We start from the raw sequence: 57,671 nt of genomic DNA, 5'->3' as shown, positions 1-57,671 counted from the left end.
TTAATTTGTTTGGCGCGAGCCGTTATATCTTGCATTGATCTGTCCTGAAAATTAGACCACACCGGCACGTAATAAATCGTGCATATTCAGTGCGCCTGTTAAGTTATGGTTTTTATCGGTAATCAACAGGCCGTTGATTTTATATTGCTGCATCATCTGTAATGCTTCTGCGGCAAGCATCTCTGCATGCCCCGTTTTACAATGTTGTGTCATATGTTCCTGCAGCGGGGCGGTTAAAATATTTACTTCCTGTGCCAGGACTCGACGTAAATCACCATCGGTGAAAATCCCCACCAATTTGTCATCATTATCGACCACGGCGGTCATGCCCAAACTTTTGTCGGACATTTCAATCAGCGCTTCGCGCAGCAATGCCTTTTCATTTACTTTAGGGATGGCTGCGCCGATATGCATGATGTCGCTGACACGTAATAACAATCGTCTACCAAGATTGCCACCCGGGTGAGAAAGGGCAAAATCTTCAGCGGTAAAGCCACGAGCTTCCAATAACGCAATGGCCAGTGCATCCCCCATCACTAATGCGACGGTAGTACTGGATGTTGGGGCCAGTCCCAATGGGCAGGCTTCTTTTTTAACACTGACGTTGATAGTTGCATCAGCACATAACGAAAGTGTTGAGTCCATACGACCACTCATAGTGATTAATGGTACGCCCAGTCGTTTAATCAATGGCAATATGGTCAGAATCTCGGCAGTTTCACCGGAGTTGGATAATGCCAGAACCACATCTTTGTCGGTGATCATACCTAAATCACCATGACTGGCTTCTCCCGGATGAACAAAAAATGCCGGACTGCCGGTGCTGGCCAACGTAGCAGCGATTTTACTGCCGATATGGCCTGATTTACCCATGCCAATCACCACAATACGACCCTGACATTGCAGCAGATACTCACACGCTCGAACAAAATCATCATCCACTCTATCGCGGAGCAACATTACAGACTCCAGCTCGGTATCGATGACTGCCAGCGCCAATTGTTTTAATTTATCCGAATCTATTTTCATATACCGTTATGCACACCTTGATACGCCAGCAAACTTATATAGCCTGCATAAACCAGTAGTAATAATAAACCAACCGGGCGTCCCAATCGGCCTTTTAAACAAAATCTTGCAAACAGATAAAGCACGATTGTCAGGCCAATCATAAAGCTAAAATCGCGGGTTAGCAGTAGCGAATCTACTTTCGTTGGGTGAATCAGACCCGGCATGGCAAGAACAGCAAGCAGATTAAAGATATTTGAACCAAGAATATTGCCAACGGCAATGTCATGTTCATTTTTCAGAGCAGATGAAATACAGGCGGCTAACTCTGGCAGACTGGTGCCAATGGCAACGACGGTTAAGCCAATCACTAAATCACTTATGCCCAACAATTGCGCGACACCAGTTGCTCCCCAGACTAAGAGTTTGGCTCCCCCCAGTAAGGCAATTAATCCTGTCAAAAACAGTACGATGGATTTTTTCAGTGAGCGTTTTGGCTGCTGATATTCCTGAGTAAATTCAATTTTCAGCGGATCGTCCTGAGCACTTTTAACAGCCAGCCATGCCATGCCTCCTAGCGTCAATATAAAGCCTGTAAACAGAACCAGGCCATCAATCCGATCCAGTTGCATATCCCAGAGCAATAACAACAGGGAGAGGAACATGATAAAGACTAATACCGGAAATTCTCTTCTCAGGGTAATGGAGTGAATCGCCAGAGGAGTGACCAGAATCGTGACGCCCAAAACCAGTCCAATATTGGTGATATTGGAGCCAATGGCATTGCCAATACCCAGGGCAGGAGCACCATCAAATGCGGCGAATGCTGAAACTATCATTTCTGGAGCAGAGGTACCAAAACCAACGATAGTTAAGCCGACAATTAAGGGAGCAACCCCCAAGTTCGATGCAATGCCTGCCGCACCATCAATAAATTTATCCGCTCCCCAGATCAATAGGACCAACCCACTGATAATGGCGCTTATAAATAGAAAAGAAGTCATTTAATAACCGATGATGGAACCTTAAAAATAAAAAGAGCCGGACTAAATCCGGCTCTTTTTATTATAACGGTGGAGAATTGTTATGTCGCGATGTATTACTGGTCATCGAACAAATCAAAATCATCATCATCTGGCGGGTTACCATCGTAAACCAAATATTGACGACGCTGCAGATAGGCATTTCTTACGTATGCATATTCGTCATCAGTAGCTTCATCCAAAACCCGTTCTGACTTAAGCAAATTGGCACGGGTATCCACTAAACGTGTACCTGCAAAGGCATTACGTGCGCCCGGACCCTCAACATACATCACCGGGTCAGTAAACATATCGCCCACTAAACCAAATGAGTCACGCACAGTGCGGGGACCAAAAAACGGTAATACGATGTATGCGCCGGGTTCAGCACCCCAGGCTCCCAGTGTCTGGCCGAAATCTTCGTTACGTTTCTTGTTGCCAGCATGACCGGCAACATCAAAGATACCTGCCACACCAACGGTGCTGTTTAACAGAAAACGACCTGTATCATCAGCTGCCTGGCTGAATTTACCTTGCAACAGGCTGTTGATGGCGACTGTAATATCATTCAGATTACTGAAGAAATTGCTGACGCCCCAGCTGATCGCATCAGGAACAACAACATCGTAACCCTTGGCAACAGGCTTTAACACTGCCCGATCTACAGTATCGTTAAATTGATACATTGCACGGTTATAGCTTTCATATGGATCACGTTCATCAGGTGATTGTACGGTGGCACAACCTGTGAACAGAACCAATAAACCGAGCAGGCTGAGCCTGGAAAAAACTTTTAGATCGAACATTGTGGCATTCCCTGAAACAAATTTAACGAGAATAATCTCACGGCAGTTCCAGGCTAATCAAGTGATCTGTTGTACCAATACCAAGAAAGTATGATGGTGTTGTCACTTTGCAACATCAAAAGAATGTTTCATCCGCTTTTCTGGCCCAGCATTTGCGCAGTTTTAACCTGTGATTCTGGATGGTTGTTATACATATAACCGGAAAATACTTCGCTGCATTTGTGCCAGCTATTTTCATGTGCATAAGCAATACAATCGGTTTTTTGCAGATTCAGCGCATTTAACGCCGCCTTATGCAAATCCCAATCCAGCTCGCCGGTTTTGCCCTGAATAATAATATCTTTAGGCCCGGTGACCGGATAAGCGGCTACAGGCAGACCGCAAGCCATCGCTTCCAGAATTACCAAGCCGAAGGTATCGGTTTGACTCGGAAAAACAAAAACATCTCCTCCGGCCAGATAGGCAGCGAGTTCTTCAGCAAATTTGGCACCGGTAAAGATCACATCAGGATAGCGTTTTTTCAACATCTCCAGATCAGGACCATCGCCAATCACTACTTTACTGCCTGGTAAATCCAAATCCAAAAATGCTTCAATGTTTTTTTCGACTGCAACCCGGCCCATATTGATAAAAACCGGGCGGGGTAAGTCATAATTTTTGGCATTATCTTTCGTGAATATATCGGTATCGACACCTCGTCCCCATACATAAACATCTTGAAATCCATATTCTTGCAAGCGTCGCTGTTGTGAAATGGTAGGTACCAGTGTTCTCACCGCCGGGCGATGAAAACGCCTTAACCATGCATAGCTCCAACTAAGCGGAATCGGTAAACGCAAACGCAGATATTCTGGAAACTGAGTATGAAATGACGTGGTGAAATGGATATTATGACGCAGACACCAACGTCTGGCGGCCATGCCTAATGGACCCTCAGTGGCAATATGCACTGCATCGGCTTGCAGATTGTCGAGCATATTTGCCAGTTTTCGGTATGGCATTAATGCCAGACGAATTGAGGGATAGCTGGGACAGGGAATCGTTTTAAAATTCAGCGGCGTGAGCATGGTAACGTCATAGCCCATTTCCTGCAGATGGTCACGGGTTTTCCCCAGAGTGCGCACAACCCCGTTGACCTGAGGCTCCCAGGCATCGGTAATAATCGCCAGTTTCATCAAGCGGCTTTGGCAATCAAAACGTGCTGATTAAATACTTCAGCCCAAGGGATGATTTCCATCTGACCATCTGGATGTTCAACCAATGCTGTGCAGCTCTCTACCCAGTCGCCACAATTATAGTAATCGATATCATGTATGCGCGTTATTTCCGCACGGTGAATATGGCCGCAGACCACACCATCCACCCCTTGTTTAGAAGCTTCATGCGCCACAGCTTCTTCAAAATTACTGATGTACTGGACCGCATTTTTCACTTTGTGTTTCAAAAACGCTGCCAGTGACCAGTAAGAGAAGCCCATCTTACGGCGGAAATAATTCACCCAGCGATTAGCTCTAAGTAAAAATTCATACAAACGGCTGCCGATTTTGGCCAGCATCGGCGAAATTTTCACTACGCTATCGAATTGATCGCCGTGAATGATTAACAACTTACGTTTATCGGCTGTGGTATGAATGATTTCGTTATGGATCTGCACATTACCGAACACCGCACCATCATAATCCCGCAGAATCTCATCGTGATTACCGGGAACAAAGATGACCTTGGTATTGTGCTTGGCTTTACCGAGCAGGGTTCGGACTACGTTATTATGTTCTTGAGGCCAGTACATGCGTTTTTTCATTTCCCAGACGTCGATAATATCGCCGACCAGATAAAGATATTCGCATTCCACATTATGTAAAAAGTTAAGGAGGAGCTCGGCACTGCAGCCTCGGAAGCCAAGATGGATATCCGAAATGAACACGGTGCGAACTTTCAGCTTTTGCTTGTGACTTAGTTGTGTTTGCATAAGGCACTCATTCACTTAAAATTCTGAGCAAACCTTATCTATTAGATATTGCAGTGTGATGACCGTTTTGTTGCGTTACCATGACAATAACTTCACGCGCTACACTGCTGGCGATACCGAACCTAATCAGGACACTATTATGAGCAACCCATTATTGGAAAATCACCGTTTACCGCCATTTTCCGCAATAAAAGCCGAACATGTTGAGCCCGCAATTGATCATGCGTTGAGCACAGCACGCAATAAAATTGACACTATTTTGAGCACACTTTCAGAGCCAACATGGGACACATTGGTACAGCCAATGGAAGATATGGATGCCCTGATTGACAGTGTCTGGTCGCCAGTAAGTCATATGAATTCGGTGGTCAACTCGGAAGAGCTGCGTCAGGCCTATAACGCTTGTTTGCCTAAACTCAGCGAGTTTTCGACTGAGTTGGGCCAGAATGAAATGCTGTATCAGGCCTATAAAGCCATTGCCGAAGGCGCTGAGTATCAGAAATTGGATACGGCACAGAAAAAAGTCATTGATAATGCGGTCCGTGATTTTCGTCTGTCGGGCGTTGAGCTGGATCAGCAACAACGTGATGAATTCAAAAAGCTGTCACAGCAAATGACTGAACGCACCGCCAAGTTTGAAGAAAATTTGCTGGATGCCACTCACGCCTGGCGTAAGTTGATTACCGACGAGTCATTATTATCGGGTTTACCACCATCCACTATTGAAATGGCCGAGCAAATGGCCAAGCGAGAAGGCGAGGAAGGTTGGTTGTTTACCCTGGATTTCCCATCGTATATGCCGGTGATGTCCTACGCTGATAATCGTGAATTGCGTGAAGAAATGTATACCGCGTTTGCCACTAAAGCCTCAGACCAAGGTCCGAATGCGGGCAAATGGGATAACACTGAAGTGATGCTGGATATTCTGAATCTGCGTCATCAACTGGCAAATCTGCTGGGGTTTGCCAATCATGCCGAACGTTCTTTGGCCACCAAAATGGCGCAATCACCGCAACAGGTTCTGGACTTTCTGCAGGATCTGGCCAAGCGCTCAAAACCGATTGCCGAGCAGGAATATGCAGAATTACGCGCCTTTGCCAAATCCACTGCCGACCAGGATCAACTCGAAGCCTGGGATGTCACCTATTTTGCTGAAAAACTACGTCAGCAGCGTTATTCAATTTCACAGGAAGAATTAAAGCCGTACTTTCCGGAAGACAAAGTAGTGAATGGGCTGTTTGCCGTGGTCAATCGTTTATACGGACTGGATATTCGGGAACGCAAGGATGTTGACGTCTGGCACAAAGACGTGCGCTTTTTCGAAATTGTCGCCGAGGATGGCAGCGTACGTGCTCAGTTCTATCTGGATTTATATGCCCGTCAGCATAAACGTGGTGGCGCATGGATGGATGAATGTAAAGCACGCCGTCGTACTGCCGAAGGAATCGAAATTCCAGTGGCGTTTCTGACCTGCAACTTTTCTGAACCCGTCGGCGATAAACCGGCTCTGTTCACCCATGATGAAGTGACCACTTTATTCCATGAATTTGGTCATGGTCTGCATCATATGTTGACCAAAATTGAATATGCCGGTGTGTCTGGTATTAATGGTGTGGCCTGGGATGCAGTCGAGCTGCCAAGTCAGTTTATGGAAAACTGGTGCTGGGAGCGTGAAGCTTTGGATTTGATTTCCGGCCATTACCAAACGGGTGAAAAATTGCCTGATGATTTGTTCGACAAAATGCTTGCCGCACGTAACTTCCAATCGGCAATGATGATGTTACGTCAGCTGGAATTCTCGTTATTTGATTTCCGGTTACATCTGGAATTTAACCCGAATGAACCGAATCAAGTCGATAAGATTCTGGAACAGGTGCGTAATGAAGTCACCGTGGTGAAACCGCCCAAATTCAACCGTTTTGCGCACAGCTTCGCTCATATCTTTGCTGGCGGTTATGCCGCCGGTTATTACAGCTATAAATGGGCAGAAGTGCTGTCAGCCGATGCGTTCTCCAAGTTTGAAGAGAAAGGGATCTTTGATCGGCAGACTGGTCTGGAATTTCTGGAAGCGATTCTGGAGCAGGGTGGTTCCCGTGAGCCAATGGAACTGTTCATCGAATTCCGTGGCCGTGAACCGCAGATTGATGCGTTATTAAGACATACCGGTATTGCCGCGTAAACAAAAAAGGGCCGAAAGGCCCTTTTTTATAAGTAAGTATTCTGATTTTATGAATTCATACAAATTTGCGCGGATTCTTGTGCAATTTGAATCATCATCGCCGCCTTATCTTTAGATAGGTTGCCTGCTTCGATATCCTGCAACATCTGTTGATTCAAATCATGCGTGGTCTGTGCGATATCTGCTCCCTGAGCTACCGGCATAATGGCTTTTTCACTATATTCCTCAGAGAACTGGAGCAACGCATCCAGTTGGCAACTGGCCATTTTAGTCACATAGGCATTTGCCTCATCATCGATTGCACGGGCTGACATTTCAGGTCTATCAGCACTCAACTTTTGTACAACTAACGGTTTCAATTGCTTGGTGTAGTTTGTTTTATAGTTTTCTTTATCCTGATCATCAATTGCCAGAGCTTGCTGTGCAGCGAAAATAAAAGGTAACGCCAGTAATAATTTTTTCATTTTATATTTCTCAAATTGGTAGCCAGATAAACATCAGACTTTCTATGAATGACTTTAAAGTGGCCGGTATCAAATTGTTGTGAATTGCTGGAGTGAATCCACAGTACAGCTTTACATAGTTGAATACTGAAAAGCAAAAGAGCACTTAAGTGCTCTTTTGACCGCTTATAAAATACGAGATTTAGCGTAGCTGACTATCCTTACTGCCTCGCCGATTAAACAGATTGAACGCCTTGTTTTCCTTATCAATAATTTCCTGACATTTCACACACAGTCGAACACCGGGAACCGCCTCACGTCTTGCTTGGGGAATTTCCTTCTCACACTCTTCGCAATGCGTCAGACTTTCACCCTTTGGTAAACGAGAACGAGCCTGTTGAATACCATCTTCAACACTGGCATCAATCTGATCCTGCACCGCACCATCTTTAGACCATCCTCCAGCCATAACAACCTCCAACTGACTGAGTTAACAGCTTTATTTAAGCATATTAAACCTATATTGGGGTGGATGCGATAAAACGCAAGATGATAAATATGGATTGTATTTCAAGGGTCGGTTGGGTTGAGCTGGCGAAACCAAACAATCTCAATTTTAAAGCAGGAACCTAATTGTTGAGATGAGCACCAACTATCCCCTTTTGTGTTGACGAGTAGCGCAGCTTGGTCTGGATGGCGGACGCCAGTTTTTGATTCGTGGCATCCATGCCACTCACCCTTCGGGCACCTCCGGTGTCCAAATTTGTTCCAGACAAATTTGTGAGCGCAGCGAGTTTTGGCCGTACGCCAGACCAAGCGATCAACACAGTGAAGCCGCAGGCCAATACAAGGGGTGCCCTGGGGTTGTTAGGGGAATGGGCACGCATTCCCCTTACTCGACAGGAAGTCGAAACAAAATAGTTCTATAAAAAGCGAAATGTGTGTTTCGTAAATTCAAAAACTTCATTGAGTTAATGACTTGGAACGCTGCCGCGGGGCGTTCATTTCTTTTGTTTGCCCAAAAGAAACGAACCAAAGAAAAAGGCACCCCATGTGTTGGCCTGCGGCTCCCCGATAAAAATGGTTATCCCAGGGAAATCGAAAAAACTCGCTGTGCTCAGACATTCCGATTTCTAATCCTGAGATAACCATTTTTATCGGCAACACAAAAGGGGGATCCACTAGCCTCACGTTTTGGGACCTTCCCTAAATGCCCTTATACGAAGCCGAGCATCGCAGAGCTGGTCGGATCAGCATGACGGCTGTTTGACCGAAGGGACAAATTTGTCTGGAACAAATTTGGACGCCGAAGATGCCCGAAGGGTGAGTGGCAGGGATGCCACGAATCAATTTCCGTCATGCCCGACCAGATCGAGAAGCGCAGGGAACCCGCAGGGCGAGTATGGGCTGGCCTTTTTTGGTTCGTTTTTTGACCACGCAAAAAATGAACAGTGGGCTTTAGTCCATAATTAAAAATCAAGTTTTCGTAAAATTACATTGATAACAATTGCTTATGCTCAAGGTTTGGTGCTCACAGTACTAAGGTGCTCATTGTGCTCACCATTCTCATGGAGAGGAGGGGATAAAATGTACGATGAAAACTTTAGAAAATTATTACTGGAATAGTCGATAAGTTTCAGTCTCTCAATGGCGAATTAATCCAAAATAATTCAATAGAGATAGCTGCTAAGCCAAATCATGTCCTAAGCTGGTAAGCTACAACATTACTTTTCACAAATCATATCTCATGAAATACACCGACCTAAGAGACTTCATCACCAACCTGGAAAAACAGGGCGAACTAAAACGCATTACCACCGAAGTAGATCCCCATCTGGAGATGACGGAGATTTGTGATCGGGTGTTGCGTGCCGGTGGTCCGGCGATTCTGTTTGAGAACCCGAAGGGCAGCAAGATTCCTGTGTTGGCCAATTTGTTTGGTACGCCGAAACGCGTTGCCTTGGGGATGGGTGAGGATTCGGTTGAAGCGCTTCGGGAAGTTGGCAAGTTGTTGGCATTTCTGAAAGAGCCTGAGCCGCCGAAAGGTATGAAAGACGCTTGGGATAAGTTGCCGATCTTTCGTCAGGTGTTGAATATGGGCCCGAAGGTGGTGAAAAAAGCCCCTTGTCAGGAGCAGGTGATTGAAGGACATGCCATTGATCTGAGTGAATATCCGATTCAACTCTGCTGGCCGGAAGATGCTGCACCGTTAATTACCTGGGGCTTGGTCGTCACTAAAGGTCCACATAAAACCCGACAGAATTTAGGCATTTATCGCCAACAAGTCATCGGTAAAAATCGGGTGATTATGCGTTGGTTATCGCATCGTGGTGGGGCACTGGATTTTAAGGAGTGGCAGCAAACGCATCCGGGTGAACCATTTCCGATCGCTGTGGTGTTGGGCTGTGATCCAGCCACTATTTTAGGTGCTGTAACACCGGTGCCGGACACACTGTCCGAATATGCGTTTGCTGGATTGCTACGCGGTAGTAAAACCGAATTAGTGAAATGTATCGGCAGTGATCTGCAGGTGCCTGCTCAAGCCGAGATTGTGCTGGAAGGTTTTATCTATCCCGATGATATGGCACCGGAAGGACCATACGGTGATCACACCGGTTATTACAATGAAATCGACAGCTTTCCGGTATTTACCATTGAGCGAATTACTCAGCGTAAAAATCCGATTTATCACAGCACGTATACCGGTCGCCCACCCGATGAACCGGCGATTCTGGGCGTGGCGTTAAACGAAGTATTTGTGCCGATTCTGCAGAAGCAGTTTCCGGAAATTGTCGATTTTTACCTGCCACCTGAGGGCTGCTCGTATCGGATGGCCGTGGTCAGCATGAAAAAACAATATGCCGGTCATGCCAAGCGAGTGATGATGGGGGTTTGGTCGTTTTTAAGGCAGTTTATGTATACAAAATTCGTGATCGTTGTCGATGATGATGTGAACGTACGTGATTGGCAGGATGTGATCTGGGCCATTACCACGCGAATGGATCCGGCGCGCGATACGGTTTTAATTGAAAATACGCCGATTGATTATCTGGATTTTGCTTCACCGGTATCAGGTCTTGGCTCAAAAATGGGCATGGATGCTACCAATAAATTGCCTGGCGAAACTAACCGCGAGTGGGGTAGACCGATTGAGAAAGATCCGGCGATTGTCGCTCGGGTTGATGCGATTTGGTCAGAGTTGGGATTGGATGACGACGACTCAGCCCGGTAATTGAATACCGACAAAAGCCAACAGATTCAACACTGCCATAATTATCAGCAGCCAGATGGTGAATTGCATACCAATAATCCGGCGAGTAATGATGGCTTTGCTGACGCCATTGGCATGAATCAGTCGACCAATAATAAACAGGCTGCCCAGTAAATGAATTAGCCAGGCGGGGCCCTGGCTGAGTTCTAATAGTAATAACAACAGCAAACCAATCGGTAGATATTCCACAGCATTGGCATGAGCACGAATTGCAGCAAGTAAATCCTGATGGCCACCATCGCCTAAAGCTACTTTATGTTGCCGCCGCAGACTAATGACTTTTCGTGCTAGTGCGACAATCATCAGAGCGGCCAAAGCGGCATACATTCCGGTAATCATTGTCAGTACCTATAAACCATCAGTATTGGACTCTACCCAGCGTTCGCCACTCTGGTTCTGTTCTTTTTTCCAAAACGGCGCTTTATATTTCAGCTCTTCGATTAGCCAGTTGCATGCATCCAAAGCCGCACGGCGATGGGCCGACCAGCAACCGATTAATACAATTGCTTCACCGGGAAATACTTCGCCGACGCGATGCACGATCAGGCAATCATTTAATGGCCAGTCGGTTTTAGCCTGTTTTTCTAATTGTTCGAGATAACGCTGAGTCATGGCGGGATAATGTTCCAGCGTCATGGTTCTGACGGTGGCATCATCGTTATAATCACGCATGGTTCCGATAAAGCTGGCAGCTGCACCATCTCTGCCTGCAGGCATCTGCTGGGAAAACTCACTGAGCCATTGATAAGGCTGAAAGTCTTCATCGAGAATATGCGTGGCCATGATTAACCTCCGGTGACGGGGGGAAAGAAAGCGACTTCATCACCATCATTCACCTGACTTTGCATATTGGCATAGTCAAGATTGACGGCGACCAGTAGGTTGTTTGGTGGCGTGGCTGATTGCGTCGCCAAATCCCAAACCTCGGTCACAGTGGAAGCCTGTTCTACTGTGGTCTCACTCTGTCCCAGACTTTCTCGCAGGCTGGCAAAAAATTTGACTTGAATAGACATCTGGTTGATTGTTTCCTGGATCAAAACATAAGGATAACACCCAAAATGGCAGAATTAACGCATTTTAATCAGGCCGGCGAAGCACACATGGTCGATGTCGGTGATAAGGCAGTGACGCAGCGCAAGGCCGTCGCCAGCGGAAGGATTATCATGTTGCCGGAAACGCTGAAACTGATTGAGCAGGGCAATCATAAAAAAGGGGATGTGTTGGGCATTGCCCGCATCGCCGGCATTATGGCGGCCAAACGTACCTCGGATTTAATTCCGCTATGTCATCCGCTGGCATTAAGCAAAGTCACAGTCGAATTTGAAATTGATGCAGCCAATAATGCTGTGAATTGTCAGGCTGAAGTCGCTACATCGGGCCAAACCGGTGTGGAAATGGAAGCTCTTACCGCGGTACAGGTTGCGTTGCTGACTATCTACGATATGTGTAAAGCGGTCGATCGCGGCATGGTGATCTCCGACGTCTGTCTGCAGGAAAAAGCTGGTGGAAAATCAGGTCACTGGCAACGTTCTATATAAAGAAAAAATTCTTCAATCCAGTTCTTTATTCACAAAATTAAGTTTGAATTCAGCAACCGTTGCCTAAACTGAGAAATAGGATTTTTTCCTATGTGCTCGGGTAATGATTTTCTCGAAGCCCGCAACCTAACGCTGAGTTATTCAATGTCCAATTTTGTTTCAAAACTGCTGTTTGTTTTATTTCTCGTATTACCCATGGCGAGCCACGCATCTGAATTGCGTTTATTGATTGATATGCTGCATGAGAATGGCATGGTCAGCGAAGAACAGTATGGTCGTTTGTTGGCTGAGCTGGAGCAGAACCAACAGAAAACGGCAAAAGAAAAACAGGAAATAACCGAAAAACTTGAGTTAGCCACTCAGCCGCCTGAAGTGGAAGTCACCACTAAAGGTGGGCTTCGCGTTAGAACGACTGATGGTCAATTTGAAACCCGCCTGCGGGGGCGTTTAATGATCGATGCCGCCGATTATGATGGTGCGCCTCAAATTGCCGATGGAACCAATATTCGTCGTGCTCGCCTCGCCTGGTCTGGCCGGATATTCAGTGATTGGATATACAAGGTAGATTACGATTTCACGGATGGCGGTGAATTAAAAGATTCGTATATTGGTTACACTGGTTTTCCTCAAGCTCGTTTAAGAATGGGGCTTATGGAAATTCCTTTAGGCCTGCAATATCGCAGCAGTTCGGCCAATTCTCAGTTGATTGAACGCAGCCTACTTGGAGCATTTGGTGGGGATCGTTATATCGGTTTGATGGCCGATACTAAGCGTCAGCATTGGAGTGCCGCCGCTGGGGTTTTTGGTGATGATGCCAATGAACAGCGCGAACGAAATGATGAGGGTTGGGGGGGGGGTGCACGCCTCACGATTTCACCCATCAATCATAACAATAAGGTTTTACATTTTGGATTGGCATCTTTTTACCGGCATTTAAATGATCAGGCGACATTGAGATTTGATGAGCAGCCCGAAGCCCGGGTGGCCGGTTTTGATATTGTTGATACCGGCATTATTCCTGGAGCTCGAACCTATACCCGAAGCGGAGTGGAATGGGCAGCAGTACGAAATCGCTGGTCTGCTCAAGCTGAGTACATGGTGACCGATGTACGTCGAACAGTGTGGCAGGATGTTGGATTTTCTGGGGGGCATATTCAAAGCGGTTTTTTCCTGACCGATGATTCGTTGAATTATGAAAATGGTGATTTCGGTAGTCCGTATCCAAATCATCTTGTGGGCGAGGGCGGTTTCGGAGCTTGGGAACTGGTTGCGAGATACAGCACACTGGATTTAACCGATGAAGATATTATTGGTGGCGAAATAGACAGTCTCACTTTTGGGCTGAACTGGTATCCGGTGCCAATGCTACGATTTTCTGCCAATTACATTAATGTTCTGAATGTTGATGGTGGACCAAATGCAGGACAAGAACCGCGTATTTTTCTGGTACGCAGCCAATGGGCGTTTTAGCTGAAATATTACAATTACGATAAGTGATTTTCGAAGTTACATAATTATCTGGAGATTAAATTAATAAAATCTGTAATGCCCAGCGTTTCACCATTAACAAAACAGCTAACTAAGAGTTGGAAAAAATGTTTAAAGACGGGGTTAATCGCTAATTTTTGTGCAGGGTTTTTGATAAATTAGAACTTCATCACAATAGCAAAAGATTACTATTTTCTTGGATAAGAAATATTAATGCTGGTTCCAAATATGTCGATAATATTACAGAAAATTTTCGACCATAAAAAAGGAACAAACTTATGCTATTCAAAAAACACCTGCTGACAGCTGCCATCGGCCTGTCTCTCAGCTTTTCGGTTCAGGCATCGGAACTGGAAACATTGATTAATATGCTGCATGAAAATGGCATGGTTACTGATGAACAGTACGGCCGGCTGATGGGTGAGCTTGCTGAAAACAAAGCCACTAAAGAGCAGGAAAAAGCAGAGATAAATGAAAAGCTGGCTGAAGCAACCAAACCCTCAGATATTGAAATATCTACTAATGGCGGTTTATCACTAAAAACCCGAGATGGTCAGTTTTCTACAAAAGTTGGTGGACGGCTACAGGTTGATGCCGCCGCTTACGGTGGTTCACCTGATATGGGAGATGGAACTGATATTCGTCGTGCCCGTTTGTATATCTCCGGTGAGCTGTATCGCGATTGGGGTTATAAGCTGGAATACGAGTTTGATAACGACAGTATTACCGATGCCTTTATTTCATATGATGGTTTTGAAAACTACCAAATTATGGCGGGTCATTTCAAAGATCCATTCAGTCTTGATTATATGATCAGCGCCAACAACACCATGTTTATGGAGCGGGCATTACCCACTGCGTTTAATGCTGGACGACATATGGGATTGATGGGAGCTCGTAACAGTCAGTATTGGACTTTGGCGGCCGGTTTATTTGGCGATACTGTCGGAAATACTGGTGGTGCTGAGGATGAAGGCTGGGGCTGGAGTTCGCGTGGAACCCTGTCTCCGGTCAATGAACCTGGTAAAGTCGTACATATTGGTCTGGGTTTGAATTATCGCGATTTGCAACCTAGTAATGAGGTACGTTTCAGTCAAGCTCCCGAATCGGGTGTCTCTGGTGTGCGCATTGTGGATACTTCTACATTAACCAATGCCGACACGATGCTGAAAACCGGTCTGGAATTTGCCACTGTCATGGGACCGTTTACCGCTCAGGCAGAATATATCCGTACATCCGTGGAACGTGACAATATCAGCGATGCTGACTTTGATGGCTGGTATCTTCAAAGCAGCTATTTCCTTACCGGTGAATCGCGTCCATATAAAAACGGCGTGTTTGGAGGAATAAAACCCGATCGCAGAGTTGGTGACGGTGGTATTGGTGCATGGGAAGTCGCGATGCGTTATAGCTCGCTGGATTTGAATGATGGTGCGATTGAAGGTGGTGAAGCAGATTCAATGACCTTGGGGCTGAACTGGTATCCAGTGCCGATGTTACGTTTCTCAGCCAATTATGTGCATGTCCTGGATGTCGATGGCGGAACGTTTGATGGCCAGGAACCTGATGTATTCCAGGTTCGCAGTCAGTGGGCATTCTAATTCAGATATTCAGTTAAAAACTGTATAGAAAAGCCGCTGTTAACTTGAGCTAACAGCGGCTTTTTTGTTTATCTGGTAAGGATTATTCGGTTTCGGGTAGTGCGGTGAAAAACAATTGCTGATTATTCATCATGAAGCTATCGATAATCTGCTTACCAGATTCACCGGTCACAAAATCAATGTACTGCTTTGCCATGTCTGTTTGAACATTAGGGTGTTTTTCGGGATTAACCGCCATAATGTGGTATGGATTGGATAACTTTGCATCGCCTTCAAACAGCAGTTTTAACTGCATTTTTTCCTGATAGGCTATCTGTGTACCCCGATCTGTTAAGGCATAACCCGACATTTCATCGGCGATTTTCAGTACCGCCCCCATACCTTGACCGGCTTGCACATACCAGTCGCCAGAGGGATTGATATCGGCAGTTTTCCAGAGTTGGAGTTCTTTTTTATGGGTACCCGAATCATCTCCTCTGGAAACAAAGCGACTACCTGATTGAGCAATTTTTTGCATGGCTTCAGTGATGGTTTTAGCGGAAGTAATCCCCGCAGGATCATTCACTGGACCAACTAATACAAAGTCGTTATACATGACGTAGCGACGATCAATGAAATAACCCTCCTCGACATATTCAAGCTCAGCTTTTGGGGCGTGCACTAATGCCACATCGACATCGCCATTAGCACCAAGCTTCAATGCCTGGCCGGTGCCTACCGCAATTACCGCAACATTAATATCAGTAGATTCGGTAAAAGCTTTATTTAATAAAGCTAACAAGCCAGTGTTATCGGTGCTCGTTGTTGTAGAGAGTTTGAGCAATTGTTCGGCATGAACCGTAGTGCTCAGCAGTAAGCTGAGAAATAACAGAATAAATAACCGTTTCATCATGAAATATCTCGACAGAAAAAAATCAATATATTCCATCATATATATCGATGGGAGTAAACGTGTTTTTCCAAATGGTATCAAGGAGTGGCTAAAGGCTGTGTGGGTGAGAAGTTTTTTTATTTATTAGTCTATGGATTGTGGACATATTGTCAGGTTGTCGATTTTGATGAGCCTCTTTGCCAGCTTCCTGATTTTGAATCATTACGTCTGGCCACATTAACCCTTTTGGCAGAGCGATCATCATCGTTTAATGAATTCTATCCGGGGTAAGGGCAGGCCCATGGCAGAACTGCAGTTAAATAAGACTATAGTGAATAAAGGCATTGAGTAAAGCGGCTTTTGCCTGTCAAAGCGCTTTTTTTACCTCTGTCTGCAAACACACCTCTATTGAGTTTTCAGAATACCGTGCCATGGGGGGGAACCTGTTTGCAAGAGCCCCCCCACAGTTACTGGTTAACCTTGTTCAAGTAAGCGCCGTAGATCAATCATTGCGGCATTGGCTCTGGAAACATACGACGCCATAACCAATGAATGATTGGCAAACAGGCCAAAACCACTACCATTAAGAATGATCGGGCTCCAGACAGTAGCCTGAGTGGCTTCGAGTTCACGAATGATTTGGCGCAGACTGATTAGCGCGTTTTTCTTTTGCAAAACATCGGCAAAATCATGTTCTGCCGCTTTAAGCAGATGAATCATTGCCCAGATTGAACCGCGGGCTTCATAAAATACATCATCTATTTCCAACCATGGTGTTTTGGTGACTCGTTCAGGTGAAGTCAAGGTTGATTGATGGGCCTCAGGATCACCTGCCAATGCGGTATTAATCTGAACTTGTCCTACACTGGCGCTGAGCCGTTGTGAGAGACTACCCAGGCGTTTTTCAGCCATACCCAGCCACGCGGCCAGATTATCGGCACGTGCATAAAACTGTGCTTCGTCCCGCTGCGGATCCGCCAGACGGGCCAGATAGCTTTCCAATGCCTTGATACCGTCTCGATACTCACTTTCTGTGGGAGGAAACAGCCATGAATCCGAATTGAAATTAAATTGCGGTTCGGCAATGATCAGGTCTTTATCTTCTGCAGATTGCGATTGTGAGCGACTAATATCGTTACGTAGCGATCGTGAGTAGTCACGAATCTGCACCAGCACACCGAACTCCCAATTGGGCATATTATCCATCCACACGGATGGGGGCATCACGTCGTTGGTCAAATAACCACCCGGCTTATCAAGCAAGGTATTGGCAATAGTGATCAAGGTGGCGGTAGATGTGTAACCAGTGACCATATCGTGTTGTTTTTCGCTGGCGATTTCGCGAGCGTTTACCTCAGGATCAAAGGCACTGGGTGGATTACTCCACCACAACATGATGACGATAAAAAAAACCAGAATGACGGCGATCGCTATCATTAGCGCTTTGGATATCTGCCGACGGCTGTCAGGATCGCGGAAGGAATCAATAAAATTCCACCATAACTGACGACTGCGCTGAAAAAAAGAGTTTGCGGGCATAAAACATCCAGAAAGATTAATTGTCAGATTTCACCATAGCGTATTTTTGACAGCAAAAAAATGTTTAGGGTCTGTTTATTTTTCAAAGCTGTCACTATTTTTGAAAGATAAACAGACCCTAAGTCCTGCCGGGAGAGCTTTCCCGTTATTGTGCGGGATAATTTCCTGAAAAGTTTACGGTATTAAGCTTGACGTATGGCCTGATTGAGCTGAATAATGGCCGGTTTGAAGATGCTTTTGATGAAGCGGGGGACGCTTTAAGTATGACACTCAGAGTTGAGATAGAAGATCTGGCCAAGCATTTTGGCGAGATACGGGCTGTGGATGGTGTGACATTCTCGGTCAGTAAAGGCGAAGTTCTTGGATTTCTGGGCCCGAACGGCGCAGGTAAATCCACCACAATGAAGATGATAACCGGCTTTCTGGCGCCCACTCGCGGTACAGTCAGAGTCTGTGGTTATGATGTTTTAACGGATCCGATTTCGGTAAAAGCGAATCTGGGATATTTACCTGAAGGTGCGCCAGCTTATGCTGATATGACGCCGGACAGCTTCCTCAAGTTTATTGCTGATATTCGTGGATTGTCCGGAGCGGCTAAAAAACGTGCAGTAGCTTCCGCTGCAGAACGTGCTCGAGTCCTGAATGTGATGTATCAACCGATTGAAACCTTGTCTAAAGGTTACAAACGTCGGGTTGGGCTGGCACAGGCGATTCTGCATAACCCACCCGTATTGATTATGGATGAACCGACTGACGGTTTAGATCCGAATCAAAAGCATGAAGTACGGACGCTGATCAATGAAATGGCAGAAGATAAAGCCATTATTATCTCAACGCATATTCTGGAAGAAGTAAATGCTTTGTGTACACGTAATGTGGTGATCGCCAGCGGTAAAGTTGTGTTTGATGGAACGCCTGCCGAATTGGAGCAAAAATCACGCTACCACAATGCGGTCGTACTGTCGGTCAACGAAATTGATAACACCAAACTGTTGCAGTATGTCGCCGAATTGGATTTTGTTGCGGAAACTGAATTATTGATGGCGGGTAACGGTATCCGGGTGTTCCCAAAAGACAGCGCTCATATCACTATCGCCCTGTCAGAAAAAATTCGTGAACAGGGTTGGGAAATTGCTTCGCTTTATGCTGAGAGCGGTCGCCTTGATGAGGTTTTCCGCAGTATTACTTTGCCTAGAACTGCAGGAGTTAAATGATGAATGTGCTGAATATCTGGTTCATCATGAAACGTGAATTCGGTGGTTACTTCGCCACCCCGGTTGCCTATGTTTTCATTATAATATTTTTGTTGCTGGCAGGTTTTTCGACGTTTTATGTGGGCAATTTCTTTGCTCGTGGCGAAGCCGATTTATATCCCTTCTTCTCCTTACATCCCTGGTTATACATTTTGTTGATCCCGGCAATTTCGATGCGTTTATGGGCCGAAGAACGTAAAAGTGGATCGATTGAGCTGTTAATGACCTTGCCGGTGTCGGTATTTGAGGCTGTTCTGGGCAAATTCTTTGCTGCGTGGGCGTTTACCGGTCTGGCATTAATTCTCAATTTCCCGCTTTGGATCACGGTGAATTATCTGGGTAATCCAGATAACGGCGTGATTTTTACCGGTTTTATCGGCAGCTTCCTGATGGCGGGTGGTTTTCTGGCCATTGGTTCCTGTGTTTCAGCCTCCACTAAAAATCAGGTTATTGCGTTTGTGCTTAGCTTGATTGTCAGCCTGATATTTGTGCTGGCGGGCTATGGCATTGTGTTGGATTTCTTTAGTAGCTGGGCTCCACAACCTCTGGTTGATGCGATCAGTTCATTCAGTTTTCTGACCCACTTTGATGCGATTTCCAAAGGGGTAATTGATTTACGTGACATATTGTATTTCGCAGCGCTTATCACTATCTGGTTGTTTGCCAACGCCCTGATAGTGAATGCACGTAAAGCCGATTAGGAGCACCAGTCAGCAATGAATAAACAATTATTATCCAAAACCGGTTTGATTCTGGCCGTTATTCTTTTTATTGCCTTTATTATTGTGGTAAATGGCAATTTTAAATCTGCTCGGGTCGATTTGACTGAAGACAAACTGTATACCTTATCGGAAGGTACGCTGAACATTCTGTCTTCGTTACAGCAGCCTATAACGTTAAGGTTCTACTATTCCGAGCAGGTAGCTCAGGCTTTGCCATCATTGAAAGCCTATGCTCAACGCGTTCAGGAGCTGTTGATGGAATATCAACGCGCCTCAGACGGCATGATTCAGGTCAAAATTATTAATCCAAAACCTTTCACCGATCATGAGCAGCGAGCAAAGCAATATGGTCTGCAATCGATTCCCATCGAAGGTGAGCCGGATCCACTATTTTTTGGTGTAGCCGGTACCAATATTCTGGATGGTCTGGAACGTATCCGTTTCTTTCAACCGGAAATGGAAGATGTTTTGGAATACGATCTGACCAGAATGGTTTATCAACTATCTGACGTAGAGCGTAAAAATGTGGCAGTAATGAGTTCATTGCCAATTGATGGGGAAGATTACGATCCCCTTAAAGGACAGCTGGATACCGAAGGTGGTGCTAAACCCTGGGCGGTAATGGGTAAATTGCGTGAGATGTTTAATGTTTCGGTCTTACCGGAGGACATTCGTCGTATTCCATCATCAGTTGATTTGCTAATGGTTGTGCATCCCAAGGAATTACCTGAACAAACCTTATATGCCATAGACCAATATGTGTTGCAGGGTGGAAAATTAATTACCTTTGTGGATCCATATGCTGAAGTTGATGTACCGGAGAAAGATCCTGATAACCCGATGGCAGCAATGGTCGCAAACCGTAGCTCAAATATGCCTGAGTTGCTGACTACTTGGGGCGTTGAACGTGATGCTTCTGATGTGGTTGCGGATAGAAAAACAGCTCGAGAAGTGGATTTTGGGGCACAAAGTAATAATCAGCCGATTGAATATGTCTTGTGGAATGCTTTGACCCAGGAAAACATGAATTCTGAGCAGCGTATAACTTCAAAGTTACGTAAGCTCAATGTGGCAACTGCAGGTCATTTTAAAATTCTGGATGACAAGACTACTGAAGTAACCCCTCTATTGAGTTCCAGTGATGAGGCTATGCTGGTGGATAAAAGGGTGGTGCAGTTCCGTAATGATCCAGTGGCTTTATTAACTAAGTACCAGCAAGGAACAATCAGCTATCCGTTAGCAGTTCGTATTCAAGGCAAGTCGCGTTCGGCGTTTCCTGATGGTGTCAAAGCCGATGGTGGCAAGATGGTGAAAATGCCTGATCATGTGAATGAATCCCAAAATGGTATTGATGTGATTGCAATTGCTGATGTGGATATGCTGGATGATCGTTTCTGGGTCATTATGCAGGATTTCTATGGTGAGGATTTAGCCTTTAATACCTCCAATAACATCGACTTTGTACATAACGCTATCGAAGAGTTAACCGGCGCTGAGGGACTGATCAGTGTACGTTCCCGTACTGGTTTCACTCGTCCATTTGTCCGTGTCGAAGCTTTACAACGTGAAGCTGAGAGACTCTACCGGGCGAAAGAACGCGAACTGGAAAACAAATTACAGCAAACCCGTCAGCGTATCGCTCGCATGCAGGTGGAGCGGAATGGTTCTGGTGCCGAAATCATGACGCCAGAGCAACAGAAAGAAATTGCTGAATTCAGGGCGATTGCCGATCGTACCGAATTAGAATTGCGGGCGGTAAAAGGTAACCTGCGTAAAGATATCGATCAGTTGGAAACGTTGGTCAAGTTCATCAATATCGGATTGATTCCGATTGTGGTGGCCATACTGGCACTGATTACCGGCTGGTTAAGAGTGCGTAAGCGTACTCGAGGCCGTTTCCAATCGTAAATTCTGCATGCGTTAAATGACGCTTGTATCAAACTGAACAGACAGGTTCTACAGATGCTGAAAAAACTTAATAGTCTTTCAATCCTCGCCATCCTCACTGCGGTGATGGTGGTGTGGATGTTAATCACCATATATAAAGCCGAAGATACCAGTGATGACTTTTCATTACTGTTTCCTGAATTATTTGAACAGCTAAGTGATGTGGATAAAATCACATTTAAAAGTGAGCAGGATGAATTCAGCCTGAGCCGTGATGATAAGCAATGGTTCATTGCGGATTATCATAACTATCCAGCCGATGAAGATTTGGTTAGAAGGATGCTGGTTGATTTGGCCGATGCCCGAATTCTTGAGCTGAAAACGGATGATCCTGAGCTGTATCCAGTATTGGGCGTGGAAGGTGCAGAAGATGGTGGCAGTTCATTTGTCATTAAATTATTCAAAGACCAGCAGGAAGTGGCCGGTCTGGTTCTAGGGGAAGCACGCGATTTAAGTGCGAACACCTCTGGTCCACAACAGTTCTATCTGCGCCGAGTTAATGAGGAGCGCAGTTATCTGGTTGAGGGGTACTTTCAGTTCAGTCCGATGATGCTCAACTGGATTGATGCGCTGATTATGGACATTGCACGTGAACGGGTTGCCAGAGTAGATATCATTCAGCCAAATGGCGATACTGCAACCTTAGTGAACTTAGGTCAGAAAGATAAATTTGGCACGCCGGAAGATCGTGAAGATACCGTATTTCGTTATGAACAGCTTGGCTATGATATTGCCGGGTCATTATTCCAAATGCGTTTGGAAGATGTACAGCCAGTTGAAGACTTTTCCCGTGGTGATGCTGAGATTGTTAGAGCAGAATTTCTTACTTATGATGGCTTAAAGGTGATTGCTCAGACATCGTTTAATGATGGTTTTTACTTTTCCACGTTCAAAGCTGAATATGCCCCGGATGCTGTGCCTGAAGTACCGGAAGCCATAGCCAGCCTTGATGTGTTAAAAACGCCTGAGCAAGTACAGCAGGAAGTTGCAGAAATTAATGACAAAGTTGAACCCTGGGTTTATCGCTTGGGTGGGTTTGTTGGCAACAACCTGATGCGTGCCAAGGCCGATATGGTGACCGAAAAGGATCAGGTTATTCCAATGCCTGCCGGTGGTTTTGGTCCGTAAGCCGCTATTTTGGAAGTCATAAAAAAGCCCCTTAAACGGGGCTTTTTTATATGTGTATAACCTTACTCTGCTGCGGCCTTATCCTTATCCCGCCATTCTTCCAGTAACGCTTGAACGGTGATTGCGAGATCATCGGGGGCGAATTTGGCAATAAATTTATCGGCGCCAACCTTTTCAACTAATGCATTGTTAAAGGTGCCACTCATTGAGGTATGCAGCAAAATACGAATATCTTTCAGATTTGGGTCTTGGCGGATAGCCGTTGTAAGGGTGTAACCATCCATTTCTGGCATTTCAATATCGGAAATCAACATAGCGATATGCTTGCTGACATCAATGCCCTCGGCCGCCCATGCTTTTAATTGATCCAATGCCTGTTTGCCATCATTTACGATGGTACAACTGACTCCAATCTGCTCCATGGTACGACGTATCTGATTGCGGGCAACACTGGAGTCATCTGCCACAAGAATGTGATGTTTATGGTCAGCATTGGCTTCTGCAAAACGAGTCACCAAATCAGCTGAAACCGTGTCATCAATGCCCAATACTTCTGACATGACTTTTTCCACGTCAATTATCTGGATCAGTTCATTGTCAATTTTGGTGACTGCAGTCATGTAATGCGATGAACCTGAAGCACTGGGAGGAGGCAAGATATCTTTCCAACTGACGTTGACGATGCGATCCACCTCACTGACAAGAAAGCCCTGCACGTTGCGATTATATTCAGTGATAATGACAAAATGCTCATGAGGATTCACGACGGGCCTTTTGCCTATACCCTGAGATAAATCAAAGATACTGATGGTTTTATCACGGATGCGCGCGGCACCCCGAACGACTGGGTGTGAATGTGGCATTTGCGTTAACGGAGGACAAGCAATAGCTTCGCGGACCTTAAATACATTTATACCGTAACGCTGGGTGCCTCCCAGCTTGAACAATAAGAGCTCTAACCGGTTCTGACCGGCTAGTTGAGTGCGTTGGTCAATACCATCGATCATGCTTGCCATAAATTTCTCCTGATTACTGCAAGAGTATAACGGCAGTAACGTTCATTTCTGAACCGTAATTATCGGAATGAAATTTGCAGGTCATCAAAGTGAGTTCATTTGCCGTGCATATTGCCGGAGGATTTTGATGTATAAATTATTATGTAGTGTATGTTTAGTGTTAAGTGTCAATTTGTTGACACTTACTGCCCAGGCTGACAATTTACAATCTTTGGCTGATGTGGAGCACACCGCATTCACTTATACTTTAGCCCAGGCGCAGACACGATTTAACAATCCCCAGGTTAGTGTGACACCATTAGATAAACGGTTACGCTTGCAGCATTGTGAAAAAGGGCTGGAAGCATTCAGTAATCGGAATATTGCAACTGCCGGTAATGTGACCGTGGGTGTGCGTTGTCAGGAGCCTGTGGCTTGGACAGTTTATATCCCCTTGCAAATCAAAGTAATGCGACCCATGGTGGTGATTGCCCGGCCCGTTTCAGCGAACCATGTTTTAACAGAACAGGATTTGCGGATTGAACAGCATGATATTGGCAAGCTTCGGCAAGGCTATATGGCAAATATTGCCGCTGTGGTGGGACAGCAAGCGAAATATTCACTGGGCTTGGGCACCGTTATTCAGAAAAATCATTTGCGGCCGCTGAATATCGTAAAAAGAGGTGAGTCAATTGTCCTGGTGGCTAGTGCAGGAACAATGGAAGTCAGAATGCAGGGCACAGCGATGTCTGATGCCAGCCTGGGGGATCGCGTTCGTGTGAAAAACCTCTCCTCAGAGAGAGTGGTCGAAGGTGTAGTAGATGGTCCAGGGGTGGTACGCGTTACAATGTGAAGAAAACTCTGGATCGAATCACATTATATTAAAGTTTTTTCAATTCGATCCGATAAACATTATAGAACCAATATGGAGACATTTTTATGTCGGATATTAATAATATAAAACCACCAACACAGGGTGGTGGAATCAACTCGACGCGAAACGTCAATGTTGAAGATAAACGTACAGAAAACGTATCAAATCAGGTCAAATCGAGTGGTAATAGCTCAACAGACAAGATCAGTCTGACAACCACGGCAACACAACTGCAATCTCTGCAACAGGAAATTGCCGCTTTGCCTGTGGTGGATGAACAAAAAGTGGCTGCTTTACGTGCGGCTATTGAAGATGGAAGCTATCAGGTTGATAGTCAAAAGTTGGCACGGAACATGATTGATTTTGAGGGTAACCTATAAAAAAGGAACCCTCCCATGGCTATGTCACCCGGACAACAATTGCACAGCGTTTTACAGTCTGAACTCAATATTGCCAAACAGTTAGCCGAGTTACTAGTCGCGGAGCGTCAAGCCCTTGCTCTATCGGATATCGTGACCATTACCGATATCAACAATAAAAAACAGCCGTTAATCATGAAGCTCGAACAGTTTAGCCGTCAACGTGATGCGGTATTAATTTCTACAGGCTTCCCTACCGGTAAACAAGGCCTTGAAGCGTTCATTGATAATCAAACGGAAGATGACGCATTGGCGTTAACGCTGTTGATAAAAAATCTAAAAGCAGTTGCCAAAGTCTGCCAGCAAAAAAATCAGGTAAATGGCGGCATCGTCAGTATTAACCGTCAGTATCTGCAGCGCGCTATCTCCGTTCTTCGAGGACGTGATCCAGAGTCGAGTGCTTATGGTCCGGGTGGTGAATATACCAGTGCAGTTGTTCGTCAACCACTAATTGGACGTGTCTGATCCTAGGTGGATATGAAAAATTAATAAGCCCTAAGGCGTTTCACACCACTGGGCTAACAGATCAACCCATACTGGATCATCGTTAAGGCATGGTATCAATTTTAATGAACGACCACCTGCCTCGATAAACACTTCCTCAGCTCTAATCGCAATTTCTTCAAGCGTTTCCAGGCAGTCCGTCACAAATGCAGGACACATGACCAGCACGTTTTTTGTGCCGTTTTGTGCCAGTTCAATCAAACGATCTTCAGTGTTAGGCCCCAGCCATTTGGCTCGGCCCAGTCGGGACTGAAAAGCGACTGAGTAATTGTCCGGATTGAGTTGGGCCTTTTCGGCAAAAGCAGCTGTGGTCGTCATAACCTGATGTCGGTAACAAGTGGCATGAGCCACATGTGGTTTATTGCAACAATCAGCCTGTTGCAGACAATGTTGGCCACTAGGGTCACGTTTCAAAATGTGCGATTCTGGTAGGCCATGATAGCTGAAGAGCAAATGGTCATGTTCTTCCATCAAATAAGGACGGGTTTGCTCAACCAATGCATTAATATAACCTTCTTCCTGATAGAAAGGTGGTTTGATCGTTAAGACAATATCCAGTTTATGCTTGGCGATGACCTGTTTGGCCATTTCAATGCAGGTGGTTACGGTGCTATCAGCAAAATGCGGATACAAAGGAACGAAGAAAATCTCTTTAACGCCATCAATCCTGGCAAGCTTTAGCAAACCCGCTTCAATACTGGGGTTTCCATATCGCATAGCCAGCTCTACCGGCATATCAACCTGCTGTTGAACAGCTTTATGTAATTTTTCAGATAATACAATCAACGGTGAGCCGGTATCGGTCCATACACTCCGATAAGCTTCAGCAGAGGCTTTTGGGCGGCTAGGCAGAACAAAGGCACTGACAATAAAGCGCCTTAGCAACCAAGGTAGTTGAATAACATAGGGGTCCATCAGAAACTGATTTAAGTAGCGCCTTACGGAGGGTGTATCAGGCTGATCCGGTGAACCTAGATTTACTAATAAAACGGCACGTTGCGTCATAATAATTATTATTTTGAGTCAGAAGATTTAAGTACGTCGTTAAGCGCACTCTGGATATCAGTATAGAGAAATTCAAAGCCGGCAGCTTGAGCTTTTTCCGGGATTGCACGTTGCCCGCCCAGTAATAAATCAGCCATTTCTCCCATTGATGCTTTCAAAACACAGGACGGCACTCGAAAGAAAGCCGGACGGTTTAGCGCTTGGGCAAGTGCTTTGCTGAATTGCTGATTGGTAACAGGTCGAGGAGCTGCGCCATTATAAACACCCGTAAGCGAACGATTTTCAGCCAGAAATAAAAATAACCGACAGATATCATCGAGATGAATCCATGGCATATATTGCTGGCCGTCACTTATTGGTCCACCCAATCCCATTTTGAAGGGCAGCGTCATTTTGCTCAGAAAACCACCATTTGGTGCCACTACTAATCCAGTGCGAACGATAGCGACCCGGATTCCAAGAGATTCTGCAGACAAAGCGGCTTGTTCCCATTGTTCGCATAATTCATGACTGAACTCTGGTTTGAAACTCCTACTTTCGGTAACAATCGTATCGTCCTGGTTTCCATACCAGCCTACTGCTGAGCCACTGATAAAACTATGGGGGAGGCTGGAGCGTTTGGACAATTTATCTATCAGGTCTCGTGTATAGTCGACCCGGCTTTTCAGTAATATTTGCTTACGGGCATCGGTCCAGCGTTTATCAACAATCGGTGCACCGGCCAGATTAATGACTACATCGATATGATGATCTAGCGGTATTGAATCGACGGATTCGAAACACTGCACCTGGGAACCAAGTATTTTGGCTGCTTTCTGACAATTACGACTTAATGCAAAAACAGTCTCGCCATTGTTTAAAAGTCTTTGACACAGCGCTTGGCCGATGAGTCCTGTTGCACCGGTTATTAAAAAAGCCGCCATGATAAATTCCTTTGAATAGTTATGATTATTCCTTGTATAGAGTCATAACAGCTGGCAAAGTTTACCAAGGGCCTGCTGATTTTTCATAACCACCACTGCTGGAGGCTATTTTTTTCGGCCAACAAGGCGGAAATGATGCGATGTAGTTGTTCTACATAAGTCATTTCCAACACCGTAGGGCGGAAAAATAGTCACAACCCAAAGGGCTGGGAAACATCGACAGACCCTGAGTAAAGATAAAACCAAATATTAAGTATTTAACGAGTAATTGATGGGAATTAAAGTCGGAATCAGTAGCTGTTTACTGGGGGAATCCGTGCGATTTGATGGCGGACATAAACATATGCGTTTATGTACCGACAGTTTGTCGCGTTTTTTTGATTTTGTTGCGGAATGTCCTGAAGTGGGTATTGGTATGGGAATTCCTCGCAAACCCATTCGTCTGGTTGGTGATGTGGATGCACCACAGGCAGTAGCCGTGCATGATTATAATTTGAATTACACAGAAAAGTTGACGGCTTTTGGCCAGCAAAAAGCCCATGAACACAATGATTTATGTGGTTATATTTTTATGAAAAACTCACCGAGTTGTGGGTTGTTTCGAGTCAAGGTGTATCAGGATAATGGTTATCCGGCGGCTGAAACAGGACGAGGGTTATATGCTGATGCATTAAAGAAAGCCCATCCATTGATGCCAATGGAAGAATCCGGCAGATTGAATGATCCATTATTACGCGAAAATTTTATCACTCGGGTGTTCGCCTATTATGACTGGCAGCAACTGGTTCGCAGTGGGTTAACCCACCATAAATTGATCAGCTTTCATTCACGTTATAAATATTCCTTAATGGCTCATTCACCGACATACTATGCTGAACTTGGACGGATGCTGGCTGATGCTGGAAATCATGAGATCGAAACTCTGGCAGAACGTTATTTCACTGAGCTTATGACGGTTTTATCAAAAATTGCCTCCCGGAAAACACATACAAATGTATTAATGCATTTGCAAGGCTATCTAAAGAAAAAGCTCTCAAGCTCTGAGAAGCAGGAACTTGCCGACATTATTAACCGTTACCGTACGGCAGAGTTACCACTGATAGTGCCGATCACATTATTAAAACATCATTTCAATAATCATCCAGATGCATATATTGCCAAACAGGCCTATCTGCAGCCATATCCTGATGCGTTGAGTCTGAGAAATACGATATAAATTGTGTACGAAAACTGGAAATCACAGTAAATTGAAATGATTACATGTCATTAATGATAGCGTCGTAAATCCGGTATTAGAAAAAACGCTTTTAAAAGAAGTAGCAGTAGGAATGTATGGTGAAGCGAAGTTGTATCATTTTCTAAAAATAGCTGAGATTGAAGCCAGTTCGGGATATCAGATATGCAGCGTAGGGATTTATTAAAACTCGGTTTATTAAGTACCGTTAGCAGCAAAACTTCAGCAATAAGCCAAACGGCATTGACGGGTCTGGTGTTGGATCCTGGTTTTGCCAAACATCATATTATGCCCCAACACCCAGAGTCTCCTGCAAGATATGAGCGTTTGCGGGATGAGCTGGAAGTCAGTGAGCTGCTATCCAAGGTCACATTGTTAAAACCCAAAAGCAATATTGAATCTGAATTATCGCTTATTCATTCAGCCAATCATGTAGCGTCAATAAAACGTCACGATCCCGAAGCGCATCAAGCTGCAATGTTGGCCACAGGAGGCGTACTGGTAGCGGTTGACGCGGTCTGTAAAGGTTTGCTGGATAATGCTTTTTGTGCTTCAAGGCCACCAGGGCATCACGCAACCAACACCGGAAAGGAAGAAGGGTTCTGCTATTACAATCATGTTGCTATAGCGGCAAGATATGCTCAAAAACGCTATAAGTTAAAACGAATTTTAATTGTGGACTGGGATTATCACCATGGAAATGGCACTGAATGGGCTTTTTATCATGATCCCTCGGTATTGTTTTTTTCAACGCATGACGCCGAAGCTTATCCTGGTACGGGGTCACCAGAGAAAACCGGCACTGGTTCCGGCAAGGGCTTTAATATAAATGTGCATTTGCCCTGTGGTTCCGGGGATGCAGAAATCATCGCTGCATTCGAAGAAAAACTGATTCCAGCGGTAACTGAATTTAACCCCGATTTGATTCTGATATCAGCCGGGTTTGATAGTCGGGAAGACGATTTGTTGGGATGTTATAAAGTTTCCGATCAGGGCTTTATCCAACTGACGGAGATCATGATGCAACTTGCCAAAAAGCACTGTGATGGCAGACTCGTTTCGGTACTGGAAGGGGGCTACAACCTGACAGGTAATGCCAAGGCCAGTGTGGCGCATTTAAAAACCTTGATGCAGATAGTTTCATCTGCTGAATAATTTTTGTGATTAACGGCACAGTTCGTGCTAATCCTTAATTGAAACATTTTAGTGACAAATATCAGTCACTTGTTGATTGGCAGCCCAAGCCCTTTTAAGGAGAAAATGATGAACGCTGTTGTTAAACTCAGAGATGAGAACGAGGCTGGTCTTGACCAGAATCAAGGAAAGCAATATCAACATCTGAATACCTATTATGACCCGACCTATAAGATTGGCTGGTTCATGATGAATGCCGCTCCCAGGCCATGTTTTACCCCTACCTTGCTGAATGAACTTTCGGATTATCTGGCGAATGTAAAAGCTGAGATGCAACAGAGTAATCATGAAAAATATGATTATCTGGTCGTTGGTTCCAGTGTTGATGGTGTGTTTAATCTGGGTGGTGATTTAAACCTGTTTACCTCACTAATTGAAAAACGTGACCGTGAAGCATTGCTGGCCTATGCCATTCATTGTGTTGATATCCTCTACGACAATATGTTCCATTTTGATTGTGACCTGACCACCGTCAGTCTGATCCAGGGTGATGCATTGGGAGGTGGGTTTGAAGCGGCCTTATCGAGTAATATTATTATTGCTGAGCGAGGCGTGAAGTTGGGTCTGCCAGAAGTGTTGTTTAATCTGTTCCCGGGAATGGGGGCTTATACATTGTTATCCCGAAAAGTCGGGGCGGCCAATGCTGAAAAAATGATTTTGTCGGGTGCTTTATATACCGCAGAAGAGCTTTATGAAATGGGCGCGATCGATATTCTGGCCGAAAAAGGTGAAGGTGAGCTGGCTTTATACAAATACATTAAAGCCGCCAAAAAATCTCCAAACAGCTATAAAGCGATGTCACGTATTAAAGATTTATGTAACACCGTGAGCTATGAAGAGCTTGTAGCAATAGCCAATATCTGGGCGGATGCGGCTTTAAATCTGACCAGTAAGGATATCCGGATGATGACGCGATTGGTGAATCGTCAGACTGCCAAATCAAACAGCGAAGTGTAACCTGACTTCACCATCACTGCTGTTTGGCGAGATACATCGAGGTGTCTCGTTGCTTTAAGTTTGCTTCAAAAAACGATTAGTAAGCTATCAGTCATTACTCAGGCTGGGAACACATCCTAGTGATGAAAAATAAACAGGTCTTAATGATCCGCTTTTTGTGATTGCCCTTGAAGCTTAAGGGCAACTTCTAATTCGGTTAGCGTTTGTGTAAAAGCATGCTCCAGTTTTTCGGTCAGGCGAAGTAATTCAGATGAGCCAATATCGAAAGGTTTAAATGATTCTCCCTGACGACAAAGCTCAGCAACTTTATTCGCACCTAATTCAGAAGATGAACCTTTCAAAGCATGCAGGCTTTCACGATAGGTCAGATAATCATCATGTGCTGATTGAAGAATCAATTGCAGGTGTTTGGTACCGTCTTCTTTATAACCATTTAGCAGAAGCTGTAAAAAGGCTTCACCGCCCCCTAGCTCAGAAAGTTCGAGCAAAACCTGATGGTCACACCATTGTTCTGATGAAACGGTCGATCGACCGTTAACTTTGCCGGGTTTTACATTGATTTGATGCTCCAGAGCCAGACGGGCAATGGATTCCAGCAATGAACGGGAATCTATTGGTTTGGTCAGAAACTCATTTGCTCCGGCTTCCAGACAACGTTGTTTAGCCTGAGGTGTTGCATCAGCTGTCAGAATGATAATAGGGATATCATGTCCAGTATCCATATAGCGCATGGCGCGGATAACTTCGGTTCCGCTGTAATCTGGCATATTCATATCCAGAATCAGCATTTCAATACTGTCAATTTGTTGACTTAGAACATCCAGCGCCTGTTCGCCACTACTGGCCAGAATTACCTGATGTCCTGCATGGCGAAGTATCCCCTCCAACACCTGCTGATTGACCAGGTTATCTTCGGCGATAAGAATATTTAAAGATTTAGCATAGGATTGAGCTGCATAATGTTGAGCCAGGGTAATGACTTTTTCATCCTGAATGGCATGATTGCTCTGTGCTGCGTGGATGGCATTAAATAGAACAGGTTTTTCCTTAACATCATGCACAATCGAAATAAAGTGATGACGCAGTCTTGGATCCTGTTTACTGAAGTCTGATGGATTCAACAGGATCAGCGCGGTATTGGCGAGTAAAGGTTCACCATGGATCATATTGGCAAATTGAATCGGATCGATGTCATGCATACAATCCTGATCAATCATCACGGTTTGATAAGGCGATTGATTCTCTGCTGCTCGAATCAATACTGAAAATGCTTTAGCGGTGGTGTCGACATGTTGGTAATTCACTGACCAGTCATTGATAACAGGTTTAATAAGGTCATGCAGTGAATCGGTGCTTAAAATCAGCATAGGGCTCTCAGATAAAGTTAATTCATTTGGCTCATTGGCAGTGAAGGGCATTTCAAACCAGAACAGGGTGCCTTCACCCACTTCGCTGGTTACCCCAATTTCACCTCCCATCAACTCAACCAGCTCTTTGGCGATAGTAGTGCCTAAACCGGTTCCGCCTTTATTTAATGTATCAGGTGAGATCTGCGTAAAGTCATCAAAGATTCGTTGCAGAGCTTCCTGTGGAATCCCTATCCCGGTATCACTTACTTCAAAGCGAATCCACAAATTTTGATTTGATTTGCGAGTGATTGGTTGAGCTGAAAGTTTAACGGCACCCTGATCAGTAAATTTAATACTATTACCGATAAGATTGATTAAAACTTGGCGTAGATGTTGTAAATCACCATTTATCGAAAAGGGCAGAGCGGGGTCAATATAGCAATTAATGTGTAAGCCTTTACTGATTGCCATTGGCTTTTGCATGCCAATCACACTGTTTAACAGTTGGTGTAAATCAAAACTTTTATCGCTGATTAAAATCTTACCAGCTTCGATTTTGGAGATATCCAAAACATTTTCAATCAGGCTGAGCAGCGTATGTGCTGACGTTTTCATGATTTTAACAAAATCATGTTGTTGTTTATCCAGCTGGGTCTCCGCCATCAGATCTGCAATACCAATTACACCGTTAAGTGGCGTACGTAATTCGTGAGACATATTGGCCAGAAATCGACTTTTTGCTTCATTTGCCTGCTTTGACAAAGCAATTGCAACATGCAGTTTTTTGATCAGAAAAGCTGAATAAAGCGGAATGATAAGTAACAAAAACATCAGACTGTAACCAAATGGTTCATGCTGAGAGTGCTGCCAGTATTCACCATTGATAATGGCAAAGGAAAAACCGATGATGCCCACTATGAGGGAGATGTATAGGTAATTCACGCCATAACGGAAACCATTACCCAAAATCACCCAGAGATATAAAACGAACAAAAAGACACTCTGCTCACCCGCGATCAACATAACAATTGATAGCGCAGTCAAATCCAGCAAAATACCACAGACCCTTCTGATGGGGGATGGCCTCGGGTTGAGAATCAAAGCCACTGCAATGACGACTGCCAGTAAGTAATAGGCCAACGTAATCAGACTTGGCAGGCTGACAATATTTTCTGAGAAGGTTCTATCAGCGCCCCATGGCAAACAAAAATAAATTAATAAAGCGATACCCAGAGTGAGTCGGATTTTGATCGCTTGTTCCGGTTCGCTGTCACCCGTTTTGGGTATTTTATCTAAAAATCGCCCAAGCAGATTTCTTTCCTGTGGCTGTGCATAACGATCATTCATTGCTGGAGATTTAATCAGCATACTCGGCTTGAATTTGCTGGATTGCCTCTATCCGATCAAAAAACGCCTGAACACATCTTGGGTCGAGTTGTGTACCCGCACTTTGCTCAATGTAACGACAGGCATCTTCGTTTGACCAGGCTTTTTTATAGGGCCGTTCCGAAACCAATGCATCATAGATATCGGCGACAGAAACGACTCTGGCAATAAGTGGAATTTCTTCGCCTTTTAACTGAGAAGGATAGCCTTTTCCGTCATAACGTTCGTGATGGTGCAATGCGATGATTGCACCAATATGCATGTATTTCGATTGACTATCAGAAAGTATTTCATGACCGATAGTGGTGTGCGTTTTCATAACTTCCCATTCTTCCGGATCCAGCTTGCCAGGCTTTAGCAGAATATTATCAGGAATCCCGATTTTACCGATGTCATGCATGGGAGCGGCATATTCAAGATCTTCGCATTGCTGTTCATCGAAAACGCCTAATGCTTCAGCAATAAAACGGGAGTATTTCGCCATACGAATAACGTGATTTCCCGTCCCTTCATCACGGTATTCACCCGCCTTGGCCAGACGAATAATGGTCTCTTTTTCACGCAGAATAATCTGTTCAGTGGCAATTTCTACCTGGCGTGCCAACCAATTGGCACGGTCTTCAATGATCAGGTGTTGCTCGTGCATCTGTAAAAGATTACGACAACTGGTACGACATTCAATTTGATCAATGGGGCGGGTTAGGAAGGCAGTAGCCCCGGCATCCAGTGCGTCATAACGCACGGCTTTTTCGCTGACGACGGTAATCATCATGATGGGAACGCTTTGCAAAGCAGGCATCTGGCGCACACGACGAATAAATTCGATGCCATCAATTTCCGGCATACGATAATCCGTTACAATTAAATCGGCCTCATGTTGACTCAGCCATTCAAGTGCCTCAGTAGAGTTACTTAACGCCGTGACGTGAATATTTTCACCAATTTGCTGGACTATCTTTTCTAAAATAGTTCTGCCGGTTGATTGATCATCAATGATCAATACCTCTTTGGTCTTCTTAAGAATGCTCAGTCTCCTTGCTGATTCATAAGGTTTTAAATTGCCAGGACGACCATATTGGTTTGCCAAGACACTTTCCTCATCAAGCTTGCCCTTCCGTCACATCCCTGCTTTGGCAGTTTTATTAACAGAAGTCATATCCTTGAATCCGTGTCTGTTATTTTGTTTAAATACAATCGTTTCTTATTTCCGCATTATGCTGACAGAGTTCGTAGCTGTCCATTCTATTTACGTTTCGAGCGTTCTTAAATGCTTTTTGATGCTCCTCAACAACGACTGGATAGTGTTTTGAATGACGCTCAATTAATTTCAAAGATAATTAATTCTGGCGAGACCGTTTAAACTTTTCACGCATAATTCACATTCAAAAACGGACTATATGTTGATGAAAGCATTATTACTTATTGCCCATGGCAGTCGACGCCAGCGTTCAAATGATGAAGTTATTGCGCTGGCTGAAAAACTAAAAACGGAATGTGCCGAACATTACGATATCGTGCAAGCCGCATTTCTGGAACTTGCCGATACCTTGATAGCGGATGGGATTGAAAACTGCGTGCGTGATGGCGCCAGCCAGATAACCGTCTTACCTTATTTTCTAAATTCCGGACGTCATGTAACCGAAGACATTCCTCATGATGTAGATGCAGTTCGTGCTGACTTTCCGAATGTAGACATTCAGATTGCTCAACATATTGGTGCATCAACGGCCATGATCGATATGTTAAAAACTGCTGCGGTAAATCGAGTCTGATATTAGCTAACGTAATGAGGATAAAGCCTTGCCTGAGTTATCTATGGCAATCAAGGTTTTAAGAACCTGGAAGCAATAATCATCGAATCTTCAGATCTCTCACGCTCAACCTGCCAGCCTTGAGCCAGAATATAGTCCAATGCCTGCTGATGACTAGCAAACTGCTTATCTAACGTCTGCCGCTCACCATCAATATTCTGATGAATGATAAAAAAAGGTTCGCTTTCAGAACCAGCTCTTTCAATGCGGCATTGTGGAATGGATGACATGTTATCGCTCCAGTACTCGTCATAATTAAAATCAGTGATCACATTAATATTCTATGAGAACCAGTATAGGCTTTCTACAAAACTGGTACATCAGCCTTTCTTGTAAACACAAAAGCCCATTCAAAGGGGGCTTTATGTTAAAGCGGATGGCGATTAGTGAGTGCAAACACACACATCACTTCAAAGCCGCAACGCATAGCTAAATTGTCGGGTTGGGTCCACATGTTAATAATTCTTTAGGTGAAAAAAGTGATTATTACACTACGCATCCTACTCTGCGCTCATACTATTCAATAGTGAATCATGCTCTTAGAATCTCGGTATTTTCCTTGTTTATGAGATATTGCATAGGGTCAATTAATAAAAGTCGTTTGTCGTTTTTTGGCTGGTGCTAAAGCATGAATTTTTTTTAATTTCTTTTGAAATAATTACAAAAATGATTAGTAAGGTCATTTTCGATAGTCTGTTTTTATAAAGGAAGGCATCAAACTTATATAAGTAACGTATTGAATTTTAAGTATAAAAGTTTTTAAAAATAAATCTTTATCAGCTTGGTATAGTACTTGCGTTATCTACAGTGAAGTACATTGAAACGTTAAAACGTTTTAATTTGAGCTAATTTATTAGCCGAACTTAGATAAATAAAAGGAGAATGAAATGTTTAAAAAACTATTTCTTTCAACTGCAGTTGTCACTGCGTTTGCTGCGACCCCTGTTTTAGCAGGTAATCAAAATGATACTAACCCGAATGATCCTGAATGGGAGAGAAAGGGCGACCGAGTCGTCAATACTAATCGGGATCAGAATGGAACCAATCAAAAAAATAATGATAAACGCAACAAACAAGATGGAACCACCAAAAATTATGATGATGTCAGTCATGGTGATAAAAAGGTGACCCCTGATCGCAAAGCGTATGACAAAGAAAACCACAATAAAGATAGTATTAAAAATCAGCAGCACCCTGCACATGAAATGGGTGAAGGGGACGAAACTCCCTATGAAGGTCAGTGATTCAAATCTGACCTTGTTCAAATTAAGAGACAATCTTTCAGAAAAATAAGATTAAGCCCAAGGATTACGATTTATCGATTTTCCCTTATTTCAAAGGAATTTCGATATTTATAACGCCTTAAAAGTGCGCTGCAATGGCGAACATGGTTAGGCTTATCATTGCCGTTAACAGCGTTACTTTCTATATTTTTGAGTTTTTCTGATGTATATCCTGGAGGTATTCGATGAAAAATATAAATTTCCTAACATTCACAGCTTTTTCTTTATTGGCAACTCCTGTCATCGCAGAAAACCCTTATGCCAAAGACGACAATAGTTGGATCAGTATTAATGGGGAGGTAACTTCTGTTTCGGCGGATGAGTTTGAGCTGGATTATGGTGATGGAACGATTACGGTCGAAATGGATGATGGTGACCGAGATGCTGATGGCTACAAGCTTTTAAGAGGTGATGAAGTCAGAGTTTCAGGACTTATCGAGGATAGCTTCTTTGAAACTACGACTATAGATGCCAGTAGCGTTTACGTAAAAAATATTGATACGTATTTCTATGCCAGTGCTATTGATGATGAATATTATGGTTATGACGTGGTATCGCCGCTAACCACCGATACCTTTGTAGAAGGTACTATCACAAGCGTAAGCGTTGATGATGAACAATTTACTTTAGACACTGGCCTTCAGATGCTGACCGTTGAGGTAGATGAACTTCTTTCCAACCCACTAGATAATGAAGGCTATCAGCAATTAGAAATGGGTGACAGAGTCAGGGTCAACGGTGAGATTGATTATGACTTTTTCCAAGGTCGTGTTTTTGAAGCAGATTACGTCACTAATATTTAATTGACTGCTTCTTGAACAATTAAAAAATACGAAGGTTGGATTGTCATAACAATGTTATGGCCATCCTCTTCGTCATTACCTTATAGCCTTTTCTTAATATTTTTAATTTTAAAAACTATTACCCATCACAGTATTAAATACTGTCGAAAAGAATAGTGTGATTACTTTAAATATTTAAAGCATTTTATATCTTGAAAAACAGAAATTAATTTAAAGGAGTTAGCTTATGAAAGTTTCAAATAAACTAACATTTATTGCGTTTACCTTGTTTTCAGCTTCCGCTTTCGCTCAAAATCCATATGCAAAACCGGACAATAGCTGGATTAGTATTCATGGCACAGTGACCTCCGTATCTGCGGATGAATTTGAGCTTGATTATGGTGATGGACTGATTTCAGTAGAAATGGATGATGGCGATCGTGATGCTGATGGCTACAAGCTGGTTAAAGGTGATGAGGTAAGAGTTTCAGGCACCATTGATGATGACTTCTACAAGCTGACAACGATCGAAGCCGGTAGCGTATATGTCAAAAATATTGATACGTACTTTTATGCCAGTCCGATTAATGAAGAAAACTTTGGCTATGATGTGATTTCACCTAGTGTTAAAGACACGGTTATTAAAGGCACTATTACCAGTGTCGACGTAGGTGGTGATGAGTTTATGCTTGATACCGGTCTTCAGGAATTAACTGTAGAAGTTGATGAGCTAGTCTTGAATCCTCTAGATGACGAGGGATATCGTCAACTAGACGTCGGTGACCGAGTGAGTGTGAACGGTCAAATTGATAACGACTTATTTGAAGGGCGGGTATTCGAAGCCGATTATGTAACCACACTTCAAAGCGCTTCATAACCCCCCTTCCATTACTGGGATTGTCATTATGACAATCCCTTTTTTATATGTAATTTGCAATTTAGTTCATTGTTATTGATCACAGTAGATTCAGAGGCTGAGTAAAAGAATCTCATCGTATATGTAAATTTTGAAAACGATAGAATTTTTCAAAGTCTGCTGAAAGCGAGATATGTCCTTTTTGTGGCGTAAATGATTAAGAGACTAATGAAAAAATTAAGCACTGATTTAAAAAATATTTGAATGAATATCAAGGGGAGATGTTATGAAAAATAGCCACATTACGACTCTCGCAGTCTTTGCTCTATTAAGTGCTTCGGCTGTCGCGGAAAATCCCTACGCAAAAGAAAATAATAGTTGGATCAGTATCAACGGAGAAGTGGATTCTGTTTCTACCGACCAATTTGAGCTTGATTATGGTGAGGGTAATATCACAGTAGTAATGGAGGACGATGACCGGAAAGGTTACCAGCTGAAAAAAGGGGATGAAGTCAGAGTATCAGGTCTTATGGATGATAATTTTTATAACGACTCTGTTATCGAAGCGGGGAGTGTGCACATCAAAAATGCGAATACCTATTTTTATGCTGGAGCAATGGACGAACAAGACGTCGATTTTACCGTCATGTCTCCTATCCTAAGAGATACAGTTATTAAAGGTAATATCACCCACGTCAGCTTAAAAGACGAGGAATTTACCCTTGATACTGGCATACAGATGTTAACGGTAGAAGTGGATGAGATGCTCTCTAATCCATTAGACAATGAAGGATATCTGCAATTAAGCGTGGGAGATCGAGTGAGTGTTAACGGCAAAATCGATAATGACTTATTTGAAGGTCGAGTATTTGAAGCGGTTTCCGTAACAAAGATTTAGTTTTTCAGCCGAAGGTTATTGTCGTTTTACTCAGTCTACCAGGCTAATTTAATAGCCATTCTGCCCATTAAAATCGATAAATATGATGAGGTATAAAGTAACCAATAACTTTTGAATTAATCATGTATTACAAAAATTAAGGAGTGACCGATGACAGACTCTACTCTTCATACTGGACCTTATGTCTCCAACCATTCCACCTTGACAGCCATCATTGCTGGCACGGTGGTGGCACTTGGACTAATGGTAATGTTTACTCTCCTCGGTCTGTCACTAGGCATCGCTAGTCTAGAGGCGATCGGAGATGGGCTGGGGATTGGCGCAGCAATTTATATTGTTGTGACCCAACTAATTTCGCTGGCTGTGGGTGGGTTTGCAGCAGCCCGCTTTATGACAACATTTGATACGAATTCAGCTGCGTTGGCCGGCTTGGCGGTTTGGGCGTTAACCACGCTTACTGTCGCTTATATGGGCCTTAATGCTGGGACATCAGCCATCAGCACGTCATCATCTCTTGTGGCACAAACAGTTGAAACATCAGCCGGTGCCGTAAAAGCGATAACACCGGAAGATATTTCGTTGCCGGACATGTCAGAGATCTCCGGTTCAATTTCAATGGCCGATTTGCCACCTCAGCTTCAGCAAGCTTTGCAGGAAGCTGGCGTGACTCCCTCACAACTTCGTGCTGAGGCACGAGAAGCATTTCGAAATGTGATTAGTCAACAGGAAATGAACCGGGCGCGATCGCTGGTCACCGCCACACTGTCTGATATCGTGGCGCAGCCCCACACATTCTCGGAAGAAATGAACAATTTATTGGATCGGTTAGTGATTGGTGAAAATGCCGTATTCAATGAAGAAGATCTAAACCAAGCCCAAAATACGTTGGAAATGCGACTCGGGATCACACCTGCACAAGCCCAAGAATTAGTAAACGAAGTGCAGGAGCTTTATAACTCAGCTGTGGAAACTTTGCGTCAAACTGTTTCTGAATTACAGGAACAAATAATTGCCGAGGCTAAAGATATTCAGGATGCGGTCGCTGCGGCTGCGTTGTGGCTTTTTATTGCATCTCTTCTCGGTCTTGGAGCGGCAACTGCTGCAGGTGTGTTTGGTCGCCGTTCTGTAGTATAAAATTGTGTCACGTGGACTATTCAAAGATTTGCTGTGCACCAAAATGACTAATGCAAAATAGTTAGTCGGATCCTTCTAACCCACTGCACAAATGTGCAGTGGGTTTTGTTTTTTTAGCGTTTTAGAAATTTCGGTTTATCGTTTTCGAAGATAACGAGACTCATAAATTTTTATCGGTAACTGCCCCTTCAGATGCTGAAGAGACGGTTTTGGCATATTTAGCTAAAACTCCTCGGGTATAGCGGGGTGGAATTGGTTTCCATGCCATACGTCTTTTTTCGATATCGCTGTCGCTCAGATGAAGGGTGATTTCAGCCGTTTCAGCATCAATTGTAATTTGATCACCATTTTCAATCAGTGCAATCGGGCCGCCATCAAAAGCTTCAGGAGTTATGTGTCCGACTACAAAGCCGTGACTTCCACCGGAGAAACGACCATCGGTTATTAAGGCAACATCATTACCAAGACCTTTGCCGATAACGGCTGAAGTAGGGCTAAGCATTTCCCGCATGCCGGGACCGCCTTTCGGGCCCTCATAACGGATAACGATGACATCACCTTTCACCACGGTGCCATTCAAAATATCCTGCTGTGCCTCTTCTTCAGAATGAAACACCCGGGCTTTACCGGTAAAACGTAACCCTTCCTTACCGGTGATTTTAGCGACAGCACCCTCTGGGGCTAAATTACCTTTAAGAATGACCAGATGGCTGTCTTTTTTAATGGGCCGGTCAAATGGGCGGATGATGTCCTGACCGGCAGGATAGGATGCTACATCAGCCAGATTTTCCGCCAGGGTTTTACCTGTTACGGTCAAGCAATCGCCATGTAACAAGCCACGATCCAAAAGCTCTTTCATCAACGGCTGAATTCCCCCGATGGCAATCAGTTCGGACATCATGTATTTGCCGCTGGGGCGCAGGTCAGCCAGTACCGGGACTTGACTGCCGATCCGGGCGAAATCATCTAATGTGAGCTCAACATCCACCGCATGGGCCATCCCCAACATATGTAAAACGGCATTTGTCGAACCTCCCAGCGCAATAAGTGTAGTAATGGCATTTTCGAAGGCCTGGCGGGTCATGATGTCGGTGGGTTTAATGTCGTGTTCGAGCATATACATCACTGCAGCGCCTGCCCGGCGGCAATCCTCTGTTTTGGACAGAGACACAGCTTCTTGTGCCGAACTGTTTGGCAGACTCATACCCAATGCTTCAATTGCTGAAGCCATGGTGTTGGCCGTGTACATACCGCCACATGAACCCGCGCCGGGAATAGCCGTTTTTTCAACTTGCTGCAATTCAGCAGACGTCATATCTCCCCGGGCATGTTGCCCAACTGCCTCAAATACAGAAACAATATCGGTATGACCAGCACCGGGTTGTATCGTACCACCATAGACAAATACTGCCGGTCGATTGAGGCGAGCAAGGCCAATCAGACAGCCCGGCATGTTTTTATCGCAACCGCCAATTGCGATCAGTCCATCAAATCCCTGGCAGCCAGCGACGGCTTCGATCGAATCAGCAATAACTTCACGGGAAACCAATGAATATTTCATGCCAATAGTGCCATTAGCAATGCCATCAGAAATGGTAATGGTGTTGAATATAACCCCTTTACCGCCTGCTTCGTCCGCTCCCTGGCAGGCTAAATCGGCCAGTTGATTAATGTGCATATTACAGGGCGTGACCATGCTCCAGGTGGAGGCGATACCTATCTGTGGTTTTTTGAAGTCCGCATCATTGAAACCCACGGCACGTAACATCGCTCTGGCAGGAGATTTGCCAGTACCGTCTACCACTATTGATGAATATTTGCGTGTATCTGTCATTGCCTGACCTTTTAAAACGGTTAATAGATAAAACTGACTCTCATCCAATATGAGGAGAGCCCATCACGGAAAATGAAATCCACTTTCATATGATTCAACTTAGCGAAAGACCTTATCAGTTCCTGCTCTAAACAGACAGTTAGAAACTATTCAGATTCACAATGAAGCCATCACTCAACTCCGCATCAAAGCATAGCCAATATTAAGAGAAATGAACTTAGGTTAACAAAAAGGTGGGCGCAAATTACATTGTCAGTGTGCGAAAGCGCACAGACACTTCACCATGAATAAGAGCATGCTGATTCGTGCTTCGAACGTCCAAGCAAGCACCACGCCGAGGCCGCAGCACCCGGTATGTTAAGCCGGACGAGACAGGAACCTGAAAATGAAATCTACAATGAAAAATAACGACATCTCCAGCGAACCGCGCACCATTATGCGGACCTTGAAAGACTATCGCACACCACGTATCGCCCGCAGTATCATTGAACTGCTGGTTACATTGGTCCCTTTTGCTCTTCTCTGGACGCTATCCTGGGCGACACTGAGTGCCGGACACTGGCTTGGTCTTCTGATCACTATTCCTGCCGCGGGATTTCTTGTTAGGTTATTCATGATCAAACATGACTGCAGCCACGGTGCCTTTTTTTCTTCAAAAGGGGCCAATGAATGGGTTGGGCGGATAATCGGCGTGTTGAACCTGACTCCCTTTGACTTCTGGCGTCACACCCACAGGCACCATCATGCGCATTCCGGTAATCTCGATCGTCCGCGTATTGGTGGCATCGATACCCTAACGGTTGAGGAATTTCGAGCTTTGCCTCGCAACAAGCGACAACGTTACCGATTCTATCGTCATCCTTTGGTACTGTTCGCTCTCGGCCCAGCGTACCTATTTCTGCTCGACAATCGACTGCCAGTAGGTTTCATGCGTGCAGGGTGGATGCCATGGCTGAGTACCATGACCACCAATGTGGCGATTCTGGTCATTGTTGCCACGATGATGTGGCTGGTTGGTATCGGCCCCTTCCTCATGGTGCAGTTGCCAATCACGCTGATTGCAGCAACGATAGGCGTCTGGCTCTTCTATGTTCAGCACCAATTCGAGCACACCTACTGGGAGCACGAATCCAACTGGACTTTACAAGAGGCCGCACTGCACGGTAGTTCACACTACGATCTGCCTCGCATTCTGCGCTGGTTCACTGCCAACATCGGGATTCACCATATTCATCACCTCAGCAGTCGAATTCCCTTCTATCGTCTGCCCGAAGTCCTGCGTGATTATCCCGAACTGCGTGAAATGGGTCGCATTACCCTTAGGCAGAGCTTCGCTGCTGTGCGTCTGGTCCTGTGGGACGAGGAGAAGCAGCGACTTGTCAGCTTCAGAGAGGCAAAGGCCTAATCTGACGGGAATACGCTTTGCGCGTAGGGTAGATATGTTAGGTTCGAACTTGCATTTAGGCGTGGTCGGGCTTCGAGTTTATTGGATATTCACCTATCATATTGCTGACACCGAAATATTGCTATAAAGCTTTAACCTAAGCGTTAAAGCCAAATCTAAGGTTTATACTGGATGTGCCCCTGTTATAATTGCTGCCAATTTCCCTATAGCTCAGATGGATAGAGCGTCCCACCTCCTCCAAAAAATATTCCGCGTCATGTCTATGGTGCCGTTATGCATCGTAAAACTATAAAGTTATTAGGTGCTTAGCGTAAAGTCCAGCTAGGCTGCTTGAATGACTGATCATAGTTCAACAACACACTTAATTTCCTGCGCTAACAAAAACTCAGAAAACGAACGCAATGAAATACAAACTTTTGAATACATGTATGTGTCTGTCACTTGGTTGTGTGATCTAATTGCGTGTAACCAACGTTAATAGGATACGATTAATCTTTAAGTAGGAGCCATTATGTGGTTTAGTTCGAAAGTAAATCGAAAAGAGTTGGCAGAACAATTAGTTATCACACATCAAACAGCAGCTGTTGTGGTTGATAGTGATCGTAATCTTATCTCTTCCAATCCGGCATTTAGCGAAATAGGCCGTAAACTTAACGGTTTAGACCGCAATGGTGTCTTAAAGTCCTTGATTGATCATTATGATAAAGCTAATAAAACCATTGCTTTTGATGATTTTCATCTACGCCAGCATATTTTCTCGTTGACAATTAAAGGTCTCGAGTCTTGCTCACTTTATCTTTTTGAACCTTTACCTGAGAAACTCTTAGGTGAACAAGCTTGGCAACAACTATTAGCTTTTAGTGAAAATATTTATGCTGTTTTTGATAATCACAATAATTTAGTCACATCCAATATAGATTCGGTTGATGCTGATGAGATGTATTCTGTTTTCGATAGTCCGCAATTGTTGAAGGCTCTGCAAAACGCCATCAAGATTACAGATCGAAAACTTCGCTTATCTGAGAATGATGATTTTTATTATCAAGTAACCCACTCCACTCTTGATTCTGATAGCGGCCCGTTATCAGCTTTCTTATTATCTAAACAAACGCAACTTGCAGACTACAAGCAGTTCGAAATGTTATCCAAAGTAGTAAGTAACACAAGTACAAGTGTATTGATCACTGATAAAAATGGGTTTGTCGAATATGTTAATCCCGGTTTTGAAAAGCTTTCAGGATTAACACTTGCAGAAGTAAAAGGTAAAAAGCCTGGAGTTTTATTACAGCGTGAACAAACTGATACAGACACAATTAAGCGGATTTCTCAAAAACTTAAAGCACGAGAGCCGTTTTATGAAGAGATCTTAAACTTTACCAAAGAGGGTGTGCCCTATTGGATTGTGTTATCAGTGAACCCAATTTTCAATGAAAAGGGGGAACATACTGGGTTTGTTGGCGTGAGTTCTGATGTCCGTGAAATTAAACGTCTGGTCTTAGAGCAAATCAACCAAAAAGATGCTATTAGCAGTCATTCGGCGGTGATGGAGTTTAATCAAAGTGGGCAGTTCATTTCAGCTAATCAGTTTACTTATGAACAATTAAACATTGTCGACGAAGTGCAAATGCAGTCATTACTGGGAAATTTGAAAGATCATTTGGACGAGCCTCGCAAACAATTGATCGAAAAAGGTGAACCCACCGCGGTGATGATTAAACTGGCTCATCAAGGTGGTGAAGTAATTTTAGAGTGCATAATCTCAGCAATAACAGATTTAAACGGCAATATTTCTAAGTACATTGTGTTTGGTAGCAATGTCTCTTCTCGAAATAAGCTGGTGGCTGAAACTCATCTTTCTATGTCGAATGTGTTAAGTAAAATTCAAGCCACAGTAAAGACAATAAATGCAGTAGCCGATCAAACTAATCTGTTAGCGCTTAATGCAGCTATTGAGGCAGCAAGAGCTGGTGAAGCTGGACGAGGATTTGCGGTAGTGGCGGATGAAGTGCGCAACCTTTCGAAAAAATCGAATGAAGCAGCGGTTCAAATTGGTCAACTGATTAACGAAACTCAGTCGCATGTTGACGAGCTGGCTTCTTTTTTAAGTGAGTAATGTTTCTATACCGAAGAATATTGGTAGCGTCAGCGCAAAGTTTATTCATTCTCAGCTCAAATGCTTGTCCGACCCGTTAAGCAGGTGATCAAACACTCTAACGCTAGTGCAAATGACGTTTCAATTCAGATTAGGAAATCTCAAAAGCTATACCTAAATCCCTAATACTAATAGTTGAAACCCTGACGATTATAATTGCCGACAATGACCCTTTAGCTCAGATGGATAGAGTGTACTCAAGCCGATTAGCTAAAGATCATTTTCAAGGGTCCAGTTTTTTAGTTCTTCAAGTATTGTCAGGGCATTCAATCCTCTAGCCGCAATTTTGTATTGGACCGCGACAGGTTTGTTTGAGATCACATCTCTGGTGATCAGTTTATTTTCTTCCATTGCCTTCAACCTCTCTGCCAGGACTTTTTTACTGGCCCCGGCAAGTTGTCTCGCAATTTCATTAAAACGCATGGGCTGATCTTTCAGGTGCCACAAAATGGAGCCTGTCCATTTATTACCGATAATTCTCATTCCCCTCTCAACTGGGCAGGGTTTATAACAAGTCTGGTCGTTTTCTCTCATAGTTATTTGTAGGTTACAAAAAGTTAACTGGTTGACTATTGTAACCTGAATGTTAGTTTGTATGTTTAGACAAACTAGAGAGCAGACATGAAAGGTAAATCAATTTTCGTCGAAGCGGGTGGTGGCTTTGATAAAGTTAGCGTAGAAGAAACAGAAACAATCTCGCCAGGTGACAGCGAAATTCTGGTCAGACTTCATGCTAACTCGCTTAATTATCACGATTATGCGGTCGTCAAGGGGCTCTGGCCTGCATCAGAGAAAAGAATACCTATGGCTGATGGTGCCGGTGAAGTAATAGAGGTGGGGCCAAACGTGACCGAATTTAAGGTCGGTGATAGCGTTGTGAGTACGTTTTTCCCTTCTTGGTTAAGCGGTGAACCAGTCGTTGATGGTTTCTCAACTGTTCCTGGCGATGGAGTAGATGGTTACGCAAGAGAATATGTCACGGCAAAGGCTGAAGCTTTCACCAAGTCACCCTCAGGTTGGTCTCATACAGAATCTGCGACGTTGACTACAGCAGCCTTGACAGCATGGCGGGCTTTGTTCGATTTTAATCAGCTCAAATCAGGTGATACCGTTCTTCTTCAAGGGACTGGTGGTGTATCCATCTTCGCTTTACAGTTTGCCAAAATGGCAGGCGCCAAAGTGATTGCCACTTCATCCAGTGATCAAAAACTCACTAGGTTGAAGGAGCTGGGAGCAGATCATGTGATCAATTATAAAAAAGAACCTAACTGGGGCTTTTTAGCCAGAGAACTAAATGATGGAAAAGGTGTTGACCACGTCGTTGAAATTGGTGGTGCTGAAACATTGGAGCAATCTCTAAACGCTGTACGTATCGCTGGCCAAATTTCGTTAATTGGTATTCTTTCTGGACAGACTTGCGATATAAATATTGTGAAGACTTTTGTGAAACAGGTTAGGCTTCAGGGCGTTCTTGTTGGTAGCAGAGTCCATCAGCAGGAGATGATTAAAGCTATCGAGGCTAATCAGCTAAAACCAATTATTGATCGTACTTTTGCTTTAAAGGATATTGTCAAAGCATTTGAGTACCAAGAAACGAATCAGCATTTTGGTAAAATTTGTTTAGAGTTTTAAATGAAATAAAAAAGCCCTTGAGGTGGGGCTTTTTTAATTTATTAGCCTCTCAACCACCGATAGAATGTTTCAGAATTCGTCGGTCTAAAATAGCCCTGTTATAATTACGGCCGATGTCCCTGTAGCTCAGATGGATAGAGCGTTAAACATTTATCTGTCCAAAATGAGAAGGATAGGGCTGGGATTACATTATTAGCTCTAATAATTAACATCAAAGATTTATTAATTAGTACTAAAGTACAATACTTTTTAATAAAATTTAGTGTAAGTTCGAAAGAGTGATCTAATCACGCTATTTATTATGCCAAACTTGGCGTGAGCCTTGGACGGAAAATTACAGCTGTGCTTTTAAGTAAAGGTATCAGGGCTGGGTTGCATACTTTAAGGAGTTCACCGATGAATAAGATGATAGCTACGATAATCTTCTCATTATTTTCTTTATCTGCTTTTGCCGCTACAGTCGACATTGATTTGAGTGGGGCTACCACTTCCACCCTTATTGATGTTGATGGGGCAAGTTTCTCACAAACTTTCACAGGTCAGACTGCATCTGGCTCAGCAATTTCAGGTTCCCCTACAGGGCCATTATCACTAACACCAAGTGGAACAATAAGAGTTGTCTCTTTTGATCCAGGTTGCACAGGTTGTGATTCTGGCAATTCACTTCTTACACCCTCAAGTTTTCAGGGCCCATTGTCGATTTTGTTTGATTTTAATGCCGACAGTTTTTCATGGGTGATGGGAAGCTCTGTTGCAGGATCCAATGTTGCTGCAGATTTATTTTCAAATAGTGGTAGTTTAATCAACACAGTACTAATCAGCATGCTGGAAGGGTACAACAAATACTCTATCTCAGGCTTGGGTGCTTTTGCAGGAATTACTTTTAGAGACAATAACGACCCAGCTGGAGTACGTTACATGGACATGTCTTACAATAGTGTTGTCGGAGTCTCTGAAGTTCCAATCCCTGCCGCCGCTTTCATGTTTGCACCGGCATTACTTGGACTCATGGGATTACGTCGAAGAGCAAAAAATAAAGTCGCTTAACTTTATTTCTTTCAGAAAGCCGTGATGATTAATTTCATCACGGCTTTTTTATTTGTATAACTGCCGTTCAACCACCGATTGGTTTGTTTCGAAGTGAAGCCGATCAGCTTGACTGATATAATTGCGGCCGATGTCCCTGTAGCTCAGATGGATAGAGCGTCCCCCTCCTAAGGGGAAGGCCACAGGTTCGACTCCTGTCAGGGACACCAATAATAATCAATAGATTATTTTTGACTGGAAATGAATAATAGCGGGATAGTCATTCGCATACTCCCCATCAACTTTTAGAACCTTCATTTTTTCTGTAACAAATTTATCGATTTGTATTAGGTTTACCAGATTCAGAAAGTTGAGGTTGGGAAAGGAATAAATATCCCACTGGATAATGGATATGGCGCAACTAAGAAACTAATGACAATTCTTTGCCAGTTGCCTTGTGAAAAATTATTTTTCAACAATGATTTTTGGTTGATGGCTTTCTGTTTCACTATCTGAAAGTCCTGCGGTCAGGATCCAGCGCATAGTGTCTTCATTCGACATTTCCAAAGACCGAACCTGATCTCGTGAAACGCAAATTGTATAGCCACCAACTTGATAGCTCATTGGCAGGTATATGGCGACCAGATTATTTTCCTGATCCTCCATGCCTAAAACATGGCTAACGTTATCCTTCACCAGAAAGCCAATCAGCTGAACCCCACCGATGGTGACAGCAACAGCATTGCTGAGACTTTCCTGCTGTTTCTCGCGAGAGAAAAAACGCGTGAAATCTCGTAATGCACCATGAATCGATTTCACCAGCGGAATGCGATCCAGAATGGATTCACCCATATCAAACAGTCGTTTGACCAGCCAGGCATTAACGGCAATGCCAATCACAAAAATCAACCCTATAGCTGCTAATAACCCAAGCCCTGGCCAGTAAAAATCATAGGGTAAAATGGCAATCATTATCGGGCGTAATGCACGCTCTGCAGTAACAGCCAACCAATAAATAAGATAAAGCGTCAGGGTGACGGGTAACGCTGTCGCTAAACCTTTTAAAAAAGTCTTCCAGACAAATTGCATAAAGCTGTTCCTATTCCAAACCGAATACGGTTATTCAGATGTATAAAGTTATATCGGCTTCGCTGGCAAATTCCAGAAAGGTGGCTGCGCCTCCATGACTGATTCCATCGATAAAATCTGAATTTTTAAAATCAAACAAATCGACAGTCATCTGGCAGGCAATTAATTCAACATCTGACTTCAGACAAATCTCACGTAATTCAGCAACACTGGCAACACCTTTCTTTTTCAGTTTGCGTTGCATCATCCAGGTAGCAAAGGCTTCAAGCCCTGGAATAATTTGCACGATACTGGGGACCGGAACAGGCATGGGCATAGCAGGGTTGCCTAAAGGAGAGACTTTAAGAGACATATCTTTCTTAAGCAATTGCAAACCGTAAAAGGTAAAAAATATTTTGGCTTCAAACCCTAGCGCCGCTGCTGTGGAGGCCAGTAAAAATGGTGGATATGCACCATCTAAAGTACCTTTACTTGCAATTATGGCGAGTTTTTTGGCCATGCAGTCATGCCCCTTTTTCGATGATGAAATACAGTTTTCCTTCGACTTCTTCGCTACTAAGCAGCGGATTACCAGTCATTTTGCAGAAGGCCGGAATATCTTTTAGCGCGCCAGTATCGGTACATATGAGTCGCAGTCGCTGAGAGGCTGACATTTCATTGAGCATCTTACGCGCTTTAAGCACTGGAAGTGGACAGTTTAAACCTGATGTATCAATTTCTGTATCAAAATCTGACATACTGATTTCCTTTAAAATATCCGTTCACATGATAAACGCAAGCGGCGTTTTTGTCTTTGCGGAACCGGTCTTAATGAGCCAAGGTCTATAGGCGTTATGAAATATCTTATCGCTACAGTTATATTTTTGATGAGCAATCAAGGCATTGCCCAGGCAAACCTGGATATTGCGTTGCCAGAAATGGGGGACAGTGCGGGTGCTCTGGTTTCGCCTGTGGAAGAGTATCAGGTCGGCCAGTCTTTTTACTGGAGCCTGCAGCAATCAGTGACCCTGGTTGATGACCCGGAAGTGAATAGTTATATCAACTCACTTGGACATCGTCTGGTGACCAATAGTGATGATCCCGGTCGTTCTTTCACTTTTTTTGTGGTACCTGACAATTCTGTTAACGCTTTTGCCGCGCCAGGCGGTTTTATTGGCATTCATACCGGACTGATGCTGACAAGCGAAGCAGAAAGTGAGCTGGCATCGGTCATGGCGCATGAGATAGCGCACGTTACCCAACGGCATATTCTGCGTAATTTCGAACGTTCTAAACGCATGAGTATTCCGATGACCGCTGCGATGATTGCTGCGGCTTTATTGGGGGTGGCTGACCCGAGTGCAGGTTCGGCTGCTATCATGGCGGTACAGGCTGGGAATGTGCAAATGCAACTGGATTACAGTCGGGCACATGAAGCTGAAGCCGATAATTTGGGCATGCAAACTCTGGTAAATGCAGGCTTTGACCCAAATGCGATGCCACGTTTTTTTGAGCGGTTGCAGATTGCAGGTCGCTTCTACGGTGGCGACCAGATTCCGGAATTTCTCAGAACTCACCCAATCACCGTGTCCCGTATTGCAGATGCCCGTGGACGTGCTGCCAATCTTGAACCACGGCCCCAGATAAGAGATACCAAAAAGTTTTATCTGATGCGTGAAAAAGTGCGTGTTATGACATCTGCAAATCTGCGTGAATTGATCAAAACCTATGAAGATAAGCTGAAAGAAAATACAACAGAAGATCAGTCTGTCACTCGATATGGTTATGCCCTGGCATTATTGAAAAATAGCAACTATACCCAGGCTCGTGATGAAATTAATGACTTAATCGATTTGGATGATAATCAGTTAAGCTATCATCTGGTGCTGGCGGATATCGAAATTGCGTTGGGAAGAATGGATGCTGCACTGGCAATTTATAATGATTTTCAGCGGGTTTATCCGGATGATTGGGCGCTTTCTATCAAGCAAGTTCAAGCCTTGTTGAGAGCCAATGAACCGCGTAAAGCGATTACTATTTTGCAACGTCAATTAGATGTCGGTGAATCTTCTGCGGATTTATACAGATTATTGGCCAAAGCTTATGGTGATATGGGACAGAAAAGTAAATCTCATGTCTGGCTGGCTGAGCATTATCATAGTTCTGGTCAATTGATGCAGGCTGCAGATCAGCTCAGAATTGCAGCAGACTATGCCCGAGGTGATGAATTTGAACTCGCTAAAATCAGCTCACGTTTGAGACAGGTTGAAACGGATATCGCAATGATGGAAGAAATTCGATGAAAGATAATTTAGATGAATATCGTCGAAAATTACTAAAGCAATCCATCTCTGCTTCAACGCTGGCTTTGGTAGCGGCTAGTGGTTTAATGGCTCCAAGAATTCTATTAGCACATTGGCCTCAGGATGCTTTCAATGCAGAAACATTGGAAGATGCGATATTAACGTTTCTGGGAGAGGCAGAAGAGGTTAATGAAGAAGCCATTCAATTCACGATTGGTTCTCCTCCTACCTATGCTGTGAATGGAGCCAGTGTTCCGGTTGAAATCAGCAGCAGTCTTGAAAATATTCAGCGAGTGGCATTATTGGTGGAGAAAAACCCTTTTCCTCTGGCAATGGCCCTTGAACCCACTTCTGTAGTCAGCTTTCCCTTTAAAACAATGCTTAAAGTCGCCGAAGATTCGGAGATAATTGCCATGGTCAGGGCGGATGGTAAGCTTTACCGAACCAGTCGTTATGTGGAAATTGATATTGGTGGGTGTGCCTGATGACAACAAATTCCAGAGATAGAATACGGGCCAAATTGCTAGAGGGTAATACGCTAATCAGAATTTTACTGTCCCATCCAATGCATACAGGGCGGGGTAAAAACGAGCAGGAAGAGCTGATTCCGGCTGAATTCATTCAGGACATTCGCTGCTGGCGTAACCAGGAAGAAGTGTTAACGGTGAAATGTGGTACGGCAACTTCACGTAATCCTTACTTTGCCTTTCAACTCAAAGGAGGGGAAATCGGAGATACGATCAGTCTTCGCTGGGTGGATAATCTTGGTGGCAAGGGAACAACGGAAACCAAAGTGGTATGAGCCTGAAACTTCGCGCCAATTTATTTTTTGCCATCTTGCTACTGTTATCCATGCTGGGCAGTGCCGTAATTCTTATAACCAACGCTAAACGTTCTGTTGAAGCAGAAGTTATCTCAACCATGGATGCAACAGCACACATTATCACCGTCACGCTGGCGGGCGGTACGCTTACTCGAAATACCAGTGTCAGTGAGCACATGCATGAATTAGTGCGTGCATTAAGTGAAATTCGCAGTCTGCATATTTTGTTGTTTGATCGCCAGGGACTGCTTTTTGAAGGCACACCGGAAAAAGAGTTGTCAGTCCAGCCTCCTGCCTGGTTTGTAAAGTTATTGTTCCCAGATCTTACGCCACTTTCCAAACGTTTTGGTACCGGCCATATGGTTATCTATCCTGCACCCATGCAGGAAATCAGTGAACGCTGGCAGGATATTCGAGCCATTATGGCGCTGGGTATGATTATTTTTGTGGTGGTTGCCTTTTTCATTTATTGGGGTGTGGGCTGGGTAATCAGACCATTACAACGATTGTTGGATGCATTGGCTGGGTTTGAGCGCGGTGATCTGCACATGCGATTACCCCGTTTTTCGCTGAAAGAAATGGATCAGATTAGCCAAAACTTTAATCGGGTCGGCGATGCTTTGGAACAAAGTACAAACGAAAATCGCCGCTTAGCGATGCTGGTGAAACAATCCGGTGATGCGATACTTTCCTTGGATCATGCCGGTTACATCACTTTTTGTAATGCCGCAGCCGAAAGGCTATTTGCTGATGTACCAAATTTATTGGGTGAATCATTGGCCTCCATGCCCTTTCAGCAAGATCGAAACAGTATTATTGCTGTTTTTAATGGCTTTCAATCAGTGGAAAACCTGGAAACGACACTTAAGCGGCGTGATGGTGAACAGCTTTCACTATTAATATCGACCGTACCATTAACCGAAAATGATGGTTGTGTCGCCGGTATGATTTGTACATTGCGTGATATTACGGAGCATAAACAGGCTGAAAAAGCCCGTGCCCAACTTTATGAAACTCGGCTATTAACCAAGCACATGGATCAGGTGCAGGAAGCTGAACGACGGCATTTAGCCCGTGAACTGCATGACGAACTGGGACAATGTTTGACGGCAATTAAAACCGATGCGGTATTAATTCGTAACCGCTCGGAAGAAACAGATAGGAAAATTTATCAAAGTGCCCAGGCAATTATAGATACCGCCAGTCATATATATGATGTGGTTCATAACATGATAACGCGTCTGCGGCCGAGTCCGTTGGATGATCTAGGGCTGGTGGCTACCTTGCAGGAGAGCATCAGCAAATGGCAACAGCGTCAGCCCGAGATTGCCTTTAATCTAATTACTGAAGGCCAGTTAAATGGCTTTGATGAAGCAACAAATATGACGGTGTTCCGTGTCGTGCAGGAAGCATTGACTAATGCCGTTCGGCACGCTGACGCAGAAAATATTATGGTGAAAGTCATACGCGATAAAACCGAAAATTCAGATCAGTTAAAGATTAATATTCGCGATGATGGAAAAGGCATGGTCGTCAATGATTTTCATTCTGACGTCGATTTTGGCTTGCTAGGCATGCGGGAAAGAGCGCAAAGTCTGGGAGGAAGTTTTGATTTGGAAAGTCAGTTAGGTGCAGGAGTCAACCTGACTATTACCATACCACTGGGGGTAAACGTTCACCATGAGTCTTAATAAAATAACGGTTTTATTGGTTGATGATCATGAATTGGTTCGCGCAGGTTTTCGTCGTTTACTTGAAGATGGTGACAAATTTGACGTAGTAGCTGAAGCGGGTTCCGGGGAACAGGCGGTTCAGGATTTTGCCAAATATCACCCGAATGTGGTGGTAATGGATATTTCCATGCCGGGCATTGGCGGTGTCGGTGCAATTGAACGGATTATTGCCCGTGAACCTTCAGCCAAAATTCTGGTGCTTAGCGTACATGAAGATAGTGTATTTACCACTCGTGCCATGCAGGCCGGTGCATTAGGATTTATCCCTAAACGCAGCGCGCCTGAAGCCATGTTAAAAGCTGTTGAAATGGTTTCTATGGGTAGAACCTGTATTGCTCCAGAAATTGCTCAACAACTGGCAATGCAAAAGTTAACCGGATCAGAAAATCCTCTGGATGTTCTCAGCCAGCGCGAGTTCGAGGTCTTTCGCCTATTAGCCGAAGGTAAGACTGTTAACGAAATTGCCGATATTTTGAATCTAAGCCCTAAAACAGTGGGAACTCACCACACCAATATTAAACAAAAACTCAATGTTTCAAACTCTGCCGAATTAGCCAGACTGGCTATTCGTAGTGGGTTGCTGGAAGCCTGACTGACCGCATTCATTAGGCTTATTGCTCACCAATCTGCTGTTGATGAAATAGCGTCTGGATGCTTAATATACCAATTCAGACAATGCGTTATGAGTTCTCTGTCACATCAATAATGAGTTTTAGGCTGCAGTTCGTTGCCCGCATACTATAATCTTATGGTCTGATGATCTTTCATAGCCTCCAGCAGTGATGGCTCTGAATGATCAACAGAATATTTTCTGTGGTTTTAACGAAGCATTATTATATGGACTTTAGCTTGTGAACCTGATTCTCCAGGTGAATCTCATCATTGTGATGGTATTTGTCATAATGTGCAGTATTGGTGTCAAAAGTACACTTGATGACCTTCGCCTGAGAGTTGACCATGAACTTGAAGTGTCCAATGAGGTTGCAAAATATGCAATAGAGGCACAACTTGCCCGTTTGGAAGCGGACTTATCACAGGAAAACATTCCAATCTCACAATGGACTTCACGCTTTCATTTGGAAGATCTCAAACAATTACATCACGTCGATATTGAATTAATCGCAAGTGATGGCGAATTACTTGATTCAAACCACCCCCTCACCAGTAATTTACTAACCGGCTTACCTTTATGGCTGGAAAACAGCCTGAAAGATTATCTTGGGCATACTGAAATCATCACGACGCCGATTATGTTTGCCAAGCAGCATATCGGGGATATTGTTATTCGGCCTAATTTCAGTGCCGAATGGGATGATATTAGAACCTATATCAGGAAGTCATTAATGCCATTAATTCTGACTTTTTTGGTTGGAAGTGTACTCATTGCAATAATTGCTTCGATAATCCTATTGCCTGTTTCAGAAATGTTGCCTAAGAAAAATAAACAGGCACAACCGTCACGAAGACCATTTGCTTTGCTTCGATTAAATCAATTATTAGGCGTTAATAAGCAACTGAAACTTTTAAAACAACGTTATCTGGATACCGATCAAAAAATTGATGTGTTGAATCAACAGTTAATCACAATTCAAGAAGCTGAACGAAAGCGGTTATCGGCTGAATTACATGATGAGATAGGCCAACATTTGACTGCTATCCAATTCGATTTAAATACGATTAAACACTCTGCTTCTCTGGATGAAGCAAAAAACAGTGCAGCAGCCATTGATTCCGTTCACCGTCGGATGACAACTATTGTTCGTTCGATGTTGCAACGTTTACGGCCACCGGAATTAACGGCTTTAGGGATACATGGTGCTATTTCAGAGTTATTTAATGATTGGGTGATTCGCCATCCACAGCATCATGCGAAACTCAGTATAGAAGGGAATTTCAATGAGCTTGATGAAACCCGGCAATTGACCATATATCGTATTGTTCAGGAATGTTTAACCAATATTAGTCGTCACGCCGGAGCTGAAAATGTTGAAGTAAAAGTCAGTTTAAGTTGCAATAACGATTTAATAGATATAAGTGTAAATGATAACGGAAACGGTTATCATCCGAATAGTTCGAATAAAGGTTATGGTTTAACTGGAATGCGAGAACGAGTAGAAGCGTTGTCAGGAAGTTTTCATATTACGTCAGCACATGGTGATGGATTTACGCTTTCTGCGACTTTTCCAACCCAAGGTAATGCTGAATGAAGAACGAGATCCGAGTTTTACTGGCAGATGATCACGAAGTAGTTAGGTCTGGCCTTGCAAGAATGCTTGAGCGTAATGATGATATGCACATTGTTGGTGAAGCAACCAGCGGTGAACAGGCCTATCAAATGTACACGGAACTTGATCCTGATATCCTTATTATGGATATGAGCATGCCGGGAATTGGTGGTTTGGAAGCGCTTAGACGTATTCTGGTGCGTTATACCAAAGCAAAAGTGATAATGTTTTCCATGCATGAAAACGTTACATTGGCGGTTCAGTCGATGAGTGCTGGAGCTGCAGCTTATTTAGCCAAATCGGGTGACTCTGAGGATATCGTTAAAGCAATTCGCCAGGTGATGGATGGGAAAAGTTACCTAAGTTCAGAAATGGCACAACGTATTGCGCTGCAAAGTGTTTCCGGTTCAGAAGACCCGATACAGCGTTTGACAGTAAGAGAATTTGAAGTATTCCGGTTACTGGCGGAGGGCCATGCATTGGAATATATTGCGGAAACGTTGAATTTAGGTCAGAAAACTGTCGCGAATTATCAAACGATGCTAAAACAGAAGCTCGGATTTCATTCATCTGTAGAGTTAGTGCGGCTTGCAATCAAGTATAACGTCATAAAAAGTCATTAAATTTTCAGTCCTCTACAGGCACTAAACTGAGGAATAATGGGAAGAACTTCCCTGTTCGGGAAAAAATCCCGATATCAGAGTGACTGCTTCCTAATGATTCTCAGGCAAAATCGGCATAAAGTCACAACCTCATGAAAGAACAGCGACGCTGACATCATGAACGATAAAAACTATAGAGGACAACTTTATGAAGCTGAAAACATTATCAATCGCAATGATGGGTTTAGTAGCACCAGGTCTGGTCGCTGCTGATGAACTCATCGATATGCAGAAAAATGCTAATAACTGGGTTATGCCAGCAGGTAACTATGCTAACCAACGTTACAGCGAACTGACTCAAATCACTAAAGACAACGTCAAAGATTTGAACATGGCTTGGTCTTTCTCAACAGGTGTTTTACGTGGCCACGAAGGTAATGCTTTGGTCATGGACGGCACTATGTACGTTCATACAGCGT

The 57,671-nt window shown here is 44.0% G+C and carries 55 protein-coding genes, 1 tRNA gene, 2 pseudogenes and 1 riboswitch (1 of these 59 running past the window's edge); of the genes and pseudogenes, 34 read left to right on the top strand and 24 right to left on the bottom strand.

Features of this window, described 5'->3' with window-relative positions:
* The 6 genes from kdsC to B3S93_RS00690 all read right to left on the bottom strand — a co-directional run.
* Positions 1-35: the start of a 3-deoxy-manno-octulosonate-8-phosphatase KdsC gene (kdsC, locus tag B3S93_RS00715; RefSeq protein ID WP_292356442.1), read on the bottom strand. The gene continues 487 nt to the left of window position 1, outside the view; 35 of the gene's 522 nt are visible here — the first part of the coding sequence; its start codon is at positions 33-35; its stop codon lies off the left edge, out of view.
* Positions 36-51: 16 nt separating this feature from the next.
* On the bottom strand, positions 52-1,029 hold the full coding sequence (locus tag B3S93_RS00710) for a KpsF/GutQ family sugar-phosphate isomerase (protein WP_292356440.1): 978 nt from the start codon (positions 1,027-1,029) through the stop codon (positions 52-54).
* A complete protein-coding gene (locus B3S93_RS00705) occupies positions 1,026-2,012 on the bottom strand; it encodes a calcium/sodium antiporter (protein ID WP_292401172.1) in 987 nt (328 codons plus the stop codon). Before B3S93_RS00705 ends, B3S93_RS00710 begins: the two co-directional genes overlap by 4 nt.
* Positions 2,013-2,107: 95 nt before the next feature.
* Positions 2,108-2,836: an MlaA family lipoprotein gene (locus B3S93_RS00700; protein WP_292401169.1), complete on the bottom strand. Its 729-nt coding sequence runs from the start codon at positions 2,834-2,836 to the stop codon at positions 2,108-2,110.
* Positions 2,837-2,964: 128 nt separating this feature from the next.
* Positions 2,965-4,011, bottom strand: coding sequence for a glycosyltransferase family 4 protein (locus B3S93_RS00695; protein WP_292401166.1), 1,047 nt, complete (start codon positions 4,009-4,011; stop codon positions 2,965-2,967).
* Positions 4,011-4,805, bottom strand: a complete 795-nt coding sequence (locus B3S93_RS00690; protein WP_292356434.1) for a UDP-2,3-diacylglucosamine diphosphatase — start codon at positions 4,803-4,805, stop codon at positions 4,011-4,013. Before B3S93_RS00690 ends, B3S93_RS00695 begins: the two co-directional genes overlap by 1 nt.
* 139 nt (positions 4,806-4,944) lie before the next feature.
* Between B3S93_RS00690 and prlC the strand changes: the two genes are divergently transcribed.
* The gene (gene prlC, locus B3S93_RS00685; protein WP_292356713.1) at positions 4,945-6,984 is read left to right on the top strand and encodes an oligopeptidase A; all 2,040 of its coding nucleotides are present in this window, start codon (positions 4,945-4,947) and stop codon (positions 6,982-6,984) included.
* A 47-nt stretch (positions 6,985-7,031) separates the two neighbouring features.
* Here prlC and B3S93_RS00680 read toward each other — a convergent pair whose 3' ends face one another.
* Both B3S93_RS00680 and B3S93_RS00675 read right to left on the bottom strand, forming a co-directional pair.
* A complete protein-coding gene (locus tag B3S93_RS00680) occupies positions 7,032-7,448 on the bottom strand; it encodes a hypothetical protein (RefSeq protein WP_292356432.1) in 417 nt (138 codons plus the stop codon).
* A gap of 181 nt (positions 7,449-7,629) precedes the next feature.
* A complete protein-coding gene (locus B3S93_RS00675) occupies positions 7,630-7,896 on the bottom strand; it encodes a DksA/TraR family C4-type zinc finger protein (protein WP_292356430.1) in 267 nt (88 codons plus the stop codon).
* 1,278 nt (positions 7,897-9,174) lie between these two features.
* On the opposite strand from B3S93_RS00675, the gene ubiD reads away from it, so the two are divergent.
* The gene (gene ubiD, locus B3S93_RS00670; protein ID WP_292398539.1) at positions 9,175-10,659 is read left to right on the top strand and encodes a 4-hydroxy-3-polyprenylbenzoate decarboxylase; all 1,485 of its coding nucleotides are present in this window, start codon (positions 9,175-9,177) and stop codon (positions 10,657-10,659) included.
* Here ubiD and B3S93_RS00665 read toward each other — a convergent pair.
* From B3S93_RS00665 to moaD, 3 genes are read right to left on the bottom strand one after another with little or no spacing between them, the layout of a single operon-like run.
* A complete protein-coding gene (locus B3S93_RS00665; RefSeq protein ID WP_292398542.1) occupies positions 10,648-11,037 on the bottom strand; it encodes an MAPEG family protein in 390 nt (129 codons plus the stop codon). The two genes, ubiD and B3S93_RS00665, sit on opposite strands and share 12 nt — an antisense overlap.
* 9 nt (positions 11,038-11,046) lie before the next feature.
* Entirely contained in the window at positions 11,047-11,481 is a 435-nt protein-coding gene (locus B3S93_RS00660; protein WP_136554095.1) for a molybdenum cofactor biosynthesis protein MoaE, read from the bottom strand.
* 2 nt (positions 11,482-11,483) lie between these two features.
* Complete coding sequence (moaD, locus tag B3S93_RS00655) at positions 11,484-11,711, bottom strand: molybdopterin converting factor subunit 1 (protein ID WP_292356421.1); 228 nt, start codon at positions 11,709-11,711, stop codon at positions 11,484-11,486.
* Between the two features lie 45 nt (positions 11,712-11,756).
* Here moaD and moaC point away from each other — a divergent pair, with 45 nt between their 5' ends.
* The 3 genes from moaC (at position 11,757) to B3S93_RS00640 (ending at position 15,325) form a co-directional block, all read left to right on the top strand.
* Positions 11,757-12,236, top strand: a complete 480-nt coding sequence (gene moaC / locus B3S93_RS00650; protein WP_292398545.1) for a cyclic pyranopterin monophosphate synthase MoaC — start codon at positions 11,757-11,759, stop codon at positions 12,234-12,236.
* A gap of 144 nt (positions 12,237-12,380) precedes the next feature.
* The gene (locus tag B3S93_RS00645; RefSeq protein WP_292748303.1) at positions 12,381-13,706 is read left to right on the top strand and encodes a porin; all 1,326 of its coding nucleotides are present in this window, start codon (positions 12,381-12,383) and stop codon (positions 13,704-13,706) included.
* A 296-nt stretch (positions 13,707-14,002) separates the two neighbouring features.
* Entirely contained in the window at positions 14,003-15,325 is a 1,323-nt protein-coding gene (locus tag B3S93_RS00640; protein WP_292398551.1) for an OprO/OprP family phosphate-selective porin, read from the top strand.
* A gap of 82 nt (positions 15,326-15,407) precedes the next feature.
* Here the strand turns inward: B3S93_RS00640 and B3S93_RS00635 are convergent, their stop codons facing one another.
* Both B3S93_RS00635 and B3S93_RS00630 read right to left on the bottom strand, forming a co-directional pair.
* A complete protein-coding gene (locus B3S93_RS00635) occupies positions 15,408-16,217 on the bottom strand; it encodes a substrate-binding domain-containing protein (RefSeq protein ID WP_292398554.1) in 810 nt (269 codons plus the stop codon).
* A gap of 453 nt (positions 16,218-16,670) precedes the next feature.
* On the bottom strand, positions 16,671-17,735 hold the full coding sequence (locus tag B3S93_RS00630; protein ID WP_292356407.1) for a DUF2333 family protein: 1,065 nt from the start codon (positions 17,733-17,735) through the stop codon (positions 16,671-16,673).
* 263 nt (positions 17,736-17,998) lie between these two features.
* On the opposite strand from B3S93_RS00630, the gene B3S93_RS00625 reads away from it, so the two are divergent.
* Genes B3S93_RS00625 through B3S93_RS00610 form a run of 4 tightly spaced genes read left to right on the top strand, consistent with a single transcriptional unit; the run spans position 17,999 to position 22,785 of the window.
* Positions 17,999-18,949, top strand: coding sequence for an ABC transporter ATP-binding protein (locus B3S93_RS00625; protein ID WP_292356711.1), 951 nt, complete (start codon positions 17,999-18,001; stop codon positions 18,947-18,949).
* Positions 18,949-19,689, top strand: a complete 741-nt coding sequence (locus B3S93_RS00620) for an ABC transporter permease subunit (RefSeq protein WP_292356405.1) — start codon at positions 18,949-18,951, stop codon at positions 19,687-19,689. The genes B3S93_RS00625 and B3S93_RS00620 overlap by 1 nt, the downstream gene beginning before the upstream one ends.
* A 15-nt stretch (positions 19,690-19,704) precedes the next feature.
* On the top strand, positions 19,705-21,618 hold the full coding sequence (locus tag B3S93_RS00615) for a Gldg family protein (protein ID WP_292401161.1): 1,914 nt from the start codon (positions 19,705-19,707) through the stop codon (positions 21,616-21,618).
* A 54-nt stretch (positions 21,619-21,672) separates the two neighbouring features.
* The gene (locus tag B3S93_RS00610; RefSeq protein WP_292401157.1) at positions 21,673-22,785 is read left to right on the top strand and encodes a DUF4340 domain-containing protein; all 1,113 of its coding nucleotides are present in this window, start codon (positions 21,673-21,675) and stop codon (positions 22,783-22,785) included.
* Positions 22,786-22,847: 62 nt separating this feature from the next.
* Here the strand turns inward: B3S93_RS00610 and B3S93_RS00605 are convergent, their stop codons facing one another.
* A complete protein-coding gene (locus B3S93_RS00605; RefSeq protein ID WP_292356400.1) occupies positions 22,848-23,801 on the bottom strand; it encodes a chemotaxis protein CheV in 954 nt (317 codons plus the stop codon).
* A gap of 127 nt (positions 23,802-23,928) precedes the next feature.
* Between B3S93_RS00605 and flgA the strand changes: the two genes are divergently transcribed.
* The 3 genes from flgA to B3S93_RS00590 all read left to right on the top strand — a co-directional run bounded on the left by flgA (position 23,929) and on the right by B3S93_RS00590 (position 25,538).
* Positions 23,929-24,633, top strand: coding sequence for a flagellar basal body P-ring formation chaperone FlgA (gene flgA / locus B3S93_RS00600; RefSeq protein WP_292356398.1), 705 nt, complete (start codon positions 23,929-23,931; stop codon positions 24,631-24,633).
* Between the two features lie 86 nt (positions 24,634-24,719).
* On the top strand, positions 24,720-25,034 hold the full coding sequence (gene flgM, locus B3S93_RS00595; protein WP_292356397.1) for a flagellar biosynthesis anti-sigma factor FlgM: 315 nt from the start codon (positions 24,720-24,722) through the stop codon (positions 25,032-25,034).
* A 15-nt stretch (positions 25,035-25,049) separates the two neighbouring features.
* Positions 25,050-25,538, top strand: coding sequence for a flagella synthesis protein FlgN (locus tag B3S93_RS00590; protein ID WP_292356395.1), 489 nt, complete (start codon positions 25,050-25,052; stop codon positions 25,536-25,538).
* A 30-nt stretch (positions 25,539-25,568) separates the two neighbouring features.
* On the opposite strand, the gene hemH is transcribed toward B3S93_RS00590, so the two are convergent.
* A complete protein-coding gene (hemH, locus tag B3S93_RS00585) occupies positions 25,569-26,582 on the bottom strand; it encodes a ferrochelatase (protein WP_292401154.1) in 1,014 nt (337 codons plus the stop codon).
* An 8-nt stretch (positions 26,583-26,590) separates the two neighbouring features.
* Complete coding sequence (locus tag B3S93_RS00580) at positions 26,591-27,505, bottom strand: TIGR01777 family oxidoreductase (RefSeq protein ID WP_292401151.1); 915 nt, start codon at positions 27,503-27,505, stop codon at positions 26,591-26,593.
* 271 nt (positions 27,506-27,776) lie between these two features.
* Between B3S93_RS00580 and B3S93_RS00575 the strand changes: the two genes are divergently transcribed.
* The 3 genes from B3S93_RS00575 to B3S93_RS00565 all read left to right on the top strand — a co-directional run bounded on the left by B3S93_RS00575 (position 27,777) and on the right by B3S93_RS00565 (position 30,890).
* A complete protein-coding gene (locus tag B3S93_RS00575; protein WP_292401149.1) occupies positions 27,777-28,721 on the top strand; it encodes a YbgA family protein in 945 nt (314 codons plus the stop codon).
* Positions 28,722-28,904: 183 nt separating this feature from the next.
* Positions 28,905-29,894 (top strand): histone deacetylase family protein, encoded by a 990-nt coding sequence (locus tag B3S93_RS00570; RefSeq protein WP_292401147.1) that lies wholly within the window; start codon positions 28,905-28,907, stop codon positions 29,892-29,894.
* Between the two features lie 108 nt (positions 29,895-30,002).
* Positions 30,003-30,890: a crotonase/enoyl-CoA hydratase family protein gene (locus B3S93_RS00565; protein ID WP_292401145.1), complete on the top strand. Its 888-nt coding sequence runs from the start codon at positions 30,003-30,005 to the stop codon at positions 30,888-30,890.
* A gap of 140 nt (positions 30,891-31,030) precedes the next feature.
* Here the strand turns inward: B3S93_RS00565 and B3S93_RS00560 are convergent, their stop codons facing one another.
* Both B3S93_RS00560 and B3S93_RS00555 read right to left on the bottom strand, forming a co-directional pair.
* Positions 31,031-33,607, bottom strand: coding sequence for an ATP-binding protein (locus B3S93_RS00560; protein ID WP_292401143.1), 2,577 nt, complete (start codon positions 33,605-33,607; stop codon positions 31,031-31,033).
* Positions 33,597-34,712, bottom strand: coding sequence for an HD domain-containing phosphohydrolase (locus tag B3S93_RS00555; RefSeq protein WP_292356381.1), 1,116 nt, complete (start codon positions 34,710-34,712; stop codon positions 33,597-33,599). The genes B3S93_RS00560 and B3S93_RS00555 overlap by 11 nt, the downstream gene beginning before the upstream one ends.
* Before the next feature lie 316 nt (positions 34,713-35,028).
* Here B3S93_RS00555 and B3S93_RS00550 point away from each other — a divergent pair, with 316 nt between their 5' ends.
* A complete protein-coding gene (locus B3S93_RS00550) occupies positions 35,029-35,397 on the top strand; it encodes a sirohydrochlorin chelatase (protein WP_292356379.1) in 369 nt (122 codons plus the stop codon).
* Between the two features lie 50 nt (positions 35,398-35,447).
* Here B3S93_RS00550 and B3S93_RS00545 read toward each other — a convergent pair whose 3' ends face one another.
* A complete protein-coding gene (locus tag B3S93_RS00545) occupies positions 35,448-35,666 on the bottom strand; it encodes a hypothetical protein (RefSeq protein WP_292356377.1) in 219 nt (72 codons plus the stop codon).
* A gap of 657 nt (positions 35,667-36,323) precedes the next feature.
* Here B3S93_RS00545 and B3S93_RS00540 point away from each other — a divergent pair.
* The 5 genes from B3S93_RS00540 (at position 36,324) to B3S93_RS00520 (ending at position 40,389) form a co-directional block, all read left to right on the top strand.
* Entirely contained in the window at positions 36,324-36,680 is a 357-nt protein-coding gene (locus B3S93_RS00540) for a hypothetical protein (RefSeq protein ID WP_292356376.1), read from the top strand.
* Between the two features lie 224 nt (positions 36,681-36,904).
* Complete coding sequence (locus B3S93_RS00535; protein ID WP_292401139.1) at positions 36,905-37,522, top strand: DUF5666 domain-containing protein; 618 nt, start codon at positions 36,905-36,907, stop codon at positions 37,520-37,522.
* 226 nt (positions 37,523-37,748) lie between these two features.
* The gene (locus B3S93_RS00530; protein ID WP_292401137.1) at positions 37,749-38,378 is read left to right on the top strand and encodes a hypothetical protein; all 630 of its coding nucleotides are present in this window, start codon (positions 37,749-37,751) and stop codon (positions 38,376-38,378) included.
* A 265-nt stretch (positions 38,379-38,643) separates the two neighbouring features.
* Positions 38,644-39,255: a hypothetical protein gene (locus B3S93_RS00525; RefSeq protein WP_292356370.1), complete on the top strand. Its 612-nt coding sequence runs from the start codon at positions 38,644-38,646 to the stop codon at positions 39,253-39,255.
* A gap of 150 nt (positions 39,256-39,405) precedes the next feature.
* Positions 39,406-40,389, top strand: coding sequence for a hypothetical protein (locus B3S93_RS00520; RefSeq protein ID WP_292401135.1), 984 nt, complete (start codon positions 39,406-39,408; stop codon positions 40,387-40,389).
* Between the two features lie 160 nt (positions 40,390-40,549).
* On the opposite strand, the gene ilvD is transcribed toward B3S93_RS00520, so the two are convergent.
* A complete protein-coding gene (gene ilvD / locus B3S93_RS00515) occupies positions 40,550-42,223 on the bottom strand; it encodes a dihydroxy-acid dehydratase (RefSeq protein WP_292401132.1) in 1,674 nt (557 codons plus the stop codon).
* A gap of 385 nt (positions 42,224-42,608) precedes the next feature.
* Here ilvD and B3S93_RS00510 point away from each other — a divergent pair, with 385 nt between their 5' ends.
* Both B3S93_RS00510 and B3S93_RS00505 read left to right on the top strand, forming a co-directional pair.
* Positions 42,609-43,628, top strand: coding sequence for a fatty acid desaturase (locus B3S93_RS00510; RefSeq protein WP_292356365.1), 1,020 nt, complete (start codon positions 42,609-42,611; stop codon positions 43,626-43,628).
* A gap of 511 nt (positions 43,629-44,139) precedes the next feature.
* A pseudogene (locus B3S93_RS00505) lies at positions 44,140-45,669 on the top strand (methyl-accepting chemotaxis protein); the annotation flags it as partial.
* Between the two features lie 321 nt (positions 45,670-45,990).
* Here the strand turns inward: B3S93_RS00505 and B3S93_RS00500 are convergent.
* The gene (locus B3S93_RS00500; RefSeq protein ID WP_292401434.1) at positions 45,991-46,263 is read right to left on the bottom strand and encodes a winged helix-turn-helix transcriptional regulator; all 273 of its coding nucleotides are present in this window, start codon (positions 46,261-46,263) and stop codon (positions 45,991-45,993) included.
* Between the two features lie 138 nt (positions 46,264-46,401).
* Between B3S93_RS00500 and B3S93_RS00495 the strand changes: the two genes are divergently transcribed.
* The 3 genes from B3S93_RS00495 (at position 46,402) to B3S93_RS00485 (ending at position 48,668) form a co-directional block, all read left to right on the top strand.
* Complete coding sequence (locus B3S93_RS00495) at positions 46,402-47,412, top strand: zinc-dependent alcohol dehydrogenase family protein (RefSeq protein ID WP_292401126.1); 1,011 nt, start codon at positions 46,402-46,404, stop codon at positions 47,410-47,412.
* A 293-nt stretch (positions 47,413-47,705) separates the two neighbouring features.
* A riboswitch (cyclic di-GMP riboswitch) is annotated at positions 47,706-47,792 on the top strand.
* 16 nt (positions 47,793-47,808) lie between these two features.
* Positions 47,809-48,459 carry a hypothetical protein gene (locus B3S93_RS00490; RefSeq protein WP_292401123.1) on the top strand — a complete coding sequence of 217 codons (651 nt, stop codon included), beginning with the start codon at positions 47,809-47,811 and terminating at the stop codon, positions 48,457-48,459.
* Positions 48,460-48,591: 132 nt separating this feature from the next.
* Positions 48,592-48,668, top strand: a tRNA-Arg gene (locus B3S93_RS00485).
* Between the two features lie 235 nt (positions 48,669-48,903).
* Here the strand turns inward: B3S93_RS00485 and B3S93_RS00480 are convergent.
* From B3S93_RS00480 to B3S93_RS00470, 3 genes are read right to left on the bottom strand one after another with little or no spacing between them, the layout of a single operon-like run.
* Positions 48,904-49,527, bottom strand: coding sequence for a DUF502 domain-containing protein (locus B3S93_RS00480; protein ID WP_292356356.1), 624 nt, complete (start codon positions 49,525-49,527; stop codon positions 48,904-48,906).
* A gap of 34 nt (positions 49,528-49,561) precedes the next feature.
* On the bottom strand, positions 49,562-50,026 hold the full coding sequence (gene dsrE2 / locus B3S93_RS00475) for a sulfur carrier protein DsrE2 (RefSeq protein ID WP_292401120.1): 465 nt from the start codon (positions 50,024-50,026) through the stop codon (positions 49,562-49,564).
* Between the two features lie 4 nt (positions 50,027-50,030).
* The gene (locus tag B3S93_RS00470; protein ID WP_292401117.1) at positions 50,031-50,264 is read right to left on the bottom strand and encodes a sulfurtransferase TusA family protein; all 234 of its coding nucleotides are present in this window, start codon (positions 50,262-50,264) and stop codon (positions 50,031-50,033) included.
* Positions 50,265-50,360: 96 nt separating this feature from the next.
* Between B3S93_RS00470 and B3S93_RS00465 the strand changes: the two genes are divergently transcribed.
* The 8 genes and pseudogenes from B3S93_RS00465 to B3S93_RS00430 all read left to right on the top strand — a co-directional run.
* Positions 50,361-51,809 carry a M48 family metalloprotease gene (locus B3S93_RS00465; RefSeq protein ID WP_292356352.1) on the top strand — a complete coding sequence of 483 codons (1,449 nt, stop codon included), beginning with the start codon at positions 50,361-50,363 and terminating at the stop codon, positions 51,807-51,809.
* Positions 51,806-52,294: a thiosulfate oxidation carrier protein SoxY gene (locus tag B3S93_RS00460; protein WP_292401115.1), complete on the top strand. Its 489-nt coding sequence runs from the start codon at positions 51,806-51,808 to the stop codon at positions 52,292-52,294. Before B3S93_RS00465 ends, B3S93_RS00460 begins: the two co-directional genes overlap by 4 nt.
* Positions 52,294-52,611 carry a thiosulfate oxidation carrier complex protein SoxZ gene (gene soxZ, locus B3S93_RS00455; protein WP_292356348.1) on the top strand — a complete coding sequence of 106 codons (318 nt, stop codon included), beginning with the start codon at positions 52,294-52,296 and terminating at the stop codon, positions 52,609-52,611. Before B3S93_RS00460 ends, soxZ begins: the two co-directional genes overlap by 1 nt.
* Complete coding sequence (locus B3S93_RS00450) at positions 52,608-54,323, top strand: histidine kinase (protein WP_292401112.1); 1,716 nt, start codon at positions 52,608-52,610, stop codon at positions 54,321-54,323. Before soxZ ends, B3S93_RS00450 begins: the two co-directional genes overlap by 4 nt.
* Entirely contained in the window at positions 54,313-54,957 is a 645-nt protein-coding gene (locus B3S93_RS00445) for a response regulator (protein ID WP_292356344.1), read from the top strand. Before B3S93_RS00450 ends, B3S93_RS00445 begins: the two co-directional genes overlap by 11 nt.
* 259 nt (positions 54,958-55,216) lie before the next feature.
* A complete protein-coding gene (locus tag B3S93_RS00440; RefSeq protein ID WP_292401109.1) occupies positions 55,217-56,572 on the top strand; it encodes a sensor histidine kinase in 1,356 nt (451 codons plus the stop codon).
* Positions 56,569-57,213, top strand: coding sequence for a response regulator (locus B3S93_RS00435; protein WP_292356340.1), 645 nt, complete (start codon positions 56,569-56,571; stop codon positions 57,211-57,213). Before B3S93_RS00440 ends, B3S93_RS00435 begins: the two co-directional genes overlap by 4 nt.
* Positions 57,214-57,400: 187 nt before the next feature.
* Positions 57,401-57,671 (top strand): annotated as a pseudogene (locus B3S93_RS00430) (PQQ-dependent dehydrogenase, methanol/ethanol family); the annotation flags it as partial.

The sequence above is a fragment of the Methylophaga sp. UBA3613 genome (genome assembly GCF_002375415.1).
In the GTDB taxonomy this organism is placed as follows: Bacteria; Pseudomonadota; Gammaproteobacteria; order Nitrosococcales; family Methylophagaceae; genus Methylophaga.
Note: the sequence above shows the minus strand (reverse complement) of the source record. Positions and strands in the feature narration are given on the sequence as shown.

What these genes read in the sequence shown, in the direction of transcription:
- B3S93_RS00710 (WP_292356440.1), bottom strand. Translation starts at nt 1,029, where the DNA reads ATGAAAATAGATTCGGATAAATTAAAACAATTGGCGCTGGCAGTCATC.
- B3S93_RS00705 (WP_292401172.1), bottom strand. Translation starts at nt 2,012, where the DNA reads ATGACTTCTTTTCTATTTATAAGCGCCATTATCAGTGGGTTGGTCCTA.
- B3S93_RS00700 (WP_292401169.1), bottom strand. Translation starts at nt 2,836, where the DNA reads ATGTTCGATCTAAAAGTTTTTTCCAGGCTCAGCCTGCTCGGTTTATTG.
- B3S93_RS00695 (WP_292401166.1), bottom strand. Translation starts at nt 4,011, where the DNA reads ATGAAACTGGCGATTATTACCGATGCCTGGGAGCCTCAGGTCAACGGG.
- B3S93_RS00690 (WP_292356434.1), bottom strand. Translation starts at nt 4,805, where the DNA reads ATGCAAACACAACTAAGTCACAAGCAAAAGCTGAAAGTTCGCACCGTG.
- prlC (WP_292356713.1), top strand. Translation starts at nt 4,945, where the DNA reads ATGAGCAACCCATTATTGGAAAATCACCGTTTACCGCCATTTTCCGCA.
- B3S93_RS00680 (WP_292356432.1), bottom strand. Translation starts at nt 7,448, where the DNA reads ATGAAAAAATTATTACTGGCGTTACCTTTTATTTTCGCTGCACAGCAA.
- B3S93_RS00675 (WP_292356430.1), bottom strand. Translation starts at nt 7,896, where the DNA reads ATGGCTGGAGGATGGTCTAAAGATGGTGCGGTGCAGGATCAGATTGAT.
- ubiD (WP_292398539.1), top strand. Translation starts at nt 9,175, where the DNA reads ATGAAATACACCGACCTAAGAGACTTCATCACCAACCTGGAAAAACAG.
- B3S93_RS00665 (WP_292398542.1), bottom strand. Translation starts at nt 11,037, where the DNA reads ATGATTACCGGAATGTATGCCGCTTTGGCCGCTCTGATGATTGTCGCA.
- B3S93_RS00660 (WP_136554095.1), bottom strand. Translation starts at nt 11,481, where the DNA reads ATGGCCACGCATATTCTCGATGAAGACTTTCAGCCTTATCAATGGCTC.
- moaD (WP_292356421.1), bottom strand. Translation starts at nt 11,711, where the DNA reads ATGTCTATTCAAGTCAAATTTTTTGCCAGCCTGCGAGAAAGTCTGGGA.
- moaC (WP_292398545.1), top strand. Translation starts at nt 11,757, where the DNA reads ATGGCAGAATTAACGCATTTTAATCAGGCCGGCGAAGCACACATGGTC.
- B3S93_RS00645 (WP_292748303.1), top strand. Translation starts at nt 12,381, where the DNA reads ATGTCCAATTTTGTTTCAAAACTGCTGTTTGTTTTATTTCTCGTATTA.
- B3S93_RS00640 (WP_292398551.1), top strand. Translation starts at nt 14,003, where the DNA reads ATGCTATTCAAAAAACACCTGCTGACAGCTGCCATCGGCCTGTCTCTC.
- B3S93_RS00635 (WP_292398554.1), bottom strand. Translation starts at nt 16,217, where the DNA reads ATGATGAAACGGTTATTTATTCTGTTATTTCTCAGCTTACTGCTGAGC.
- B3S93_RS00630 (WP_292356407.1), bottom strand. Translation starts at nt 17,735, where the DNA reads ATGCCCGCAAACTCTTTTTTTCAGCGCAGTCGTCAGTTATGGTGGAAT.
- B3S93_RS00625 (WP_292356711.1), top strand. Translation starts at nt 17,999, where the DNA reads ATGACACTCAGAGTTGAGATAGAAGATCTGGCCAAGCATTTTGGCGAG.
- B3S93_RS00620 (WP_292356405.1), top strand. Translation starts at nt 18,949, where the DNA reads ATGAATGTGCTGAATATCTGGTTCATCATGAAACGTGAATTCGGTGGT.
- B3S93_RS00615 (WP_292401161.1), top strand. Translation starts at nt 19,705, where the DNA reads ATGAATAAACAATTATTATCCAAAACCGGTTTGATTCTGGCCGTTATT.
- B3S93_RS00610 (WP_292401157.1), top strand. Translation starts at nt 21,673, where the DNA reads ATGCTGAAAAAACTTAATAGTCTTTCAATCCTCGCCATCCTCACTGCG.
- B3S93_RS00605 (WP_292356400.1), bottom strand. Translation starts at nt 23,801, where the DNA reads ATGGCAAGCATGATCGATGGTATTGACCAACGCACTCAACTAGCCGGT.
- flgA (WP_292356398.1), top strand. Translation starts at nt 23,929, where the DNA reads ATGTATAAATTATTATGTAGTGTATGTTTAGTGTTAAGTGTCAATTTG.
- flgM (WP_292356397.1), top strand. Translation starts at nt 24,720, where the DNA reads ATGTCGGATATTAATAATATAAAACCACCAACACAGGGTGGTGGAATC.
- B3S93_RS00590 (WP_292356395.1), top strand. Translation starts at nt 25,050, where the DNA reads ATGGCTATGTCACCCGGACAACAATTGCACAGCGTTTTACAGTCTGAA.
- hemH (WP_292401154.1), bottom strand. Translation starts at nt 26,582, where the DNA reads ATGACGCAACGTGCCGTTTTATTAGTAAATCTAGGTTCACCGGATCAG.
- B3S93_RS00580 (WP_292401151.1), bottom strand. Translation starts at nt 27,505, where the DNA reads ATGGCGGCTTTTTTAATAACCGGTGCAACAGGACTCATCGGCCAAGCG.
- B3S93_RS00575 (WP_292401149.1), top strand. Translation starts at nt 27,777, where the DNA reads ATGGGAATTAAAGTCGGAATCAGTAGCTGTTTACTGGGGGAATCCGTG.
- B3S93_RS00570 (WP_292401147.1), top strand. Translation starts at nt 28,905, where the DNA reads ATGCAGCGTAGGGATTTATTAAAACTCGGTTTATTAAGTACCGTTAGC.
- B3S93_RS00565 (WP_292401145.1), top strand. Translation starts at nt 30,003, where the DNA reads ATGAACGCTGTTGTTAAACTCAGAGATGAGAACGAGGCTGGTCTTGAC.
- B3S93_RS00560 (WP_292401143.1), bottom strand. Translation starts at nt 33,607, where the DNA reads ATGCTGATTAAATCTCCAGCAATGAATGATCGTTATGCACAGCCACAG.
- B3S93_RS00550 (WP_292356379.1), top strand. Translation starts at nt 35,029, where the DNA reads ATGAAAGCATTATTACTTATTGCCCATGGCAGTCGACGCCAGCGTTCA.
- B3S93_RS00545 (WP_292356377.1), bottom strand. Translation starts at nt 35,666, where the DNA reads ATGTCATCCATTCCACAATGCCGCATTGAAAGAGCTGGTTCTGAAAGC.
- B3S93_RS00540 (WP_292356376.1), top strand. Translation starts at nt 36,324, where the DNA reads ATGTTTAAAAAACTATTTCTTTCAACTGCAGTTGTCACTGCGTTTGCT.
- B3S93_RS00535 (WP_292401139.1), top strand. Translation starts at nt 36,905, where the DNA reads ATGAAAAATATAAATTTCCTAACATTCACAGCTTTTTCTTTATTGGCA.
- B3S93_RS00530 (WP_292401137.1), top strand. Translation starts at nt 37,749, where the DNA reads ATGAAAGTTTCAAATAAACTAACATTTATTGCGTTTACCTTGTTTTCA.
- B3S93_RS00525 (WP_292356370.1), top strand. Translation starts at nt 38,644, where the DNA reads ATGAAAAATAGCCACATTACGACTCTCGCAGTCTTTGCTCTATTAAGT.
- B3S93_RS00520 (WP_292401135.1), top strand. Translation starts at nt 39,406, where the DNA reads ATGACAGACTCTACTCTTCATACTGGACCTTATGTCTCCAACCATTCC.
- ilvD (WP_292401132.1), bottom strand. Translation starts at nt 42,223, where the DNA reads ATGACAGATACACGCAAATATTCATCAATAGTGGTAGACGGTACTGGC.
- B3S93_RS00510 (WP_292356365.1), top strand. Translation starts at nt 42,609, where the DNA reads ATGAAATCTACAATGAAAAATAACGACATCTCCAGCGAACCGCGCACC.
- B3S93_RS00500 (WP_292401434.1), bottom strand. Translation starts at nt 46,263, where the DNA reads ATGAGAATTATCGGTAATAAATGGACAGGCTCCATTTTGTGGCACCTG.
- B3S93_RS00495 (WP_292401126.1), top strand. Translation starts at nt 46,402, where the DNA reads ATGAAAGGTAAATCAATTTTCGTCGAAGCGGGTGGTGGCTTTGATAAA.
- B3S93_RS00490 (WP_292401123.1), top strand. Translation starts at nt 47,809, where the DNA reads ATGAATAAGATGATAGCTACGATAATCTTCTCATTATTTTCTTTATCT.
- B3S93_RS00480 (WP_292356356.1), bottom strand. Translation starts at nt 49,527, where the DNA reads ATGCAATTTGTCTGGAAGACTTTTTTAAAAGGTTTAGCGACAGCGTTA.
- dsrE2 (WP_292401120.1), bottom strand. Translation starts at nt 50,026, where the DNA reads ATGGCCAAAAAACTCGCCATAATTGCAAGTAAAGGTACTTTAGATGGT.
- B3S93_RS00470 (WP_292401117.1), bottom strand. Translation starts at nt 50,264, where the DNA reads ATGTCAGATTTTGATACAGAAATTGATACATCAGGTTTAAACTGTCCA.
- B3S93_RS00465 (WP_292356352.1), top strand. Translation starts at nt 50,361, where the DNA reads ATGAAATATCTTATCGCTACAGTTATATTTTTGATGAGCAATCAAGGC.
- B3S93_RS00460 (WP_292401115.1), top strand. Translation starts at nt 51,806, where the DNA reads ATGAAAGATAATTTAGATGAATATCGTCGAAAATTACTAAAGCAATCC.
- soxZ (WP_292356348.1), top strand. Translation starts at nt 52,294, where the DNA reads ATGACAACAAATTCCAGAGATAGAATACGGGCCAAATTGCTAGAGGGT.
- B3S93_RS00450 (WP_292401112.1), top strand. Translation starts at nt 52,608, where the DNA reads ATGAGCCTGAAACTTCGCGCCAATTTATTTTTTGCCATCTTGCTACTG.
- B3S93_RS00445 (WP_292356344.1), top strand. Translation starts at nt 54,313, where the DNA reads ATGAGTCTTAATAAAATAACGGTTTTATTGGTTGATGATCATGAATTG.
- B3S93_RS00435 (WP_292356340.1), top strand. Translation starts at nt 56,569, where the DNA reads ATGAAGAACGAGATCCGAGTTTTACTGGCAGATGATCACGAAGTAGTT.